The organism is Natronorubrum sediminis, assembly GCF_900108095.1.
GTDB classification, from domain to species: domain Archaea; phylum Halobacteriota; class Halobacteria; order Halobacteriales; family Natrialbaceae; genus Natronorubrum; species Natronorubrum sediminis.
On record NZ_FNWL01000001.1, the window covers coordinates 901,137 to 956,511 of the forward strand.

General features: G+C 62.1%; 61 protein-coding genes (2 of these 61 only partly in view). 38 read left to right on the forward strand and 23 right to left on the reverse strand.

The window, feature by feature from the left end; translation table 11 throughout:
* Positions 1-281, forward strand: the 3' portion of a protein-coding gene (locus BLW62_RS04420) for an NOB1 family endonuclease (RefSeq protein ID WP_076579403.1). Its footprint begins 178 nt before the window's first position; the window shows 281 of its 459 coding nt (coding positions 179-459); its start codon lies beyond the left edge, outside the window; the stop codon is at positions 279-281.
* A gap of 15 nt (positions 282-296) precedes the next feature.
* Here BLW62_RS04420 and BLW62_RS04425 read toward each other — a convergent pair whose 3' ends face one another.
* Positions 297-1,415 (reverse strand): CPBP family intramembrane glutamic endopeptidase, encoded by a 1,119-nt coding sequence (locus BLW62_RS04425; protein ID WP_090505544.1) that lies wholly within the window; start codon positions 1,413-1,415, stop codon positions 297-299.
* A 204-nt stretch (positions 1,416-1,619) separates the two neighbouring features.
* The gene (locus BLW62_RS04430) at positions 1,620-2,921 is read right to left on the reverse strand and encodes a glucose-6-phosphate isomerase (RefSeq protein ID WP_090505546.1); all 1,302 of its coding nucleotides are present in this window, start codon (positions 2,919-2,921) and stop codon (positions 1,620-1,622) included.
* 183 nt (positions 2,922-3,104) lie between these two features.
* Between BLW62_RS04430 and BLW62_RS04435 the strand changes: the two genes are divergently transcribed.
* The 4 genes from BLW62_RS04435 (at position 3,105) to BLW62_RS04450 (ending at position 6,790) form a co-directional block, all read left to right on the forward strand.
* Positions 3,105-3,557, forward strand: a complete 453-nt coding sequence (locus BLW62_RS04435; protein WP_175459677.1) for a response regulator — start codon at positions 3,105-3,107, stop codon at positions 3,555-3,557.
* A 170-nt stretch (positions 3,558-3,727) separates the two neighbouring features.
* The gene (locus BLW62_RS04440) at positions 3,728-4,201 is read left to right on the forward strand and encodes a DUF5812 family protein (RefSeq protein ID WP_090505548.1); all 474 of its coding nucleotides are present in this window, start codon (positions 3,728-3,730) and stop codon (positions 4,199-4,201) included.
* 79 nt (positions 4,202-4,280) lie between these two features.
* A complete protein-coding gene (gene secF, locus BLW62_RS04445; protein ID WP_090505551.1) occupies positions 4,281-5,165 on the forward strand; it encodes a protein translocase subunit SecF in 885 nt (294 codons plus the stop codon).
* Complete coding sequence (locus BLW62_RS04450; protein WP_090505553.1) at positions 5,165-6,790, forward strand: preprotein translocase subunit SecD; 1,626 nt, start codon at positions 5,165-5,167, stop codon at positions 6,788-6,790. Before secF ends, BLW62_RS04450 begins: the two co-directional genes overlap by 1 nt.
* A 68-nt stretch (positions 6,791-6,858) precedes the next feature.
* On the opposite strand, the gene BLW62_RS04455 is transcribed toward BLW62_RS04450, so the two are convergent.
* Positions 6,859-7,869 (reverse strand): sodium:calcium antiporter, encoded by a 1,011-nt coding sequence (locus BLW62_RS04455; RefSeq protein WP_090505555.1) that lies wholly within the window; start codon positions 7,867-7,869, stop codon positions 6,859-6,861.
* Between the two features lie 155 nt (positions 7,870-8,024).
* Positions 8,025-8,723 (reverse strand): ribonuclease HII, encoded by a 699-nt coding sequence (gene rnhB, locus BLW62_RS04460; protein WP_090505557.1) that lies wholly within the window; start codon positions 8,721-8,723, stop codon positions 8,025-8,027.
* Between the two features lie 82 nt (positions 8,724-8,805).
* On the opposite strand from rnhB, the gene BLW62_RS04465 reads away from it, so the two are divergent.
* Positions 8,806-9,108, forward strand: coding sequence for a hypothetical protein (locus BLW62_RS04465; protein WP_090506419.1), 303 nt, complete (start codon positions 8,806-8,808; stop codon positions 9,106-9,108).
* Positions 9,109-9,618 (forward strand): PIN domain-containing protein, encoded by a 510-nt coding sequence (locus BLW62_RS04470; protein WP_090505559.1) that lies wholly within the window; start codon positions 9,109-9,111, stop codon positions 9,616-9,618. It abuts the gene before it with no gap.
* On the opposite strand, the gene BLW62_RS04475 is transcribed toward BLW62_RS04470, so the two are convergent.
* The gene (locus tag BLW62_RS04475; protein WP_090505560.1) at positions 9,615-10,982 is read right to left on the reverse strand and encodes a tRNA pseudouridine(54/55) synthase Pus10; all 1,368 of its coding nucleotides are present in this window, start codon (positions 10,980-10,982) and stop codon (positions 9,615-9,617) included. The genes BLW62_RS04470 and BLW62_RS04475 overlap by 4 nt on opposite strands.
* A gap of 152 nt (positions 10,983-11,134) precedes the next feature.
* Between BLW62_RS04475 and BLW62_RS04480 the strand changes: the two genes are divergently transcribed.
* From BLW62_RS04480 to BLW62_RS04490, 3 genes are all read left to right on the forward strand, one after another.
* On the forward strand, positions 11,135-12,238 hold the full coding sequence (locus tag BLW62_RS04480) for a S1C family serine protease (protein ID WP_090505562.1): 1,104 nt from the start codon (positions 11,135-11,137) through the stop codon (positions 12,236-12,238).
* Positions 12,239-12,526: 288 nt separating this feature from the next.
* On the forward strand, positions 12,527-12,715 hold the full coding sequence (locus BLW62_RS04485) for a DUF7511 domain-containing protein (protein WP_090505564.1): 189 nt from the start codon (positions 12,527-12,529) through the stop codon (positions 12,713-12,715).
* Positions 12,716-12,719: 4 nt separating this feature from the next.
* Positions 12,720-12,911 (forward strand): DUF8028 family protein, encoded by a 192-nt coding sequence (locus tag BLW62_RS04490; RefSeq protein WP_090505566.1) that lies wholly within the window; start codon positions 12,720-12,722, stop codon positions 12,909-12,911.
* Between the two features lie 61 nt (positions 12,912-12,972).
* Here the strand turns inward: BLW62_RS04490 and BLW62_RS18520 are convergent, their stop codons facing one another.
* Entirely contained in the window at positions 12,973-13,146 is a 174-nt protein-coding gene (locus BLW62_RS18520; RefSeq protein WP_175459678.1) for an HVO_A0556 family zinc finger protein, read from the reverse strand.
* A gap of 181 nt (positions 13,147-13,327) precedes the next feature.
* Between BLW62_RS18520 and trmY the strand changes: the two genes are divergently transcribed.
* Complete coding sequence (gene trmY / locus BLW62_RS04495) at positions 13,328-13,924, forward strand: tRNA (pseudouridine(54)-N(1))-methyltransferase TrmY (protein ID WP_090505567.1); 597 nt, start codon at positions 13,328-13,330, stop codon at positions 13,922-13,924.
* Between the two features lie 25 nt (positions 13,925-13,949).
* On the opposite strand, the gene BLW62_RS04500 is transcribed toward trmY, so the two are convergent.
* Positions 13,950-14,357 (reverse strand): pyridoxamine 5'-phosphate oxidase family protein, encoded by a 408-nt coding sequence (locus BLW62_RS04500; protein ID WP_090505569.1) that lies wholly within the window; start codon positions 14,355-14,357, stop codon positions 13,950-13,952.
* A gap of 166 nt (positions 14,358-14,523) precedes the next feature.
* Between BLW62_RS04500 and BLW62_RS04505 the strand changes: the two genes are divergently transcribed.
* The 5 genes from BLW62_RS04505 to BLW62_RS04525 all read left to right on the forward strand — a co-directional run bounded on the left by BLW62_RS04505 (position 14,524) and on the right by BLW62_RS04525 (position 19,508).
* On the forward strand, positions 14,524-14,934 hold the full coding sequence (locus BLW62_RS04505; protein WP_090505571.1) for a hypothetical protein: 411 nt from the start codon (positions 14,524-14,526) through the stop codon (positions 14,932-14,934).
* A 163-nt stretch (positions 14,935-15,097) separates the two neighbouring features.
* Positions 15,098-16,432 carry a polysaccharide deacetylase family protein gene (locus tag BLW62_RS04510; protein WP_090505572.1) on the forward strand — a complete coding sequence of 445 codons (1,335 nt, stop codon included), beginning with the start codon at positions 15,098-15,100 and terminating at the stop codon, positions 16,430-16,432.
* Positions 16,433-16,564: 132 nt separating this feature from the next.
* Complete coding sequence (locus BLW62_RS04515; RefSeq protein ID WP_090505574.1) at positions 16,565-16,843, forward strand: alkaline phosphatase family protein; 279 nt, start codon at positions 16,565-16,567, stop codon at positions 16,841-16,843.
* 419 nt (positions 16,844-17,262) lie between these two features.
* Complete coding sequence (locus BLW62_RS04520) at positions 17,263-18,030, forward strand: profilin-fold protein (RefSeq protein WP_090506420.1); 768 nt, start codon at positions 17,263-17,265, stop codon at positions 18,028-18,030.
* Positions 18,031-18,185: 155 nt separating this feature from the next.
* Positions 18,186-19,508 (forward strand): DUF4397 domain-containing protein, encoded by a 1,323-nt coding sequence (locus BLW62_RS04525; RefSeq protein WP_090505576.1) that lies wholly within the window; start codon positions 18,186-18,188, stop codon positions 19,506-19,508.
* Between the two features lie 186 nt (positions 19,509-19,694).
* Here the strand turns inward: BLW62_RS04525 and BLW62_RS04530 are convergent, their stop codons facing one another.
* Complete coding sequence (locus tag BLW62_RS04530; RefSeq protein ID WP_076579459.1) at positions 19,695-19,970, reverse strand: PadR family transcriptional regulator; 276 nt, start codon at positions 19,968-19,970, stop codon at positions 19,695-19,697.
* Positions 19,971-20,147: 177 nt separating this feature from the next.
* On the opposite strand from BLW62_RS04530, the gene BLW62_RS04535 reads away from it, so the two are divergent.
* The gene (locus BLW62_RS04535; protein WP_090506421.1) at positions 20,148-20,702 is read left to right on the forward strand and encodes an NUDIX hydrolase; all 555 of its coding nucleotides are present in this window, start codon (positions 20,148-20,150) and stop codon (positions 20,700-20,702) included.
* Positions 20,703-21,086: 384 nt separating this feature from the next.
* Here BLW62_RS04535 and BLW62_RS04545 read toward each other — a convergent pair whose 3' ends face one another.
* Positions 21,087-22,553 (reverse strand): hypothetical protein, encoded by a 1,467-nt coding sequence (locus BLW62_RS04545; protein ID WP_090505580.1) that lies wholly within the window; start codon positions 22,551-22,553, stop codon positions 21,087-21,089.
* 328 nt (positions 22,554-22,881) lie between these two features.
* Here BLW62_RS04545 and tgtA point away from each other — a divergent pair, with 328 nt between their 5' ends.
* The 4 genes from tgtA to BLW62_RS04565 all read left to right on the forward strand — a co-directional run bounded on the left by tgtA (position 22,882) and on the right by BLW62_RS04565 (position 28,003).
* Entirely contained in the window at positions 22,882-24,363 is a 1,482-nt protein-coding gene (gene tgtA / locus BLW62_RS04550) for a tRNA guanosine(15) transglycosylase TgtA (RefSeq protein WP_090505581.1), read from the forward strand.
* A 100-nt stretch (positions 24,364-24,463) separates the two neighbouring features.
* Entirely contained in the window at positions 24,464-26,401 is a 1,938-nt protein-coding gene (locus BLW62_RS04555) for a NosD domain-containing protein (protein ID WP_090505583.1), read from the forward strand.
* Complete coding sequence (locus tag BLW62_RS04560; protein WP_090505585.1) at positions 26,394-27,128, forward strand: ABC transporter ATP-binding protein; 735 nt, start codon at positions 26,394-26,396, stop codon at positions 27,126-27,128. Before BLW62_RS04555 ends, BLW62_RS04560 begins: the two co-directional genes overlap by 8 nt.
* The gene (locus BLW62_RS04565) at positions 27,125-28,003 is read left to right on the forward strand and encodes an ABC transporter permease (RefSeq protein WP_090505587.1); all 879 of its coding nucleotides are present in this window, start codon (positions 27,125-27,127) and stop codon (positions 28,001-28,003) included. The genes BLW62_RS04560 and BLW62_RS04565 overlap by 4 nt, the downstream gene beginning before the upstream one ends.
* Positions 28,004-28,156: 153 nt before the next feature.
* On the opposite strand, the gene BLW62_RS04570 is transcribed toward BLW62_RS04565, so the two are convergent.
* Together BLW62_RS04570 and BLW62_RS04575 are read right to left on the reverse strand one after the other, a co-directional pair.
* Positions 28,157-28,753: a nitrous oxide reductase accessory protein NosL gene (locus BLW62_RS04570; RefSeq protein WP_090505589.1), complete on the reverse strand. Its 597-nt coding sequence runs from the start codon at positions 28,751-28,753 to the stop codon at positions 28,157-28,159.
* A 117-nt stretch (positions 28,754-28,870) separates the two neighbouring features.
* Positions 28,871-29,200, reverse strand: a complete 330-nt coding sequence (locus BLW62_RS04575) for a HalOD1 output domain-containing protein (RefSeq protein WP_090505591.1) — start codon at positions 29,198-29,200, stop codon at positions 28,871-28,873.
* Between the two features lie 263 nt (positions 29,201-29,463).
* On the opposite strand from BLW62_RS04575, the gene BLW62_RS04580 reads away from it, so the two are divergent.
* The 3 genes from BLW62_RS04580 to BLW62_RS04590 all read left to right on the forward strand — a co-directional run bounded on the left by BLW62_RS04580 (position 29,464) and on the right by BLW62_RS04590 (position 32,774).
* Entirely contained in the window at positions 29,464-29,826 is a 363-nt protein-coding gene (locus BLW62_RS04580) for a TRAM domain-containing protein (RefSeq protein ID WP_090505593.1), read from the forward strand.
* Between the two features lie 79 nt (positions 29,827-29,905).
* Positions 29,906-31,663: an archaeosine synthase subunit alpha gene (gene arcS, locus BLW62_RS04585; protein ID WP_090505595.1), complete on the forward strand. Its 1,758-nt coding sequence runs from the start codon at positions 29,906-29,908 to the stop codon at positions 31,661-31,663.
* Positions 31,664-31,862: 199 nt separating this feature from the next.
* A complete protein-coding gene (locus BLW62_RS04590; RefSeq protein WP_090505596.1) occupies positions 31,863-32,774 on the forward strand; it encodes a formyltransferase family protein in 912 nt (303 codons plus the stop codon).
* Between the two features lie 12 nt (positions 32,775-32,786).
* Here the strand turns inward: BLW62_RS04590 and BLW62_RS04595 are convergent, their stop codons facing one another.
* From BLW62_RS04595 to BLW62_RS04625, 7 genes are all read right to left on the reverse strand, one after another.
* The gene (locus tag BLW62_RS04595) at positions 32,787-34,478 is read right to left on the reverse strand and encodes a bacterio-opsin activator domain-containing protein (protein ID WP_090505598.1); all 1,692 of its coding nucleotides are present in this window, start codon (positions 34,476-34,478) and stop codon (positions 32,787-32,789) included.
* Positions 34,475-34,939, reverse strand: a complete 465-nt coding sequence (locus tag BLW62_RS04600; protein WP_090505600.1) for a response regulator — start codon at positions 34,937-34,939, stop codon at positions 34,475-34,477. Before BLW62_RS04600 ends, BLW62_RS04595 begins: the two co-directional genes overlap by 4 nt.
* Positions 34,936-37,809, reverse strand: a complete 2,874-nt coding sequence (locus tag BLW62_RS04605) for a PAS domain-containing protein (protein WP_090505602.1) — start codon at positions 37,807-37,809, stop codon at positions 34,936-34,938. Before BLW62_RS04605 ends, BLW62_RS04600 begins: the two co-directional genes overlap by 4 nt.
* Positions 37,810-37,931: 122 nt before the next feature.
* Complete coding sequence (locus BLW62_RS04610) at positions 37,932-40,259, reverse strand: DNA polymerase domain-containing protein (RefSeq protein WP_090505604.1); 2,328 nt, start codon at positions 40,257-40,259, stop codon at positions 37,932-37,934.
* On the reverse strand, positions 40,256-40,663 hold the full coding sequence (locus BLW62_RS18930; protein WP_245726661.1) for a DUF8156 family protein: 408 nt from the start codon (positions 40,661-40,663) through the stop codon (positions 40,256-40,258). Before BLW62_RS18930 ends, BLW62_RS04610 begins: the two co-directional genes overlap by 4 nt.
* Complete coding sequence (locus BLW62_RS04620) at positions 40,663-41,406, reverse strand: hypothetical protein (protein WP_139305373.1); 744 nt, start codon at positions 41,404-41,406, stop codon at positions 40,663-40,665. The genes BLW62_RS18930 and BLW62_RS04620 overlap by 1 nt, the downstream gene beginning before the upstream one ends.
* A gap of 275 nt (positions 41,407-41,681) precedes the next feature.
* On the reverse strand, positions 41,682-42,704 hold the full coding sequence (locus BLW62_RS04625; protein ID WP_090505607.1) for a Cdc6/Cdc18 family protein: 1,023 nt from the start codon (positions 42,702-42,704) through the stop codon (positions 41,682-41,684).
* Between the two features lie 163 nt (positions 42,705-42,867).
* On the opposite strand from BLW62_RS04625, the gene BLW62_RS04630 reads away from it, so the two are divergent.
* From BLW62_RS04630 to BLW62_RS04680, 10 genes are all read left to right on the forward strand, one after another.
* A complete protein-coding gene (locus BLW62_RS04630) occupies positions 42,868-43,203 on the forward strand; it encodes a DUF7344 domain-containing protein (protein ID WP_090505609.1) in 336 nt (111 codons plus the stop codon).
* Positions 43,204-44,620: 1,417 nt separating this feature from the next.
* Positions 44,621-45,007 carry a DUF7971 family protein gene (locus BLW62_RS04640; RefSeq protein ID WP_090505613.1) on the forward strand — a complete coding sequence of 129 codons (387 nt, stop codon included), beginning with the start codon at positions 44,621-44,623 and terminating at the stop codon, positions 45,005-45,007.
* Positions 45,008-45,121: 114 nt separating this feature from the next.
* A complete protein-coding gene (locus tag BLW62_RS04645; RefSeq protein WP_090505615.1) occupies positions 45,122-45,463 on the forward strand; it encodes a hypothetical protein in 342 nt (113 codons plus the stop codon).
* Between the two features lie 75 nt (positions 45,464-45,538).
* The gene (locus BLW62_RS04650) at positions 45,539-45,829 is read left to right on the forward strand and encodes a ubiquitin-like small modifier protein 1 (protein ID WP_090505617.1); all 291 of its coding nucleotides are present in this window, start codon (positions 45,539-45,541) and stop codon (positions 45,827-45,829) included.
* An 85-nt stretch (positions 45,830-45,914) separates the two neighbouring features.
* Complete coding sequence (locus BLW62_RS04655) at positions 45,915-46,112, forward strand: hypothetical protein (RefSeq protein WP_090505619.1); 198 nt, start codon at positions 45,915-45,917, stop codon at positions 46,110-46,112.
* Positions 46,113-46,207: 95 nt separating this feature from the next.
* Positions 46,208-46,996: an AzlC family ABC transporter permease gene (locus tag BLW62_RS04660; protein WP_090505621.1), complete on the forward strand. Its 789-nt coding sequence runs from the start codon at positions 46,208-46,210 to the stop codon at positions 46,994-46,996.
* Positions 46,997-47,060: 64 nt separating this feature from the next.
* The gene (locus BLW62_RS18935) at positions 47,061-47,405 is read left to right on the forward strand and encodes an AzlD family protein (protein WP_281246637.1); all 345 of its coding nucleotides are present in this window, start codon (positions 47,061-47,063) and stop codon (positions 47,403-47,405) included.
* An 85-nt stretch (positions 47,406-47,490) separates the two neighbouring features.
* Positions 47,491-47,763 (forward strand): MoaD-like domain-containing protein, encoded by a 273-nt coding sequence (locus BLW62_RS04670; protein ID WP_090505625.1) that lies wholly within the window; start codon positions 47,491-47,493, stop codon positions 47,761-47,763.
* Positions 47,764-48,162, forward strand: coding sequence for a DUF8048 family protein (locus BLW62_RS04675; RefSeq protein ID WP_090505626.1), 399 nt, complete (start codon positions 47,764-47,766; stop codon positions 48,160-48,162).
* Between the two features lie 80 nt (positions 48,163-48,242).
* Positions 48,243-48,692: a pyridoxamine 5'-phosphate oxidase family protein gene (locus BLW62_RS04680; RefSeq protein WP_090505628.1), complete on the forward strand. Its 450-nt coding sequence runs from the start codon at positions 48,243-48,245 to the stop codon at positions 48,690-48,692.
* Here BLW62_RS04680 and BLW62_RS18940 read toward each other — a convergent pair.
* Both BLW62_RS18940 and BLW62_RS04690 read right to left on the reverse strand, forming a co-directional pair.
* Positions 48,689-48,862 carry a DUF7560 family zinc ribbon protein gene (locus tag BLW62_RS18940; protein ID WP_090505630.1) on the reverse strand — a complete coding sequence of 58 codons (174 nt, stop codon included), beginning with the start codon at positions 48,860-48,862 and terminating at the stop codon, positions 48,689-48,691. The two genes, BLW62_RS04680 and BLW62_RS18940, sit on opposite strands and share 4 nt — an antisense overlap.
* A 135-nt stretch (positions 48,863-48,997) precedes the next feature.
* The gene (locus BLW62_RS04690) at positions 48,998-49,660 is read right to left on the reverse strand and encodes a helix-turn-helix domain-containing protein (RefSeq protein WP_090505632.1); all 663 of its coding nucleotides are present in this window, start codon (positions 49,658-49,660) and stop codon (positions 48,998-49,000) included.
* A 216-nt stretch (positions 49,661-49,876) separates the two neighbouring features.
* Here BLW62_RS04690 and BLW62_RS04695 point away from each other — a divergent pair, with 216 nt between their 5' ends.
* On the forward strand, positions 49,877-50,266 hold the full coding sequence (locus BLW62_RS04695; RefSeq protein WP_090505634.1) for an ArsR/SmtB family transcription factor: 390 nt from the start codon (positions 49,877-49,879) through the stop codon (positions 50,264-50,266).
* A 102-nt stretch (positions 50,267-50,368) separates the two neighbouring features.
* On the opposite strand, the gene BLW62_RS04700 is transcribed toward BLW62_RS04695, so the two are convergent.
* Positions 50,369-52,291: an aldehyde ferredoxin oxidoreductase family protein gene (locus BLW62_RS04700; RefSeq protein ID WP_090505636.1), complete on the reverse strand. Its 1,923-nt coding sequence runs from the start codon at positions 52,289-52,291 to the stop codon at positions 50,369-50,371.
* 249 nt (positions 52,292-52,540) lie between these two features.
* A complete protein-coding gene (locus BLW62_RS04705) occupies positions 52,541-52,756 on the reverse strand; it encodes a DUF1328 family protein (protein WP_090505638.1) in 216 nt (71 codons plus the stop codon).
* Positions 52,757-52,913: 157 nt separating this feature from the next.
* On the opposite strand from BLW62_RS04705, the gene BLW62_RS04710 reads away from it, so the two are divergent.
* Together BLW62_RS04710 and BLW62_RS04715 are read left to right on the forward strand one after the other, a co-directional pair.
* Entirely contained in the window at positions 52,914-53,102 is a 189-nt protein-coding gene (locus BLW62_RS04710; protein ID WP_076579525.1) for an HVO_0649 family zinc finger protein, read from the forward strand.
* Between the two features lie 267 nt (positions 53,103-53,369).
* Positions 53,370-54,599 carry a Zn-dependent hydrolase gene (locus BLW62_RS04715; protein ID WP_090505640.1) on the forward strand — a complete coding sequence of 410 codons (1,230 nt, stop codon included), beginning with the start codon at positions 53,370-53,372 and terminating at the stop codon, positions 54,597-54,599.
* 54 nt (positions 54,600-54,653) lie between these two features.
* On the opposite strand, the gene BLW62_RS04720 is transcribed toward BLW62_RS04715, so the two are convergent.
* Entirely contained in the window at positions 54,654-55,160 is a 507-nt protein-coding gene (locus BLW62_RS04720; RefSeq protein ID WP_090505642.1) for an Lrp/AsnC family transcriptional regulator, read from the reverse strand.
* 208 nt (positions 55,161-55,368) lie between these two features.
* Here BLW62_RS04720 and BLW62_RS04725 point away from each other — a divergent pair, with 208 nt between their 5' ends.
* A protein-coding gene (locus BLW62_RS04725; RefSeq protein WP_090505643.1) for an archaeosine biosynthesis radical SAM protein RaSEA crosses the window boundary here: on the forward strand, positions 55,369-55,375 show its start. 1,112 nt of this gene lie beyond the right edge of the window; the window shows 7 of its 1,119 coding nt (coding positions 1-7); its start codon is at positions 55,369-55,371; the stop codon falls past the right edge of the window.

Here is a 55,375-nt window from a genome sequence, read left to right on the forward strand (position 1 = left end):
GGGCGGCCAAAGAGTCCGGCGACCTCGACGTGCTCTCGGACACCGACATTCGACTCGTCGCGGCGAGTTTCGAACTCGACGGAACGCTCGTGACCGACGACTACGCGATGCAAAACGTTGCCGAGAAACTCAACGTCGCCGTCGAAGTGATCGCTCGCGATGGCATCGAAGAGCAACGTCACTGGCACTACCAGTGTCAGGGCTGTGGTCGCGAGTTCGACGAGCAAAAAGATCGCTGTCCGATCTGTGGCTCGGAACTGGCCCGTAAGAACCCGTCGTAAGAGTCCTCCGTCTTCTCACAAAACGACGAACGAGACGACGACGGCGTTGTAACAGCCGTGTGCGAGCGCCGGAACCAGGAGGTTCTCCGTCCGCACGTAGAGCCAGCCCAGAATCAACGAGAGCACGAAGAGTAACGACAGACTCGCGAGTATTTCTCCCGCACCCGCGGTCGCGTACGCGATGATGTGGACTACCGTGAACACGACGCTCGCGACGACGACCGCACCGGCCCGCGAGAACCTGCCGTAGAGGGACTTCTGAACGACGTTTCGATAGAGGAGTTCCTCGAACGGCCCGACGATCAACACCATCGCTGGGACGATGATCACCAGCAAGGACGGGTTCTCGAGAATGTCCTGTGTCAGTGAGTGCTCGGAGCCTTCGATACCGGCGAAGGTCATCAATGCGGAGGCACCGATGTTCACGCCGATAATGAGGAGAGAACCGACAACGATCCAGGCGACCGTCCAGCGCGTCGGCCACTCGAGGTCGATGAACGACCAGTCGTGCTCGCGATAAGCGAGGTAGCCGGCGGCGACGGCACCGAGGCCGACGCCGGTCGCGAGGTACTCGAGGGTCATTTGCTGTGTCGCCGTGGGTTCGCCGACGACGAGCATGATCGGCAACTCGAGAAAGAGGTAGGCGATGGACATTCCAAAGAGCCCGACGACGGCGAGTGCGATCATCTCGACTGTCAGGGTCAGCCGGCCGACCAGTTCACGCCCCGAGAGATGGGCGTATTCGGCGACGCCGACACCGACGACCCCTGCGCCGACGAAAAACGCCGCGAACAGCGACGAGACGGACCACTCGAGACCGGGGAGGACGACCGAGCCGAGCGTCCCCTGCATGATCGCGAAGGCCGAGAGCGCGACGACCAGCAGGCTCGAGCCAGCGCCGATGGGGCCCGCGACGGCTCGCTCGAGGAAGCCGTACCGACTGGCGAGAAAGGCACCGGTCGCCACGAGTGCGCCAACTGCCCCACCCCAGAGCACCGCACTCTCGGGTCCGCGAGTGAGTGAGAGCAAGAGGAAACCGAGGGTAACGGCCGAGAGAACGGCCCCCAGCGACGAAACGACGGCTGCGGACGCCGGTTCGTCGCCGTTGTCGACACGCTGAACGGATTCGCTCATACGTGGACTTTCGAGTGCGGACCCAAAGGCGAATCGAATTGTGCAACCGAGACGGTGGACTCGAGTGTCGACGTGGCGCTTACCGAGATGACTCGAGCGTTGATGTGTCGCTTACCGAGGTGACTCGAGCGTCGACGTGTCTCCTTCTGAAACGTAAACTCGAGCGGCCAACGAGCAGTCAGCCAGACGGTGACGACCGATTCGTTAGCGTTCGATCCGTAGCTCCGTCTTCTCGGCGACGGCGTCGGCTTCCTCGAAGTCGCCGCCGCCGAGGAGCCCTCGAGTCGCCTTCTTCGCCCACTCGACGGCGGGCTGTTCGAACGTGTTGACGGCGTAGAGTTCGCCCGCGAGGACGCAGGCCGCCTCCATGCCGTAGAGCAAGCCACCGAGTTCGTACTCGTCGACGCCGTCGAGTTCGACTCTGACGTTCGGCCGACCGGCGGCGGCGAGGCTCGCTTCGGTGGCCTCGAACTCGGCCTCGAGCAGGTCCGCGAGCGTGGCGTCGCTGAGGTAGGCCAGTTCGTCGACGCCAGTGTCGGGGATCGGGCGATCAGCGAGGTCACCCGGCGAGACGAACGTGACGAGTTTGTCCCGCGGCCCGGCACGGTAGAGCTGGAGTTGGGAGTGTTGGTCGGTAACGCCGAGGGCGCGAACGGGGGTCTGCCCGAGGTCGTCCTTGCCGAGGCTCTCGGCCCACAACTGGGCGAACCACTCGGCGTACGTCTCGAGCGATTCGGCGTAGGGAACCATCGCGTTGATTCCCGCGCCGCGCTGATCGAGGGCGTAGGTCGTCGCGCCGTAGGCGTACGCCGGACACTCGAAGAGTGATCCGGAGAGCGTCTCGGCTTCAGCCGCCGCGCCGTCGAGCAGGGCCTCGAGGTCGTGCCCACAGACTGCCGCCGCGACGAGGCCGACGGCTGACAGTGCGGAGAATCGTCCGGGGACGCCGTCGGGAACCCGCAGAGAGGGGAGGTCGTGACGGTCGGAGAGATTCCGGAGGGGACCCGATTCGCCGGTCGTCACGATGGTCCGTTCGGTCCAGTCGACGTCCGCCGACTCGAAGGCGTCTCGGACGACCAGAAAGTTCGCCAGCGTCTCGGCGGTCGTTCCCGAACGCGAGACCACGTTGATCGCCGTGTTCTCGAGCGAGCGGTTCTCGAGGTGTTGGGAGATCCACACCGGATCGACGTTGTCGAGATAGATGGCCTCCGTGTCGCTCTCGGCTGCGAGGGCGTCCGTGATCGTCGCTGCACCGAGTGCACTGCCGCCGATCCCAATCGTAAGCAAGGTCTCGGCGTCTGCGACGGGTTCGACGGCTTCCCTGATCTCCGATGGATCAGTCCGTTGTGGCAGGTTCAGTGCTTCGTAGCCGTGTTCCGCGTCGGCCATTCCCTGCTCGATTCGCTCGTGGGCATCTCCGACCTGGTCGTTGAGGCGCTCGAGTGACTCCCTCGAGACGCCCGGTGAGGCGACCGAGGCGAGCGCGTTCCCGATATCGACGTTCATACGCGAGCAGGCGACCGCTAGGGGTAAAGGCGTTCCGTGATCGGTATCACCGAGTTGACGGACCGCAGTGTAGTACGCTTCGCACACAGCTGTAATCACTGGAGGCACGCCACTCGAGTCTGAACCACAACATATGTAGGGACTACCCTTACCCGGACGACACCGATAAATAAGAGTACTACAATGAGCAGCTACAAGCCTACCGAGCCGATCGACATCTTGCTCGTCGAAGACAATCCCGGTGACATTCGCCTGACGCAGGAGGCGTTCAAATCGATCGAGAGTGAGATCAAGTTTCACACCGTCACGAACGGCGAGGAGGCCACGAGGTACTTCGACGTCTGTGAAACGGATAACAGAAGTACCGATCCCGATCTGGTATTGCTCGATTTGAACCTGCCACGCGTCGACGGGTTCAGAGTCCTCGAGATTTTGAGCGAACAACTCGAGTACCCGCCGCCACCAGTGTTGGTTCTCTCGAGTTCGGAGACGGAAGAAGACATTGCCAAGAGTTACGACCGGGCAGCGAACGCGTACCTGACGAAACCCAAAAGTCCCGACGAGTTCGACACGCTGGCACAGGCCATCGAAGACTTCTGGATCGACTCGGCGCGGCATCCGCCCGAACCGACCTAGCGCTCGTCGAATCCGCACACGTACCGGTAGCCGAAGTTTTCGAGGGAAGGCGACAAAGCGACACGAACGACGGGCACTCACATGGTATCGAAAGCGCGCAAATCGGGACCCCACTGATGAATTCGGCGAAAGCCGAAACGTGGAAACCGTCCCTCTCCATATAGGTAGGCATGAACGAAACGACGGGAACCTTCGTCGTCACGCACGCCGAAGACGACTCGGCTGTCGTCCGTGACGTGGAGACCGCACAGGTTCACACGCTCGCGTCGAACCCCGGCATCGAGGTCCACGACGTTCTCGAAGCGACTGTCGCACCCGATCCGCCACTCGAGGTGACGTGGCAGGTCGTCGACGTCGACGGTCGACGGTCGATCGAACTGGTCGACAGCGACCTCGAGCCGACCCAACACGCGAAAGAACTGGCTGCTGACGCCGATATCGGCGAGTTGATTCAGGAGGAACGAGCCGGAACGGGTGAGATCCACGTCTTTCGGCTACCCGAGGAGGACGTCGAAGCGGCCGCGACGGACGTTCTCGAGGACGAGGAGACTGTCGCGCGGGCGGCGCGACTCGAGGCGGTTCGCGTCGAAGTTCGGCGCGATGTGGGCGGCGGCGTTTTGAGCGTTCGATACCTGCCCGATTGAGCGCTCGTTCGAATTGGTTGGCAAATGTGGTATACAAATTGGGAAGGCTTACTTTTCCGGACTGCCAGAGGTTGGACACATGGCGAATTTCGACGTACCGGAGTTCGACTATACCCGGTACAGCAACCGCCAACTCGCGGCAGTGCCGCTTGCGGTGCTCGCGGTTGCACTACTCGTTCTCACCGGTTCGTTTCTCGCGACGGGCGCACCCGTTCAGCTCGGAATGGACTTCGCTGGCGGATCCGAACTGACCGTGCAGACGACCTCTTCTGAAGAAGAGATCGAGCAGGCGTTCGACGAGGAGCCCGAGTCGGTACAGGAGGTGACGGCCCCGGAGACGGAGAACCAGTACATCGTGCAGTTCACCACGACCGACCTCGAGTCACTCACTGAGCAAGCCGAGTCTAACTTAGAACAAGACGGTGACGCGGACGTCGTCCAACTCGAGTCGACCGTCTCCGAGAGCTTCGGCGAGCAGACCCAACAGACGGCACTGCTTGGCATCGCCGTCGCCTTCCTCGGGATGAGCGTCATCGCGTTCTTGCTCTTTCGGACGTTCGTTCCGTCGATCGCGATCGTGTTGTCGGCATTTTCGGATATCGTGATTCCGCTCGCGTTCATGGCGGTAACCGGCATTTCGCTCTCGCTCGGAACCGTCGCCGCACTGTTGATGCTGATCGGGTATTCCGTCGACTCGGATATCCTGTTGAACAACCACATTCTGCGCCGACAGGGTGAGTTCTACGAGAGTACGAATCGAGCGATGCAGACCGGTGTCACGATGACGGTGACGTCGATGGCCGCGATGCTCGTCATGGGGATCGCCGCCTGGCTCTTCGGCGTCGAGTTGCTCGCCTCGATCGGAATCATCCTCTTCGTCGGCCTCGCAGCCGACCTCATGAACACCTACATGCTCAATCTAAGCCTGCTTCGCTGGTACAAATTCGAGGGGGTGAGATCCTGATGGGACCGAAACGCTTCATCCTCGAGTACTGGCGACTCATGTTGTTGCTCGTCTTCGTTAGCGTCGCCCTCGTCGCCCTCTTCATCCCCGGCGGGATCATGGCCGACGACAGCTACGTCGACGACGAGAGTATCGACGACAATCCGACGAACCTCGAGTACGGACTCGGCTTAGACGGCGGCACGCGTATTAGCGCCCCAGTCGTCGGGATGGTCGCCGAGGACATCGAGACTGACGCGACCGACGAGGAGGAAGGAACCGTCGACAGGGAACGGCTCAACGAAATCGAGACCGCCCTCTACGACGAACTCGACCTCGACACGGGGAACGCGAGCGTCGATCACGACGACAGCGGGAACGTCCACGCGGAGGTGTTCACCGACGAGGTGACCCAAGAGGAGTTCGCCGCGGTCCTGAGCGACGAGACAGGTCACGAAGTCGATCCCGACGACGACGTTCGTGATGGCGTCTCGGATCAGACGCGCGCTCAGATGGTCGACACGATCGAGTCGATGATCAACGAAGCCGGCCTCTCCGGCGGCGACACCTACCAATCCGAACAGGTCGGCGGCGAGCACTACGTCGTCACCGAAGTACCGGACATGGACCCCGATGAACTCCGAGAGTTGCTCTCGGATCGTGGCATCGTCGAGGTCGTCGCCTACTATCCAGACGACGACGGCCAGGCGAATCAGACGGTACTCGAGGGTGACGACATCGCGACCGTCGATCCGCCGGAGCCATCCGAGCGTGGGAGCGGGTACGACGTTCCAGTCGAAGTCGACAGCAACGCCGCACCCGACTTTCAGGAGGATCTGAACGACCTCGGATTCACCGACGAAGGACAGCAGATGTGCTCGCTCGAGCCCGACGAAGACACGATCGACTTCGACCACAGCGACGAGCAGTACTGTCTGCTCACGGTCGTCGACGGTGAGCCAATCGACGCCCACAGCATGGGTCCAGAGTTGGGCGACAACATGAACCAGGGCGACTGGGCCTCCGACCCATCCTTCCAGATGGGGGCCCAGAACCAAGAGCAGGCACAGGGGCTCTCAGTGAGTCTGCAAGCCGGTGCGATGCCCGCACCACTCGACTTCAGCGAGGAACAGACGTACTCGCTGTCACCCGCACTCGCCGATCAGTTCAAGCTCTACTCGCTGCTCATCGGCGGGCTGTCAGTGTTGACCGTCAGCGGGATGGTCTTCCTGCGCTATCGCGACGTGCGAGTCGCCACGCCGATGATCCTCACCGCGATGGCGGAGGTGGTCATCCTCCTCGGGTTCGCGGCGCTGATACGCATGCCGCTGGATCTCTCCCACGTCGCCGGGTTCATCGCCGTCGTCGGGACGGGGGTGGACGACCTCATCATCATCGCCGACGAGGTGATGGACGAAGGCGACGTCAGCTCCCAGCGGGTGTTCGAGTCCCGCTTCCGCAAGGCCTTCTGGATTATCGGGGCCGCCGCGGCGACGACGATCATCGCCATGTCGCCACTGGCCGTCATGAGCCTCGGGGACCTCCAAGGGTTCGCGATCATCACCATCCTCGGCGTCCTGATTGGCGTCCTCATCACCCGTCCAGCCTACGGGGACATCCTCCAGCGGCTGATGACGGACAAGTAACGCTCGAGTTCGCGTTCTGCGTGTCGTTTCCGCGTTTCCAGTTCGAACCCACTTCTCGCCAGCGTCGTTCAGGTCGGCACGACGTCCGAGAGTCCGACGCTCTCGAGGAGTAGCCAGACGACGAAGACGCCGTAGAGCGCGAGCAGGGTCCACGCTTCGGGGACGGTCAGTCGCATCTCGGTGCGAACGATGGTGAAGAAGACGATCGTCGCGAGGATCAGGAAGGCCATCATCGGCACGATGTGGGCGAACGTGATCGACAGCGTCCCGGCGACGAGGATCCCAACCGGGATAGCCACGAGCAAGTCGAAGACGTTGCTTCCGAGCACGTTCGCAAGGCTGACCGACGCTCGACCGGACCGAGCGGCGGCGATACTGACGAACGCGTCGGGAAAACTCGAGCCGGCGGCGACGATGGTCATCCCCCAGAGGAAAGCGGGGGTTCCGAAGGCGTCACCGAGTCCGAGCGCGGCCAGAACGAGTCCTTCGACGCCGACGATGATGACTACTAACCCGAGACCGAACCAGAGCCAGGCGCGGCCGATATCGACCGTCGCGTCGCCCACACCTTCGTGCTCCGCGGCATCGAGGTACTGCGTGAACACGTAGAGGCCGTACAGAATCAGCGGGAACAACGCGAGCGGGCGGGTGACGGCACCCTGCAGTCCCTCGCCCTCGAGTGGGTAGTAGATCACCGCGAGCGAGAACGTCAACAGGAGCGACGCGACGGCGAGCATGTAGAATAGGGACTCCTTGTACACCAAATCACGATTCGTCGCCATCCCCCCGTTGCCGACCAGCACCGACGCAGCGGGGATGACGAGCAGGTTGAACACCGCGGAGCCGACGATTGCACCGACGCCGAGTTCGAACGCGCCGTGGCGCAGCGTGGCGACGATCACGCTCACCAGTTCCGGCATGCTCGAGCCCACGGCGGCGATGACCGCTCCCTGTACCACGGCTGGGACGCCGTAGCCCACCGCGAGTTGGTCCGCGGACGCCTCGAGCCACTGGCTCCCCCGCCAGAGGACGGCCGTCGCGAGGATTGCGAGCCCGAGGTAGACGAGCACGTCGAACATGACTCACTCGTGCACCGTGTGTGCGTATAAATGGGATGCCGGCTGAATCTGCGCGTGGATGGCGGAGGATGCAGGTCGAATCTGTGCGTCGGCGGTGGGGGATGCAGGCAGAATCTACGCGTCGACGGCGGGGTGAAACAGACTGGGAGGACGCGTCAGAACTGCTCGAGGCCCGTCTGCTGGGACTCCGCGAGTACCGTCTCGCAGGTCGACCAGGACTCGCGAGCGCACGGTGGCAGTTCGCCGTGTTCGCCGACGTAGGACGCGAGAAATTCCCGCGTCGTCGGATCGCTCGGATAGCCGCTGCCAATCTGGCCGTACTCCTCGGCGAGCGCGGCGACGTGGGCGTCCCGTTCGACTTTCGCGACGATGCTGGCTGCGCCGACGAGTGGCGACTCGTCGTCGGCCCCGTGACGAGCGTCGACCTCGAGGCGCTCGAGAAACGAGGGTTCGGTACCCGCTACGGACGAACAAGCGTCTGCGACGCGGCGAGCGAACCGATCCGCATCGGTGTCGCATGCGTCACAGAGCCCCGATATCGGCGTCGACTCGAGTGCGTCGGCTGCGAGTTCGTCGTGAGCTGCGGCGATGGCTTCGGCGTGAGCCGCGACCGCGAGGGAGTTCATGTCCGTCTCCGGATCGTCGATCCGCGCCGGCGTGATCTCGGCGACGCCGACGTGGATTCGGTCGTCTTCGCGAAGCGTCGACGCCAGTTCCTCGCGTCGCTCGGGTGCGAGTCGCTTCGAGTCCGCGATGCCCCTGGGCAGCGTTGTGGGATCCTCGAGCGAGACGGACGCGGCGAACATCGAGCCGAGCGCGGGCCCCTTACCGGCTTCGTCGACGCCGAATTGCATACGCCGAGCATCTGTGGCTACCCGCTAAATCGTTGCGTTGTTCGCACAACACCTTTGGTGTTAGATGTACAATGTACACACGATGAGCTCGGAAAAGAAGCGAGTGCAGTTTCGGGCACCCCATCAACTCGTTGACAGAGCAGATGCACTTGCAACAGTTTTCGGTTCGGATCGAACGGATATTCTCGTTACCGCTTTGAGAGAGTATCTTCGTGAAGCGGCCCACGACGACGAACTCAAACAAGAAATCGCCGCGGCCTATTACGACGATGAGATTACGTTCGATCAGTTGACTGAACTCGTCGGCCGTGAGGAGGCAGCCAACTTTCGTGTACTCAAGCAGCAACTCAACGACGAGTATATCGACGAAATCGCTGATCTATAAATGACCGAGGTGATCGCAGATACGTCGGCGCTCGTTAGTCTCGGAATTGCCGACGGTTGTGGATCCCCGCTTCGCCTACTGGAAACGGAATACGATTTATCGGTCCCAGACACCGTCTATGGTGAACTCGAAGAGACAGCACTGTACGACGACGTTCACGGACAGGCAGCATCTCGAGTCCTCGAGTTACTCACGACGGACCAGTGTCAGTCAGTCGAACTCGATCAAAAATTTCCGCTCGACGATGGTGAAAACGCAGCAGTGAGTCTCGCAAATAGCCAGAATGCTGAGATACTGCTTTGTGACGAGTTCAATAGCCTCGGGTTGATCCACGCATCGCTTGCCGATACCCGACTCGTGACGACGCCGGTACTTCTCTCGTCGTTCAGTCGCAACGAGCTACTTACGCCAGCGCAATCGATTACGCTTCTCGATTCGATTGCTGCAAAACGAAGTTGGGAAGAGAACAGCTACGTGCAACGGACACGAGCTCGCCTCGAAACGGACTAAGAGTCGATACTCTCGTCTGACGTGTCGATTTCGTCGCGGAAGAACGCCTCCAGTTCGAACGGCTCGTCCTCACCCTGGACACCCGTCACGTCGAGTGCCGTCACCTCGGCCGCTGTCTCGAGCACGCCGGCCAGACTCGGGACGGTACGGCCCTCGTCGCTGCTGACCAGTTCCTTGACGTAGAGCCCGCCCTCGCCGTGGATACGGACCTCGGCCCGAGTGGGCTCGAGTAACTCGCCGTCCATGTCGTAGACGGTTCGCTCGCGCGTGAGGGCTGCGCGCCGGTGGTCGACGCGCTGGGGCGTGTCCTGATCGACGGTCGTCCCGGTGAGTTCCTCGAGTGCGGACTCGAACGCCGCTTCGTCGACCGAGTCGCCAAATTCGACGTCGGCGCGGTAGTGTTTGCTCGCGTCGTGTTCCTTGACGCGCTCGACCATGTCGTAGGTCGCGAGGCGCAGGCCTTCGACTTCGACTGCTCCCTCGGCAGCCTCGTTGATCTCTCGCTCGAGGGCGTCGACGTCCGTCTCGCGCGTCTGTGGCCGCGTCACTTCGAGGACGAACGGGCGACCCTCCTCGAGCATTCGGGCGTCGACGTCCTCGCGACCCGCGCCGTGGAACGTTCCCTCGTCGCCCTCGAGCGCGTCGACGACGTGCGGACGGACGACCTGTTCGACGCTCGTGTCGTACATGTACCCCGAGCCGCCACAGTAGTCACAGGGCTCTTCGCCGCTGTCAGCGAGTTGCGTGCCGCTGCCGCCACACTCTCGACAGGGCCACTCGGTCTGTGGAATGTCTCGCTCGAGTTTTCGGTAGCGGCCGTAGACGAACGCGGCGTTGACCTGCACGTCGACTGCGTGGCTCGTGATAGACCCCGACTCGAGGGCCTCGAGCGGGTCGAATCCCTCGAGGTCGACGACGGCGAGTACGTCGGGTCGGTCGAAGTCCACGTCGGTTCCCGTCTTCGCGCCGACGCGACGCCCAACTTCGCGGTTGACGTCGCGTTTGATCGCTTCGCCGGCGTCGGGTTCGAGATCGGCGTCCTCGCGCAGGAGGAGGTCGTTTTCCTCGACCAGCGGCGGCACTCGCGTCCCGACCTGGTAGGTGTCGAACTCGACGTCGGCGAGGGCGTCGACGATGGTCTCCGCGAGGGCGTCGTAGGTGCCACTGTATCCCTCACAGACCCAACACTCCGCCGGTTCGGTCGGGTCGTAATCCTCGTCGTCGGCCATCGCAATCGTCGTTCGAAGCGCGCGGCCGCGCTCGTCGTTCGTGAGGCCGAAGCTTCGCTCGGCGAAGGGCCGCCCCAGACAGGAGTCGCAAACGGGCCCCGTCTCGAGTAACGCGCGGGCGTCTTCCGTGATCATATGACAGCAAACGGGCGGCCGCGGGTAACACGTTTTCCCTTTGGCGGCCTGGAATCACCGCGGATGAACGTCCTCGGATCCAGCTGATGATATCGACGTGTCAACACTCGAGAGTCCGGAGGTTCAAATGGGTCGCTTCCTATTCCACCAGTATGAACGACCCCACACTGGATCGGCGAGGGCTGCTCACGCTCGCCGGAACGGCAGCGGCCGGTGTCCTCGCTGGCTGTGCCGAACCCCGTTCGGAGAACACTATGGAGGGAAGTTCTTCGAACACGTACGACCCGGACAACGTCGCCGACGGCTCGGTTTACACCGAAATTTACGAGGACGTCATCGACTCGGTGACGCAGGTCCAGGTCTCGGGCATCGATACCGGTCTCGGTAGCGACGGCGAGGGACAGGGCTCCGGCTTCCTCATCGACGACACGCACCTCGTCACGAACGAACACGTGATCGCAGACGGCACCGAAGTCGACCTCCAGTACATCAACGGCGACTGGACGAGCACGACCGTCGTCGGTGCCGACGCCTACAGTGATTTGGCCGTCCTCGAGGCCCACCACGTCCCCGAGGAGTCCTCGCCGCTCTCGCTCTCCGAGGAGTACCCCGTCGTCGGCCAGCAGGTACTCGCGATCGGCAACCCGCTCGGACTCGAGGGAACGATGACCGAAGGGATCGTCAGCGGCGTCGATCGAACGCTCGAGACGGCCGACCGCGACTTTTCGCACTCGAACGTGGTTCAGACCGACGCCGCAGTCAACCCGGGGAACAGTGGCGGCCCGCTCGTCGATCTCGACGGGAACGTCGTCGGCGTCATCAACGCCGGCGGCGGGGATAACATCGGTTTCGCCATCTCGGCGGCCATCACGAGCCGCGTTGTCCCGTCGATCATCGAGACGGGCGAGTACGAGCACCCGTATCTCGGGATCGAACTCGCCACCGTCGACCGACAGATTGCGGACGAAAACGACCTCGAGGAAGCCGCAGGCGTCATGGTCGTCGACGTCGTAGACGGTGAGCCAGCGGACGGCGTCCTCGAACCGGCGTCGATCAGTAGGCAAGGCGAGCCACTGCCGATTGGCGGCGACGTGATCCGGGAAATCGACGGCGAGGCAATTCCCGACCAGCACGCCCTCTCGAGGTACCTCGAACTAGAGCGAAGTCCCGGAGATACGATCGAAATCGGTCTCTTGCGAGACGGAACAGAGGCCACGGAGTCGCTCACGCTCGGTGCCCGACCGTCGATGGAGTAACACCCTATCTGCGTTAACTCGAGTCGAGTCCACTTTCGTCGAAATCGGATCGTGTAAACGGTTACAATACTCACGTACACGGATAGGTTCGCCGCTGTCGCACACAGGAAATACCGTAATCGCGGCGTACACCCACGAGACGATTTCGTTCACGGCAGCGTGAATAACCGAGCGAAACTCGAACGAAAATGAACGCAATCGACACCGTTCAGCGGATTAGCAGGTCGATAACAATAGGGTATTCGGCGCTAGCAGCAGGTAGCGCGATTCCACGATCGCCTGTCACCGATGAACACGAATGCCGACTCACACCACGCCGAAAGCGAACCGACGACGCTTGATTCCGTCACCATCGAGAACGATGACGCCCCCGACGAGTGTGCGATTTTCCCGCGAGGCGTGAGTGACGACATCCTCACAACCACCTGGATCACGGCCCAAGCGGACTCGTTTGTCTCGCTCGAATCGATGCGCTAAGACAATGAACCGCCACCTGAACCACACAATCACTGCCGCAGGATTCTGGCTCGGCACGCTCTTGCCGGTCGCCTACCTGCCGGTTTTCCTCGCCGGAATCGATTCGGCGAGCACGTTCTTGGTCCTCGTTGGCCTCCTCTCGGTCCACGCGCTCGCGCTGATCGTCGGACACGAGTACCCGGGTTCGCAACCGTAAGTCGCAATTCGCGGTTCGTCGCCGCCTGCATTCGCTACTCGCGATTTCTTCGCCGCGCCTCTCACCACAACTGTGCGTGTGGCGTCTCGCAATCGGTGCAGATCACCGCGCGATTGTCCTTGTAGACGCCTTCCTCGAGCGTTCCCGATTCGCAGTAGGGACACGCTCTGCCGTCGAGATGTGCAAGGAGTCCTGACTCATCGCCTTTCGCTGGTGACGACTGAGATTTTGCCATGTCCGTATCCCACTCTCGAGAGACGCGAAACGGTTGGCCATGCCTATGCCAGCCAATTCGGTGTGCACGTCGCTGCGGGCTGATTTCGGCGGGGTGAGCCGTTCGTCGAGTCCGACTGTACTCGAGCCATCTCGGCGGGTCGAATCGTGGAGGCTATCCCATCGGCCGCTCACCTGCGAGTATGCGCCAGTTCGTATGCATCGGTCACGAAATTCCGACCGACGCCGACTTTTCGCTCGACGACCTCGCGGGCGGTGCCGGTCGTTTAGACGCCCTCTGTCGATCGATTACCGCCTCGTTCGTCACCTCACACGGTATTCGCGAAGACGTTCGCACCCACCTCATCGTACAGGACGAACTCACGATCACCTTCGACGGCAGCGAGCTTCGTCGGCTGAACCCCGACGAACGAAGCACGGCCGCCCTGGTTCGCAACGCCCTCGAGCACCGCGAGGAAGCCATCGGCGCACTTCCCGCAGAACCGAGCCCCGGAATCGAAGTCTATCGTCGCGGATTCGAGGCGACGCTCGAGGAACTCGCAGACGACGGCACCGTCGTGCAACTCCACGAGGACGGGGAGTCGGTCGGAGACGTCGAAGAACTCGAGGACCCCATCTTCGTCCTCTCGGATCACCAGAATTTCACCGACGAGGAAGTCGAGTTGCTCGAGGACGTTGTCGACCGGCGGCTTCGACTGGGGCCGTCGCTGTTACACGCCGATCAGGCGATTACGGTGGCACATCACTATCTGGATACGGACGGGTACGAGACATTTTGATCGGCGGGTCGAACCCTCCCTCTCCTCAACTCGAGTCCTGTGCGTCGACGACTTCGTCGATGCGGATACGTAAGATGACGCGTTCGCTTTCGATGGGCATCTGGTACTCGTCCGCGTCGGTGTAGCGGCGAGCGAGTTCGTCGATGTGTTCTCGAGCGCCGTCGGTGGTGAGCTCGTCGACTTCGCCCATGACGGAGAGTCGGCGATAGGGGTTGTCCGGATCGGTCATGCTGACGCCGACCGATGGATCGTCCTCGATGTTCCGGACCTTCCGGCGCGCTCGCTCGGTGTTGACCAGTATTCGGTCGTCCTCGGCGTCGTAGTCGACCCAGACTGGAGTAACGTGTGGTGTCTGTTCGTCGCCGACGGTTGCGACGTGGGCGATCGTTCGCTTCTCGAAGAGGTCTTGGAAGTCGTCGGGAACGGATGCCATAGGATTAGTTCACCGAGCCACGGTTTTGTTGTGGTGCCTACATGGGGAGGTTCCTCGAGGACGGGCGCGCGTCGCATCGACCGACCTAAGGTCTTCCCGTACGCGCGAATCAACCACGCGAGTGTCGGCTGGTGGCTTTTCAGCGCTCGAGGCTATCGTACTGGTAATGACTCGAAACCGACAGTCACGACGACGGCTGCTCCAGTTGGCCGGGGCCACAGCGTCGACGGCGCTACTGGCCGGCTGTGGCGGCCCGGGACAGGAAGAAGAGGAAGATCCCGAGGAGCCAGCCGGCCCCGAAGAGGACGAGGACCCCTCGGCGGAGGAAGGGACGGGCAACGGCCAGGAACGAGAAGACGAGGACGAGGAGGACACTGAGGACGAAGACCCCGAGGATGAAGAGGACACGGACGACAGCGACGAGGATATCGCCGGAAACGGCGAGGGTGAAGAAGACGACGAAATCGAAGGTGACGTCGGAGACGAGGATATCGACGACGATGACGGAGGCGATGCCGAAGACGACGGAGACGACGCCGAAGACGACGGAGACGACGGTACCGGCGAAAACGGCTGAAACGGCGAAAACTGCGAAAACGGCTGAAACGGCGGAAGCCGCGAAAACGAGGACGAGTAGCCGTCTCACCCGACGATGCGCGCATCCACACGATAGGGACACGCCGTCTCGACAGTCGTGTATTTCGCACATAACAACCCTTCATCGGGTCGAACCGACGGGCATGAATCGACGGGCGTATCTCGGGGCAGCGACCGGTGCGGCGATGGTGACCGCAGCCGGCTGCGTCGGATTCGGTGACGACGAGGACGACGGAGAGGCGGACGAATCGGCGAGCACCGAGGGGGTGGACGACGACTCGAGTGACGACGACCCGGTCGAACTCGAGGGACCCGACGAACGGGGGACGATCGACGATTTCAGTGACCTCGACGCCTGGGAGGTGATCGACGGTGCGATGACGGCCGTCGAAGACGAGGTCGTCACTGGCGAGCAATCTGTCTTGCTCGAGGCCAGAGACCACCACGAACAGGTCCGAATCGTTCGCGAACTCACGGAGCCGATCGACTGCTCGGCGCTGAACCTCGGGATAGCCGTCGCGACTTCGGAGACGGTGACGCCGAGGATTCAGCTGTTCGACGAGGACAACAACAGTATCGAATTTCGCGCGACGGTTCACGAGAGCGAGGACCTCATGCGGAGTCACTTCGGCGTCTCGAGCGTGGATACGACCGTCGACCTCGAGCGAATTACCGCGATCCACATCGCGATTTTCACCGACGATTCGGAGGCCGAACTCCTGATAGACGATCTGCATATTCTTCCGAGAGTCGACGACGGCGTGATCGTGCTCCAATTCGACGGCGCTCACGAATCGATCGCCGACGAGGGGTTCTCGATTCTCGAGGAGTACGACTATCCGGCGACGGTGTTCGTGCCGACGGAACTGATTCTCGAGGACGACGATGATGATGACGACGATGACGACGACGATGATGATGACGACGATGATGATGATGATGACGACGAGGAGGAAGGCGATTTCCTCACGGAAGAAGACCTCGAGGAGTTCGACGACGCCGGATGGACGGTTGCCAGCCACGGTGAAACCGGAGAGGCGTTCGACGAAATCGACGCAGACGACCTAACGGAGCAACTCGAGGACGCCCAGGAGTGGCTCGAAGACGAGGGCTACGAGGACGGCGCGGCCTACGTTTCGTATCCGAACGGCCGCTACGACACCGCGTCACTCGAGGCCGTCGCGGACACCGTCGACCTCGCGTTCGCCAGCGGCGACCCTGTTCAGGGAGCGGTCGTCGATCCGACCCGCTACCCGCGCGTGTTCGATCCGGCCGTCGACGATGCCGAGGAATACCTGGAACGGACGGAAGAACTCGGTGGCGTCACCGTCTTCGCCTACGGCTCACTCGAGGACGAGGACGCGCTCGAGCGCTTCGAAGAGACGATGGAACGTCTCGAGGAGTACGTCGACGACGGCGATCTCGAGGTCGCAGCTGTCACCGACCTCGAAACTGAGCCTGTCGCCGACGACGAGTGAGGACGGTTAGCGCGCAGCGATCGCCAGAATTCCATCGGTTCGTCTACTCGAGTCGACCACTGCCACTCACTCGAGGGAGCCGAGTACCTCGAGTTGACAGAGAAGGGTTACACGGAACGCATCCGACAGCACATGCGTTCGCGACAGACGCTGCCACGACAGTTTTCGGAGATGGCGTACAAAACGGCGGCGTTTACGGCTAATCCGTGGACCTCTCGGGACGTCAACGTCGACCGGGATTTCGATCACTTCGAAGACTTCGTGGACGTGAATCTCGCCAACGGACTCGTCGACGGTGGGTCGGACCAGCGAAACGTCGTCACCGACGGCGTGACAACACTGTTCAACTGGTACCAGAGACAGGATACGTTCGTCGACTGGGAGTCGTTCTCCGACGACAGTCAGGCGTGACTCGCCGACGCAGCGTCGCCCTACTTCCGCTGGGTTTTCCTCGTCGACGTCCATATGCCACACCTTCCGCCCGCCGAATACCGCTCGCGGTCGCGATTGCTGAGCTATCTCGTGAACGCTTCCTGTTCGCCAGTCAGCACGAGTTGCCCTTCGAGTCGGTGTTTCAGGACGTGCTAGTCGACTCCTACGACGACACGATTCAGTATACGGACGCCTTTCTCGAGCAACTTCTCGACGATCTCGAGGTCGAGATCGAGGTTAGAGAAGCGGACGAGAACGAGGGCGGAGGCGACCGAATCGATCGCCGGGCAGGCCGCGCTGTAGCTATCGGCTTGTTCGCTCGCCTCCACCGCGTCGGGTGGGTGTTTCTCGATTCCCGAGACGCAAGGGGTATCGCCCTCGAGTCCCTCACTCGAACAATGACCAACGGGAGCGAGGAGAGCGACGAAATCGGCGGAACTGACGGACTCGAGGCGGCCGTCGACGGGATGGACGACATCGCCCAGCGACGCGACGAACTGGCCGCGCGCGTCCGAGCACACGCCGGCGAGATCGCGCGGGAACTCGCCGTGTTACAGGGCGGCGACTACGGCCAGGAGACGTTCGACACCGACGCCGGGTCGTGGACGCTCAAGTACGACGCGGGCGACGTGCAGTACCTTCGATTCGACCCCAAATCGGGCGCGGAGACGTACGTCGTCTCGAGCAAGCAGCCACCGGAGCCGGAACCGCTCGAGACCGCGATGGCCGACTACGGCGCGTTCGTCGCAACGTACAACGAGTACGTGCGCTCGTTCGACGGGCTGCTCGAGGACGTTCCCGACGAGTTTCCGGAAATCGAGTCGACGGCGGAGCTAGTCGCCGAACGCGACCGAATCGTCGAACGGATTCGCGAGGTCGGAAACGCGATGGCGAGCGAACTCTATCGCTACGAGGGCGACTACGGCACGTACGCGACGACGGTTTCGGGGACGCGCTGGGAGCTCAAGTGGGACGAGGGGGCGGTCTCGTACCTCCGGGTCGGCGGCTCGGACGGAACGTACCTCATCTCGCAGTACAGCCCGCCCTCGGCCCCTGAAGTGCGCCGACTCGCCGACGACGTCGGCACGTTCGTCGATGCGTTCAACGAACATGTCAGGGGACTCGAGGCGGATCTGTCGCAGGTCTCTCTGGGTGAAGATGGGTAAGGGCAGCGGTGTTCGGTGACGATACTCGAATGTAGGAAAGCCGTTCGATCAGTTACGGACACTCTACACAGCGTTTGACCGAGTAAACGAAGCGACAATCAGGCTAACTGACTAACCGGTTTTTCCCGATTTCGCCCTCCATTCGTTATCGTAGTATGACGCTATCACGACGAACGACAATCAAGGCAATCGGTGTCGCTGGCGCAGGGTCGGCACTGACTGGAACGGCTCTGGCCATCAACCAGGACGACGTCGACGATGACGACGGCGGAGTGGGCGCGATTCGCGTCGGACACTTCTCACCGGACGCACCCGACGTGGACGTCTACATCGCCAATCAGCAGGTCCTCTCGGATGTCGGCTACGACGAACTCTCGCCGTACCTCGACATCGCCCCCGGTACGTACACGATGACGATAACGGAGGCCGGCGACGACGAGCCCATCTACGAGGACTCCATCACGGTCGACACGGACTACTACACGGTCGCTGCAATCGGCGAGTACGGCGACGAAACGGCTGAAACCGCCTCGTCGATTCAGGAAGAGGAAGACGAGTACGACGACGATGACGACTACGGTGAAGACGACGACTACGACGCTGACGACGACCCGGTGGACGAGCCCGAAGCGGAGCCCGAGGACGACCTTGAGGACGACGTAGAAGACGAACCCGAGGACGACCTCGAGGACGATGACGACCTCGACGATGATCTCGAGGACGACGACGACCTCGAAGACGAAGACGACGACCTCGAGGACGAAGACGAGATCACCGACGACGGTGAGTTCGAAGTTCGGATGCTCTACGACGCAGGCCCCGACGACGTCGAAGAGGAATCCCAGCTTCGCGTCTTCAACGCCTCGCCGAACTCGCCCGAACTGGACGTCACGGAGGAAGAAGACGGATACACCATCTTCGAAAACGTCGCCTACGCCGAGCCACCGGGATACGCGCCGATCGACTCCGGCTCCCGGACCATCCAACTCTTCGAATCGGACGACGACGACCTCGAGGCAGGCGACGATGACGAAGACTTCGGTGACGTCATCGCACAAGAAGACCCACTCGCCGCCGCCGAAGCCGACCTCGAGGAAGGAACCGCGTACACGGTGTACGTGATCGGCTACTTCGAAGAGGGAGACGGCGACGGTGCGACCGCAGAGGGCGACCGACCGTTCGAAATGCGAGTCGCCGTGGACGGCGGCGAAGAGGACGTCGACGGCGAACCTGAAGAAGCTGAGCCGGACGAAGAGGAAGTCGACGACGACGAAGACGACCTCGAGGACGAGCCAGAAGACGAACTCGACGACGATGAAGAACTCGAGGACGACCCCGAAACCGATCCGGAAACCGACCCCGAGGAGGAACCGGAGGCTGAACCCGAGGAGGAGCCAGAGGCCGACCCCGAGGACGATTACGCCGACGAAGACGACCCAGCCGACGGCGAAGAAGAGCCGATGCCGGCCGACGACTAACCTCGTGTAGACTCACGCGCCATCCACCCACCTCGTTTTTTCGCGTCAACGCACCGGTGAGCAGTTGCGAGACGACTATCCACAGAAATTGCAGATACGTCTCCGCAGAGACAACGGACGGAGTAACAGTGTGGAGCCACGGCTCTCGTGACGATTGGATCGGCTGTGAAGAGCAGTCAGGAGGTGTTAGACGTCGACGTACTGGTCGACCCACTCCTGACGGCGCTGTAGGGTGCGTCTCCCTTTCGGGGTCAATGCGTAGTAGTTCGTCCGCCGATCGAGTTGGCCTTTCTCGACGAGTTCCTTCTCGACTAAGGTGTCGAGATTCGGATACAGCCGGCCGTGCGTGACCGGTTGGTCAATATAGCGATTGACGTCGTCGAGTATCTCCTGTCCGGACGGACGGTCTTTACCGGCGATTACGTACAGCAAGTCTCGTTGGAAGCCTGTGAGCTGATCCATGGATCACCCTCTGAATGACGACGTTCACCGATCTGTGGCTTTGTTATAGAGCAGGTACGAGCGCTCGGCAAACCAGAACGCAGGACATAGGGCCGACGGGCGGAGACGGTGCGTCTCGTCGCTCGAGAGCGACGCCGAGACGGCGCGTTTTTTGCAGAGACCGGCGTACGGGCCGATATGACGAACGATCCGCTCTCCTGGATGACGACGAATCAACAGGTAGCCTACTCCTGTCCGGGCTTCGACGTCGTTAACGAGTCCGTTCAGTTACCCGACGGCACCGAAACCGAGTTCGATTACGTCTCCGAACCGGAGAGCGTCTGCATCCTCCCCTTTACCCCCGACGGAGACATCGTCTGCATCGACGAGTGGCGGCAGGCCGTCTCTCGAGTCAACCGCGGCATCCCCGTCGGCGGGACCGAACCCGACGACGACTCGATCGAGGCGGCCGCCCGGCGCGAACTCGCCGAAGAGACGGGCCACGAAGCGGACTCGCTCGAGTCGCTGGTAACCGTCGAACCGGCGAACGGCCTCGCCGATTCGGTCCTCCACGTCTTCGTCGCCACCGGCTGTCGACCGACGGCCGAACAGCGACTCGATCACAACGAGAGCATCCGCGTGACCCACTGGAGCGAATCGGACGCGCTCGAGGCCGTCCGCGAGGGAGACGTCCGCGACGGACGACTGGTGCTCGCGCTGTCGTACTACCGGCTCTTCGAAGCCGAAAGCTGAAAACCGAAACGGAGAATCGGCTACCCGAAACTACTCGTCGTCCCTGCCGACGACGCCTGTCTCTTCGTCATCGCCATCTTCGCCGTCGTCCACATCAGCGACGTGATGTCCGAAATCCTCACCCACTCGCCATCAACGGTTTCCTCCTCGACCCGTCGTCATCTTTCCGGATAGTCGACGCGGGTTGTTCTTCGGTATCGGTGTCGTTCTCAGCGTCGCTGCTCTCCCGGAGTTCCTCCGCAATCTCGCCGTCGACATCGGAATTTTCGACGGGTGTCCCAGGAGGGTACCGAGCTACTCTGATGTTCATCGATCCGCCAGCGTGGGAGAAAGCGGGCGCTCGAGCGGCGGCAGTGCGAAGAAAAGTACGGAGGGGCGCCTGAATTAGATCAGGGACGCACTTGGGAGGAGTCCGTCGTCGTCTTCGTCATCCTCGGTGTCCTCGTCATCGTCCTCGTCGTCGCCGTTGAGGAGTCCGTTGTCTTCGTCTTCAGCGTCTTCGTCTTCAGCGTCTTCGTCGTCAGCGTCTTCATCGTCCGCTTCCTCGAGTTCGCTTGCGTCGGCGAGCGTGATTGAGTCTGCGCTCGCGTCACCGATGTCGATCATGGATGCAGAGGCCTGCGTGACGGTCTCTTCGTCAGCGTCCTCGTCATCCATGTCGTCGTTCTCGTCGTCCTGGACGGCGGCGTCAGTTTCCGCTTCGTCGTTGTCGTTGTCCGCAGCGTCGTCAGCACCGTTGTCGTCGGCGTCAGCGTCCGCATCAGCGTCGTCGTCTGCGTCGTCAGCCTCCTCTTCGTTGGCTTCGTCGACGGTCATCGAGTCGATGGTAATCTCGTCGACATCGAACTGCTCGATGGTGAGCTGACCGAGTTCTTCAGTTTCGCCGTTAGCGTCTTCGTCGTCAGCGTCCTCGTCAGCATCCTCATCGTCCGCTTCCTCGTCGTCCATGTCGTCGTTCTCGTCGTCTTGGACGACAGCGGCAGTTTCTGCCTCGTCGTTGTCGTTGTTCTCAGCGTCGTCGGCACCGTTCTCGTCGTCAGCGTCCTCATCAGCTTCGTCATCGTCGTCAGCCTCCTCGTCGTCAGCTTCGTCACCGACGGTTAGCTCGTCGATGGTCAGCGTCTCGACATCCATCGTCTCGATGGTGAGCTCTTCGACGGTGACCTCGCTAGCGTCCTCGTCGATCAGATCCTGTCCGTTTGCAGCGTCTTCGTCGTCAGCGTCTTCGTCGTCAGCGTCCTCGTCGTCAGCGTCCTCGTCGTCTGCCTCGTCGTCTTGGACCACTGCGGCAGTCTCTTCCTCGTCGTTGTCGTTCTCATCAGCGTCGTCAGCGCCGTTCTCGTCGTCAGCGTCCTCATCGTCTGCGTCGTCAGCGTCCTCGTCGTCTTCGTCGAGTTCGAGGTCCTCGATGGAGACATCCTGTAGCTCGAGTTGCTCGAGTTGGATGTCGGAGATCGTCACTTCTTCACCGTTTTCTGCCTCGTCGTTGTCGTCAGCTTCCTCGTCTTCCTCGTCGTCTTGGACGACTGCAGCAGTTTCTTCCTCGTCGTTGTTCTCAGCGTCGTCGTTCTCGTCGTCGGCGCCGTTCTCGTCGTCAGCGCCGTCGAGTTCCTCTTCGAGTTCGGTCGTGTCAGCGTCGAAGTTCTCGACGTTCAGCTCTTCGATCGTCGCGTCTTCGACGGTGGCATCATCGAGCTCGAGTGTTTCAACGTCTGTATCTTGAATCGTTGCGCTCATGTCGCCGGCATCGTCGGTCGCACCTGTCGACGCACCCGCGAGGGCAGGACCCCCCGAGAGAGCAACCATCAGAGCGACGAATACGACACCGAGTTTCTGCGATCGTGAATCCATGCGTCCAGTGCTATCGGCAGATCACGGGCTAAAACGAGCCGACTGTTACGAGATTATCGCAGCGAAAGTCGCAGTTTGCACTCGTGTAACGGTCGCTAATCGCTGATTCACTCCCTCGAGTGAATGAGCGTTCTCGCTCGAAAAATACCACCCCCGGTAGACGTGGTTTGTAGTTGTGCCTGCACTCGCCGATATCAGCCGACACTGACGCCGTAACGGATGGTTTTGTTTGCTCAGCACCGTCCTCAAGAGCGGGAGAAGACAAACGACCGACACGTCCCGGGCGAAACCTTCACTGACTTACGTCGGACGGCCCAACCCACGTTCGATGCGCGAGTGCTTCGAAGTCCGGGACACGGACGCCGGTGGGCGAATCGGCGAGTTGACCGTTCCGCGAGCAGACGTTACCGTCGAGACGCCGGCGCTGTTGCCGGTGATCAACCCGAATCTGGATACGATCGCCCCCCGTCGACTGGCCACGGAGTTCGGCGCTGAAATCCTCATCACGAACTCGTATATCATCCACGGGACCGAAGACGTCCGCGAGGAGGCCCTCGAGGACGGCCTCCACGACCTGCTCGATTTCCCCGGCGCGATCATGACCGATTCGGGTTCGTTCCAGCTCTCGGAGTACGGCGAGATAGACGTGACGACCGAAGAGATCCTCGAGTTCCAGCACGAGATCGGCTCGGACATCGCGACGCCGGTCGATATCCCGACTCCGCCGGACGTCCCCCGCGAGCGCGCCGAGGACGAACTCGAGACGACCCAGGAACGCCTCGAGTTAGCCGAAACCGTCGAGACGGGAGACATGCTCGTCAGCGCGCCCGTCCAGGGCTCGACGTACCCGGATCTTCGCGAGCGGGCGGGTCGTCACGCCGACGCGACGAATCTGGACGTGTTTCCGGTCGGTGCGGTCGTCCCGCTGATGAACGACTACCGCTACGACGACATGGTCGACGCCGTCGCGGGGGCCAAACGCGGTCTCGGCGCCGACGCCCCGGTGCACCTCTTCGGTGCCGGCCACCCGATGATGTTCGCCCTCGGCGTCGCAATGGGCTGTGACCTCTTCGACTCTGCAGCCTACGCGCTCTACGCCCGCGACGATCGCTACCTGACGGTTCGTGGCACTCGCCACCTCGAGGACCTCGAGTATCTGCCCTGTTCGTGTCCCGTCTGTACCGAGCACTCGCCCGACGAACTGCGCGCGCTGCCCGACGACGCACGCGAGACGGAACTCGGCGCGCACAACCTCCACGTCACCTTCGAAGAGATCCGCCGGATCAAGCAAGCCATCCGCGCGGGGAACCTCCTCGAACTCGTCGAGCAACGCGCCCGCGCCCACCCGACGATGCTCGACGGCTACCGAACGCTGCTCGATCACGCCGACCAACTCGAGCGAAGCGACCCCGTCTCCAAGGGCGCGTTCTTCTACACCTCCCACGAGAGTGCCCGCCGACCCGAAGTCCGTCGCCACCATCGGCGCCTCGAGCGCCTTTCCGTACCGGACTCGCTGTTTCTCACGGAAGGGAATTCCGCACGGACCGATGAGTTCGACGACTCCTGGCGCGTCCAACCGCCGTTTGGCCCCTTCCCCCGCGCGCTCTCGAAGAGCTATCCGCTCACTGCGGAAGTACCAGATCGAACGGATCGCGCGGCCCTCGAGGCCGCGGCAGACGGCGTCAGCCGACTCGTAGAGGCGAATCCCGACGCGGCGATCACGTTGGGCCATCGGGGCTGGCCGGAGGGTGTGCTCGAGCGGGTCCCCGAGGACGTGGTGTTGACCGATCTCTCTGACGATCGGCCCTGATTGTGCGGTAGGTCGACAACTGTTCGTTTCTGGTCTTCCGCACAACCCGTTCTAGAGACGGACCAGTCCGTATATTCCGACGTAACTCCAAGCAGCAGTTGTGCCCGCTCTCTCCACAACCAGGGTCGTTCTGGGCGCGTTCATCGTCGTCGTCCTCGGTGCCGCGGGATTGTTCGTCGTCGACGCCGGTTCGACGTCACCGGACCCAGTCGCGTTCGACGAAACGGTTCACAGCGGGATCACGCTCGAAGCCGAACGCGAACTCGACGACGACGTTGAGCTTCCCCGAGCGCAAGTGTTCTATTCTCAGTATCAGTACGTCGTCGGCTACTACGGCGTCGAGACGTTTGCCGACGACCAGCAACAGCCAGAACACGAGCAGCGGTTCGGACACCCACTGACGGTGTACGTCACCGACTACAGCGGGACTGGCGTCGAACTGGACGACGACGGGTATCCGACGACGGACGGCTCTCCGGAGTGGACCGACGCCGAAACGGCGTGGTACGTCCTCGAGAGCGACGCGGAGACGCCGGCTGGAACGACCGTCGTTCCGTTTACCGATCGCGACGACGCCGACGCGTTCGCCGACGAGTACGGCGGCGACGTTCGCGGTTGGGAGTCGGTTCTCGAAGCCACGTACGACCGGGACGATGCGGCGGTCGCGCGCGATCGCGTCGACAGCCACCGACAACTCGCCGACGGTCGGGTCGAACAGACAGCTGAGTTCACGGAGCGACCGACATCGTCGGTCGTCGGTTCCGACGCGGATACGATTCAGGAAGCGATCGACGAGGCTCCCGCCGACACGACGGTCCGCGTCCCGAACGGAACGTACGAAGAGACCGTCGAGATCGATCGTCCGCTGACGATCGTCGGTGACGAGGACGTGACGATTCGCGGTGACGGAAACGGCTCGGTGGTCACCGTCACTGACGAGCGTGTCGCGGTCCAAAACGTCTCGATCGACGGCGTCGGCGAAACGACGAGAGGTGACGGCGACGTCGATATCGACGTTGACGACGAGGAGCTTGGCGCGACGTTCATGCGGAACTACGCGAGCACTGACGCGGGCATCGCAGCCTACAGTGCCGACGAATTGCTGGTGCAGGACGTCCACATCGACACCCCGGCGAGCGGAATCCTTACGCACGGAACCGACGACGCCGCCGTTCGAAACGCGACGGTCGTTGGACCGGATGACCCCACGGACGGCCTCGCTGGCATATTGTTGCTCCAGTCGAATGCAGTGATCGAGACTTCGACGGTCGACGGAACGACAAACGGCGTGTACCTGTACCGGTCCCCGTCGACGGTCGTCCGGTCGAACTCGGTCACGGGTAACCAGCTAGGCGTCCACCTGATGCACACGGACGAGTCGCTTGTCACGGACAACGAGATACACGGCCAGACAAACACCGGTGTGTACATCATGACGGGGCCAGAGCGAAACGCGATCGTCGGAAACACGATCCGAGACACCGAAACTGGCCTCAGTCCGGGCGGCAGCGACACTTACGTTGCGGACAACCGCATCGAGAACTCGAACGTCGGTCTTCGTGTCGATACGGCCTCGTCGATCTACGAGGGGAACGTCGTCGCCGGCAACGAGGTGGGAGCAGACGTGACCGGGATGTTACCGACGAACCGCGTCGTCGGCAACGACTTTGTCGCAAACGAAGAGCACGCGACGGTCACCAGCGGACCGCTACGAATCTGGAGCGACGATGGAGGTGGAAACTACTGGCAAGGCGCTGCCGGCGTCGCCAGCGGTGACTACGCCGATCGGTCGTACACGCCGACGGACGACGTCGACAAGCGACTACACACGACCGACGGCACGCCGACGCTCGTCCAAGCACCGGCGCTCGAGGGCCTCGCCGGGCTCGAAGGAACGGTTCCGGGAATGCGGACCGGCAGTATCACCGACAACTACCCGGCCTGTGAACCGATCAACGCGGACCGGCTCGAAGCGACCGGCTGGGACGACCAGGCGTGGACGTGCTACGAAACGACGCGTACACCGACCGATGACTGAGACACAACCGATACTCGAGGCGACGGGAATCGATCACGATTACGGGGCGGTCTCCGTCCTGCAGGACGTTTCACTGACGGTTCCGCGGGGGAACGTAACGGCGATCATCGGCCCGAACGGGGCCGGCAAGACGACGCTGATTCGCGCACTCGCGGGACTCCACGAACCGACCGGTGGCGAGATCACGTACCACGGGCCCGAGACGGCCAGGCGGATCGGCTATCTGCCCCAACACCCCGCGTTTCGACCAGGATTCACGTGCCGCGAGACGCTCCAGTTCTACGCGTCGCTCGTCGGCGACGACGACGCCGCGATAGAGAGACTCGCTCGCGTCGGTCTCGAAGACGCGGCCGACCGGAACGTCGAAGCGCTCTCCGGCGGGATGACGCGACTGCTCGGCGTCGCCCAGGCGACGATCGGCGACCCGCCGATAATCGTCCTCGACGAACCCGGAAGCGGTCTCGACCCGGGGATGAGCATGCACGTCTTCGACGTCGCGTCGGCGCTCGCCGATGAGGGAACGTCGATCCTGCTGACGTCTCACGACCTCGAGTTAGTCGAACGAATCGCCGACAAAGTGCTGGTGCTGTCCGACGGCCAATTCGTCCAGCACGGAGCGACGACCGAACTCAGAGAACGCTTCGGCGTCGACTCGCTGTGGTCCGTCTACGAGAACGCGATCGAAGGCGACCTCGACACCGTCAGCGTTCAGGGTGAGCACGCATGAGCGACGAACGCTCGACCTCGAGTCGATCGACGCCGGTACGCGAAACCGAAACGCGGACAGCACCGGGTCCGAGACACCGCCTCAAAACGATCGTCCGGCGCGAACTGCGGACGGTCGTTCGAACGCGCACGTTTTTCGTGCTGGCGCTGGCGTTCGCCGCCGTCGTCCTCGGAATCGCCGTGGTCGGAGAGAGCATCCAGGCGGGCTACGTGCCGACGCTCGTCGACCTCCTCACGCCGCTCGAGTTGCTCGTTCCGGTACTCGCTGTCGCGTTCGGCTACCGTGCCATCCTCGGCGACGACCAGCGAGGCGAACTCGACGTCCTCGAGACGTACCCCGTCTCGGGCCGCGAACTCGTCCTCGGGGTTTATCTCGGTCGCGCGATCGGACTCCTCGCCACAGTTGTCGTGCCACTTGTGATCGTCGCGGTCGCGGTCGCCGTGACCGAAGGCAGTCAGCTGTCCATCTACGCGACGCACTCCGGAGCCGATTCTCCGGTGCTGTTCGGCCGGTTCGTCGTGCTGACGGCGTTGTTCGCGCTCTCGGTCCTCGCAATCGCGATCGCGATTTCGTCGGTCGTCAGCGGGACCCGCAGCGCACTCGCCCTCGCTGTCGTCGCCCTCGTCATCCTGCTCGTCGGGATGGATCTGGCGATTGCGTACGGCTTCTCGATCGGCATTATCGGCGACTCGGAACTCGTCTACACGCTCGTGCTCAGTCCGCTCAGCGCGTTTCGCGGACTCGTCTTCGAAAGCGCCGTCGTCGTCGCTTCCGGTACCGGGCCGGACGTCGCCGCGCCGATCTCGAGTCTGGTGAGTCTCGTCGGCTGGACGGTCGGCTCGCTTGGCGTCGCGACGTGGGCACTGAATCGGTAGCAGTTCCGAACGATATCAGCCGTCACACGCCGTCAACAATCGTACTGTTCGGCAGGAACCCATCCGGCTATCGGTGACAAAACGGGATTCTGATCGGGTTCCGACGAAACGGGGCCGTAACCGAGTCGCGACAGAACTGTCGGCGAGTCGGGCTTAACTCTGCATTAGCGACATTACCAGCTCCTGCGTAATCTCGTCGTGATCTTCCCTGTCGCCGCCGTACTCGTCGGCGAACGCGTCGGCGTCGTCGGCGTCACTGAACGGAATAATCGAGGCGCCCATCGCGCCTTCGACCTCGCTGTCGACCACCATCGTGAGTTCCGTCGCGTCTCCGAACGCGTCGGCCTCGAGGTGACGACCAATGACGGGTGAGTCGTCGTCTTCTTCCACCGACTCCTCGACGACCGAGTAGTCGGTTAGGTACATCACTTCGGGTTCGGCTTCGTCTTCGTTATCGAACGTGAACGCGTACGTACAAAGCGAACTGCAGAACCGAGCCGGTCGGTCGTCGCCGACGGTATCCGACGGGTCCTCGTAGTGAGCCTGACCGGCCGGCCCAGGATGATCAGCGATGCGCATCGTACACTGGTCACAGTCGTGTTCGTCCTCAATCTCGACCGCTGCTGGAGTGTCCGCGCCGTCGTCGAGGCATCCGGCAATTGCGCCCAGGGAGGCCGTTGCTACTCCGCCGAGGACGGCTCGACGGGAAACGAGATGGGGGGGAACGGTCGATAAAGTCGACGGGTCCATGTGTAATATTGGAAGGACCACAATATACCCCGTCTGGTACAGTTCACGAACGCCCGAAGTGAACGTACCGTGACTGTGGCGTGGTACTCGGCAGCGATCACAACGACTCGATGGCAATTAGACGTCGGTTCGAGCGCTGTCGCCTGACTCGACGCGAGCGGCTGTCGATTTGGAGACCGCTGTCCCATCGATCGCAATCTCGAGGCCGTTCTCGACCTTGACGACGATGTCGTGTCCGTCGTAGCTGAATTCGAGGTGACCAGAGCGGGAGCCGTGTCGTCGGGTCGGTTCGAACAGGGCGTCCAGCGAATCGGGATCGATCCACTCGTACAGTGGTGGGAGTTCGGTTACGGGAACTTCCCGTCGGTCCGCGACCGCTGTGACGACCGCGACGCTTACGGATTCATCGAGGCCGCTCTCAGTCGAACCGATGGATAGATCGCTCACGCTTCACCCCAACGTTCGGGAAGGGAAAAATGTAGTGGCCGTGTGTCATGATTGATCAGCGGTTTAGATGTCCCTGTATCGCTGTGAATTCGCCAGTAGTGGGTCGTTCTCGCTACAATAATTCCAACATCACAGCACTCGAGGTCGATTCCGGCGAGCGACTCGAGGGACGCTCGAGAGGCAGGCAGTTCGAACTGGCCGGATCGAGTCGAATCCGTCGGAGATCAGAAACAGCAAAGACGACCGCGACACCTGCATCGACTATGTTCGAGGTAACGTCGCTCGCTTTCGGCCTCCTCATCACCGTGTTGTTCGGTTCGTGGCTCGTGAACCGAGTACGTGGGGGGAGCAACTCGTCGGATCGACAGCAATCGTACGAACGTCACCGGGACGCTCAACAACGTGAAGCGCCGGTCGAAATCGGTGACAGCCACGACGTTGCCGTCCAGGAGTTTACCGAACACCACACCGGCGAGCGACAGGCCGTCTGCAAGGTCCAGGGATTCGTTGTCTTCGTCGAGAACATTCCCGACGGCCTCGCCGTCGGCGACGTAATCGAAGTCACGATCCTCTCGTTCAACCGCGGACACACCTCCGCGACGGCGACCTTCGAGCGCCGCGCCTGATTCGTCGCTGCCTGAATGGTCCCTCCTCCCGATGATCGCTATCGACAGCCTCTTTCGCGCGCCCCCGCCATAATCGAGTATGACCGATTACTTCGAAGTCCACGAGCGCGACGGGGCCGCTCGAGTGGGCGAACTCCGCCTCGAGTCGTCCGTGACGACCCCGGCGCTCGTCGACGATGTCCTCGCTGACGCCGGCTCGCTCTGGAGCGGCGAACGGGAGGTCCCTACGGGAGACGACTCCCAACTCACCGTACTCCCCCACCGGGCGTTCCCCGGCGGGACGGCCGACGAGGTTCAAGAATCGTTCGCCGTCGACCATCCGGACGTCGACTACCCGAGCGTCGCCGTCGTCTCGAGCGAGCACGTGAGGGCCCAAGAGACCGACGCCTACGCCGTCTCCGACGTGCAGTCGATTACGGGCCACGGGGCGGCGCTCGTCGACGCCGTCGTCTCCGTCCGCGAGGAGATTCCGACCGACACCGCGCTCTTTTTCTCCGGTGTCGCTACGCCTCGAAACGTTGCCCTCCTCGCCTACGCGGGCGTCGATTTGTTCGACGAGACCGCGGCCGTCGTGAAGGGAACCGAGGGACGGTATCTCACCACCGACGAGGCCTACTTCCTCGAGGACCTCGCGGAACTGCCGTGCTCGTGTCCGGTCTGTCAGAAACCACGCGAGGAGTTCACTCGACAGGACTGTGCCGAACACAACGCCAACGCGCTCGCGGCCGAACTCGCCATCGTCCGCCGTCGGATTCGAGACGGGCGACTCCGCGATTACGTCGAAGGACAGGCCCGCCAGGACCAGTGGCTCACCGCCGCCATGCGCGAACTCGATTCCCAGTGGGGCTACCTCGAGGAGCGAACCCCAATCTTGCGAGACGCCGAGATTTCGGCGGCGACCGAGGACACCCTGCGTCGCGTCGAGATCCAGCGCTACGCGGATCGCGTGACGAGTCGCTACCGCAACCGGTTCAAGAACCCGCTCGTTCTCGTCCCCTGCTCGGCCGCCAAACCCTACAGCGAGTCCCAGAGCCACCGCCAGTTCCACGACGCCATCCAGTGGCGCGCCCACCTCGTCTCGATGACGAGTCCCATCGGCGTCGTTCCCCAGGAACTCGAGACGACGTACCCGGCCCAACACTACGACACCGTCGTCACGGGTCGCTGGTCCGAGGACGAAAAACAGTTCGTGAGCACGGTCCTCGAGCGCTACCTCGAGCGAAACGAGTACCCCGACATCATCGCCCACGTTCCCGGCGAGGGCTATCGCGACATCGTCGGCCGCGTCGAAGACGAACTCGACCTCGAGATTACCTACACCGTCCCCGAGGGCGGTCACCCGACCGACGAGGAGTCGCTCGCGAACCTCTCGAGTGCGCTGTCGGGAGAACTGAAGTACTCGAAGCGCGAGCGCGAGCACAACACCGTCCGCGCCCTCGCAGATTACCTGCTCGGCGACGGTGCCGGCGACGACCTCTTTACCGACATCCAGACGACCAGTCGGTATCCGAAAATTCAGGTTCGAAACGACGAGGAGACACAACTGGCGACGATGGTGCCCCAGTACGGGACGCTTTCGTTCACCCTCGAGGGGGCGAAACGCTGGGTTGGGAGTGACGTTCCGACGAAACGAATCGAAATCGACGGCTTCGTTCCACACGGCAGCGTCCTCGCACCCGGCATCGTCGACGCCGACGAGGACATCCGCGTCGGCGACGAGGTCGTCGTCGAGGGGCCGAAGGCGTTCGGAATCGGCCGCGCGGAGATGTTCGGCCGAGAGATGAAAGAGAGCACGCGCGGCATCGCCGCCGAAATTCGACACGTCGAAGAGAAATAACGCGCCCGCACAGTCACTTCCCGAAGTGATTCGCCGCCCGTGTTTTGTTCGCCGAGTTGGCTGTTGAAGAGTAATTGAACGAATACCGAGCCAATTAGCGATTGACCTGGGTGAACCCGTCACTATCTGGGTTCAAGCGTATCAGTGCCGCTCCAAATGGTGCTCGTAACGAAGGGTGAAATTGCCGTGGACGTGGTACATGACGAAGCCGTCGACAGTTGGGATTTTAGCCGAACCGTTTCTCTACGAGTGGCAGGTGCGTGCGATCGAGCGGCTACAACGTGAGGCCGACGTGACGATTCCGCTGGTCGTCGTCAACTCGAGCACCGAGGAGTACGACGCCGAATCCTGGAACAAAAAGTCACGCCTCGAGTTCGAAGACGTCCGACAGTTTTTCAAAATTGCCCAACGAGAGCGGGCGTGGGCGTTCGTCCTCGCGGAACGGACCCTCGGTCGAGTGGCCGGTGACGATCAGAAACGATGGCATCGCCACTCGATCGAGAACATCGACTGCCTCGCCGACGCCGAGCACGTCCGCTGTACGCCGCTGGCCGACGGCAACTGGAACGAACTGCCGGACGACGTCGTTGACCGTCTCGCCGCCGACTGCGACGTCGTCGTCCGCTTCGGCTTCGGCCTCATCCGCGGTGACGTCCTCACCGCGCCGGAGTACGGTGTCGTGAGTTTCCACCCGGCCGACATTCGACGATACCGCGGCATGGGGCCGCCGGTCGCCTTCCACGACGGCAGAACTCGAGCCGGTTCGACACTCCAGCGACTGGACGAGTCGATCGATGGCGGCGAAATCGTCGCGTACGAAGACGTCTCTATCAGCAACTGTCACACGCTCTGGGAGGTTTTCGACCGCCTCGCAGCCCTCCAGGTCGACCTCCTGACGAGGGGCATCTCGAACCTACAAGATCCGACGTTCGACCCCGCGGTCGTTCCGGACCACCAACTCGGTGAGTTCTACTCCCGCGATCTGCGACGCTCTGGCGCGTTCGCCGGCCGTATCCTCGCGAAAAACTGCACCGGACGCCTCCAGCGGCGACTCGAGCGAAGCCAGTCCTCGAATCGAATCGTGGAGTATCTCAGCCGGTGGACGAACTGAGTACTGCCTCGCTCACTCCTCGCCGAGAACCGAATCGAAGAACTTCCGTTCTGCCGTCCGCAGGTGCTGGTTGAACGTCGCCGGCGCGATGCCGAGTCGCTCGGAAATTTCCTCGCCGGTGCTTTCGCGGGGCCAGTCGAAGTAACCCGCGAAGTACGCCGTCTCGAGTGCAGCACGTTGCTTATCGGTGAGGTCGTCGTCGAGGACCGACGTGGACCCCGACTCACTCGGCGTGTTTCGGTCGCTGGTCCGCTGGGCGAGGTAGGTGACGTCGTCGCGTTGCTCGTTGATGAGTTCGATCATCTGGCGCGTGTCTCGGCCGCGAGGGAGTTCGACGACGAACCGGAACTCGCCGTCGTCGATCGTTGCCGACTGAACGCGCCCGCCGTGTGTCGCGATCGTCTCGAACAGCGAGACGGCCGCCGGGGCGACGAGTTCGAACTGGAACTCGTCGCGGCGCACGGTGAGGAATCGAACCTCACTGAACCCCTCGGTTTCCCCGATCGTCTCCTGGAACGTCTCCTGCTCGACGTTGGACGCCGAACCGTACGCGAGCAGCGTCTCGTCGCCGTGAATCAGCTGCTCGAGTTCGATCGTACACTCCTCGTCCGTCGACAGTTGCACGAGTGGCTCCGCTAACTCCTCGATCCGGAACTCGAGTTCGATGACCGCGTTGCTGACGAGCGCGTCCTTGCGTTCGATCGCCGTAATCGCGTGGGCGATCACGTCCCCGATCCGGGAGAGAATCGTCGTCTCCGGGCTGGTAAACGACCGCGGTGACTCGGCGTAGATTCCTAACACACCATAGACGAGATCCTCGTGAATGAGTGGGATCGCCGCCACCGAGCGATACCCTCGCTCGAGGGCCTCCTCACTCCACGGGTCGAACTCGCTGTCTCGTTCGATATCGTTTACGACCTGAACCTGTCCGGTCCTGATCGCCGTTCCGGCCGGCCCCCGTCCGATCGGATCGTCCTCGTCGACGCTGATCTCGACGGCGTCGAGATAGCCCGCTTCGACGCCCGCTGCGGCGGCCGGAACGACGTGATCGCTCCCCGGGTTGACGCTGCCGATCCAGGCGAAGCGATAGGCGTCGTCTTCGGCCAGTCGTTCACAGACGCGCTGTTCTAACTCCGAGCGCGTCTCGGTCGGGATGACGGCGTGCGTGATGTCGTGGCCGATTCGATTGAGGAGATTGAGCGCCTCTAACTGCTCGCGCTGGCGACGGCGTTCGCGCTCCTGTCGGGCGCGTTCGATCGCGTGGTGAATCGTCCGCACGAGCAACTCACTCGTCACCTCGTCTTTGACGAGGAAGTCCTGTGCGCCGCGTTGGATCGCCTCGACGCCGACTTGCTGATCTCGAACGCCGGTCAAGACGACGATAGGCGTCTCCTCGATCGCCTCGTGAACGGTTTCGAGCGTGTCCAACCCGCCACTGTCGGGCAAGTTCAAGTCGAGCAACACTACGTCCGCGTCACCCTCCTCGAGCGTCTCGAGTCCCTCCTCGAGTCGCGTCTCGCGGGTGATTTCGGGTGTCCGGCCCGCAGACTCGTCCGAACTGACCCGCTGGGCGAGTTCTTCGGTGTCACGGAGCATCTCCTGGATGAGTCGTGCGTCACCGGGGTTGTCCTCGATCAAGAGGACATCTAGCGTGGCCGTCTCTGTCGTGGCGTCGGATTCTGTCTGTGTAGATGGGTCGCTCATGAGTACTCTCCGTGGTGTGGCAATCGAACGGCCGAGAGCCAGAACCGCTCGAATGCGTGGACGGTCTCGATGAACTCGTCCGGATCGACCGGTTTCGTCAGGTACGCGTTCGCGTGCAGTTCGTACGATCTGAGCACGTCCGCTTCGGCTCGAGAACTCGTCAAGACGATGACTGGAATCGAGCGGAGATCCGGATCGGATTTGAGTTCCTGGAGGACCGCCTCGCCGCTTTTTTGTGGCAAGTTGAGGTCCAACAGGATGAGGTCCGGCTGCGGCGCGTGTTCGTACTCGTTTCGCTGGTAACAAAAGTCGAGGGCTTCAGTTCCGTCCGGAACGACGTGTAAGTCGTTCTCGATCTGTGCTTGTTTGAACGCTTCTTCGGTCAGTCGAACGTCACCCGGGTTGTCCTCGACGAGGAGGATCTGTGCTGACTCGAGAGAAGACTGTCTGCGATTAGTCATTTGCTTACAGGTGTAGTCGTGGATGCAGTTTCCGGCGGTGCTGGCAACGTCACGGTAAACCTCGCCCCCTCACCAGGCTCCGAGACGACGCGAATGTCGCCATCGTGTCGTTCGACGATGCGCTGACAGAGTGCGAGTCCGATTCCAGTTCCGGCGTACTCGTCGACGCTGTGTAATCGATCGAACACCTGAAAGATGCGATCTGCGTTGTCCGGATCGATCCCAATCCCGTGGTCTCGAACTGAAATATGCCACTCGTGACCGTCTCTTTCGGCGAACACAGCTATCTGTGGTGATTGCTCACCGGAGTACGTGAGTGCATTATCGAGCAAGTTTTGAAACACTTGCCGAAGCTGTCCCGGATCGCCATATACCGACGGGAGTGACTCGATGGTAATAGCAGCCCCGGTTTCCTCGATTCGAACCTCGAGATCGGTCACTACGTCCTCGAGGATGACCTCACAGTCGACGACCTCGAACGGATTTCCTTGCGTGTCGACTCGCGAATACGCGAGCAGCCCGTCGATCATCTCTTGCATCCGCGAGGCCCCATCGACCGCGTACTCGATGAACTCGTCTGCGTCCTCGTCCAGTTCCTCGGCGTAGCGATGCTCGAGGAGCGTCAGGTAACTCGTGACCATCCGCAACGGCTCCTGTAGGTCGTGAGAGGCGGCGTAGGCGAACTGCTCGAGGCGTTCGTTCGACGACTCGAGTTCGTCTACGAGCTCCTCGCGCCGGCGTTCGTCTGCTCGTCGATCGGAGATGTCGCGCCCGACGCCGGTCAACACCGGCTCTCCGGAAGGGTCCTCGAGCGTACTCGCGATGAACTCGTAGGGGATCGTCTCACCGGATTTCGTCACGAGGTTTGTCTCGGCCCGCGCGTACCCGGTCTCGAACGCCGTTCCGATCACTTCGATCATCTGCTCGTGATCATCCTGGTCGAAGACGTCCATCGGCGTCATCGAGGCGATCTCCTCGTCCGTGTACCCCGTTACGTGACACAGCGTCTCGTTCCAGCGTTGGAACGACCCGTCCTCGTCGACAACGTAAAAGACGTCGTCGATCGCGTCCAGAATGTCGTCGGTATACGCTTTGAATCGCTCGAGGTGGGCCTCGCGCTCGCGGAGTTTTTCCTCTTGTTCCTTGCGGGCGGTGACGTCCTGGACCATCACCATGCCGGCGAACACCGTTCCGTCGTCGTCTTCGACCGGGAGCGCGTACGCAAGCCACACTCGACCGTGAAGGTGGTACTCGAACCGTCGACGCTCACCCGAGAGCACGGCCCTGAAGTTCGACTCGAACGCCTCGCGCGTCTCACCCTCGTATCGCTCCTCGACCGTCTGTCCGACAAGCGTCTCGATCGACACGTCGAGATCCTCGAGTACCCCGCCTCCGGCGAGCGTGTATCGGAGGTCGTCGTCGAACAGTGCGACCATTCCGTTGGGGAAGTGTTCGATCAACGTTCGGTAGCGCTGTTCGCTCACCTCGAGTTCTCGTTTTCGTTGCTGGCGCTCGAGTTCGTAGCTCAGCCACTGCGTGAGCAACTCGACGAAGCCCCGCTCGGCGGGCGTAAACGCGACCGATCGAGGGTCTTCGTCGGCAAAGCACAGCGTTCCGAACAGGTCGTCGTCGACGTGGATCCTGCTGCCGAGGTAGCTATCGAAGTCCCACCTGTCGTAGGCGCGGTCGTCGGTCCACCCCTGTACGGGTGCGTTCGTGAGCACGAGCAACTCGTCGGAGTCGACCGTCTTTCGACAGTACGTTTCAGAGAGCTCCGTCACCGTCCCCGGCCGCAATCGCTCGTCGTCCCCGCTCGAGTGGACGACCTCGAATCGATCGTTCTGTGGTTCGATATCGGCCATGAACCCGACCTCGAGACCGAGTCGTTCGCGGCCGATGTCGAGGAGTTCCTGAACCTTCTCCTCGAAGGTCCGCTCTCGATCCGCCGTGATCGCGTACAGTTGCTGTAACGTCTGGTTGGTCCGTTGGAGTTCCCGTTCCGTCTGCTTCCGGCTGGTAATATCTCGGAAGTAGATCGACAGTCCCGTCTCGGAGGGATACACGTTGACCTCGAACCAGGTCTCGAGTGGCGGGTAGTATTCTTCGAACGCCGTCGACTCCTGTGTCTCCATCGCCCGCCGGTACTCCTGGCCGAACGTCGAATCGATGGTCTCCGGAAACGCCTCCCAAAAATTCGTCCCGTGCAAATCTGCGTCCTCACAGTCGAGAAGTTCTCGAGCCCGGTCGTTGGCGTACGTGAACTGCCACTCCGTATCGAGACCGACGACCGCATCCGAGATCCGATCGACCGTCGTCTCGAGTTCCGTCTCGAGACGCTGGTGTTGTCGACGGTTCTGGACCGCCGACGCCAGCAGAGACGCGACGTCTTCGAGAAAGGCAACGTCGTGGTCGGCGAACTCCCGGTGTTCCGCCGTATACACGACGAACACACCCCACGGACCGCCATCAGATTCGATCGAGACGCCGACCCCACCGACGGCGTCGTGGGCGACGCTGAGCGACGACTGCATTACGGTGTCGGCAGCATCGATATCGTCGACGATGACCGCCATATCGGTCTCGAGGGCGGTTCCAACAACCGTATCCGAGTCGAGGGGACCAACCTCCGTTCCGACGACACCGTTTCGCCACCCCTCGTCCGCTCTCATCACCATCGTTTCGCCCCCGTTTCGTGACTCCAGAACGCCACAATACGCGACGTCGAGGATGTCTCGAGTGGCACTGGTCGCCGCCGCCAATAGCGACTCGAGTTCGGTCGACTCGAGCGCGAGTTGACTCAGTTCTGCGACCACCTCCTGCTGTCGAATTCGAGATCGAAGTTGCCCTGGTGGCGGGTTGGACGCTGCCATACTCAATTGCTATCCACAAATCGACTCGCGAGTATAAATGTGGTGCCCCGAAATCACCGTTTGGAGGCACTATCACAGCCATAATACAGTTTCATCTACGGAACAGACGATGGGATGGTCAGCTAATCGAGAAATGAGGTGAGCCGCGTCACTGCCACGCCAGAAACGTGCCGACGGATCCGCGTTCGATCCCACCCGAGCGGTGACAACACACTCTCACAGGCCTCGACAAGTTTGCCTTCGTAGAACTCGAGATCGTACTCGTCGATCGATTCGACCGGAATGCGAACGCGGTCTGCAGTTCGCGCCTCGTCGTCGACCACGACGTATCGGACCGACTGACCGGGGTGGCGCTCGATTCCGTGACGCTCGTATCGCTCGAGCGCCCCCACGGTTCGGGTCCGCTGACGATACGCCGAGCGCGGCTTCGAGACGCGGGTCGTGATCTCGAGGTCGCCGGGGTCGACGTTGCCGCGTCGAAGCATCCCTAATCGACGGGAGAGCACGTCACAAACGGCAACTGGGTCCCGCTCGCGGTCGAGCGCCTCGACGAACGCGCGTTGGCTCTCGGCGACGAACGCCGGCGTGCTCCGCTGGCGCACCTCGATGCCGCGAAACTTGTACGACCCCGACTCGCGCTTGCCGAAGTATCGGGTGAGCGCGCCCGCCGTCGCGGACGAGTGTGGCGTCTCGGCGTCGCCCGCCGCCTCACCCTGATCCGTCGCCGCCTCTCGGCCGCGAACCGACTCGCGCAACGGGACGAAACAGACCCACTCGTAGCTGCCGTCGTGTTCGAGCGGAATGCCGACCGCGGCCGACACGTCGGCGATCACCGACTCGAGTGGCTCCGGGTCGACACCCTCTCGCGGCGTCACCCAGAGGCTATCGACGATGCCGTGAACGATCCGCCAGCCGCCGTCCTCGAGTCGACGCTTGGCCGTCAAGGCGATGTCGCGAGCGTAGGCGTTGATAGCCTCGTGACACTCGATTCGGCCGTACTTGGCGTTTCGATAGCCCTGATAGCCAAAACAGGAGACGAGCACCCACTTGATCGCACCCGATTCAGCTCGAAGGCGACTCGCCGTCGCCTCCGGCGGGTCGTCCGCGAGTCGGCGTTTTCTGTCGGCTCGATCCGCGAGCAAGGGCTCGAGAACCGACGGGAGAAACGGCGTCTCGGCCGGGCCGCCCGAACAGAGTTCGTACTCGAGATCAGGAACGCGGCGAGTGTCCGCCGCAGTGTCGGCTGACTCGTGGGCGCAGCCGACCGTTTCCGGACTGATGCCGTACTCGCAGATGATCCGAGGGTACAGCGAGGCGAAGTCGATCTCGTGAACGCGCTCGTGAAAGCCCACGTCGGGGGCGAACGTGAACCCGCTCCGATCGGCCGCGTGGAGCGTCCGAACGTCGGAAAATCGCTCCGGTTCCCACTTGTTCTGTGGCGCGAGGACGTCCCACTCGCGACGGGCGAGTCGAATCTGTCTCGAGGTCAACAGCGTCCCGATGCTCCCCCAGGCGGTCTCCTGGAGCGGGCGGCCCGTTCGCTCGACCATGTACTCGAGGCCGGCCAGCCCCGACTGCTGCCAGAGGAAGCTGTTCGAGGTGTCGACGATCGCCCGACCCGGCACTCGATAGCGCGCGGGCGAGTGACCAACCCGCCCGTAGCTCTCGTACGTGTTCGATCCAGCGAGTCTCGTCCACCCCGGCAGCCGCCCCAGCGCGAACGACTCGAGGCCGACCTCGGACGCCCGCCGGGAGAGCAACGGCACCAACTCGGCGTGGCTGACGACGAGCACGTCCGGGTCGTCACGCCCGAGTCGCCACTGGAGGGTCTCGAGCGTCGCTCGCGCGTCGTCTGGCCCACTACCGACCGTTCGCGCACCGTCTAACCCACGACCAGCCGCTCGCGCACCGTCTGCGTCACGATCACGATCGGGCCTCCGCTCATCCTCGAGGACGGACTCACCCTCAAGTCGAATCGCGGTCACGTCGCCGTCGGCCAGCGCGGTGTCGTCGATTTCGATGTGCAGGGCACGCAGTTCCCGGGTCGGCGTCGGATCGATCCCCCGGTCGAGACAGTATCGGAAACCGGGCTCGAGGTCCACGTCGTACAGCCGGAACGTGCCCGGCGCGTGCGTCTCGCGCTCGTGAACGCCCCGAATCTCGCGGGCGAGTTGGCGAACGTCATCGACACGCTCGAGGTCGACGCGCAACAGCCGGCTTCGCTCGCCGACGTGGGCCTCGTGGAGGTCCCTCGCCCAGCGTTCGGTTCCTAAATCGTCCACCTTCGGATCCGACTCGAGGCGCGAGCGCAGGTCCACGAGCGCGTCGTCGGGCCCCGAGACGAACACCGACGGCGCGTACGCCTCGACGAGCGTCGGCTCCGCCCCCGACTCAGTGAGTGACCACTCACGGACCGAACCGTCTGCGAACTCGAACGTGTAGGGGCTCATTCGGGACCCTCGCGCGTCGCGTCCGGTTCGTCGTCACGCGTTGCGTCCGGTTCGCCGTCACTCGTTGCGTCCGGTTCGTCGGTCGAACCGGAAATCCGACCCATCGACCTCGAATCGGGCACCTGTCCGTCCGACTTCGAACCGGAAATCCGCTCCTCCATCTCCTCGAGTTCACCTCGCAACCGGCGGATCTCGACCTCGTGGGCGAGCAACAGCGAGAGCACGAACGCGCGTTCTGGATCCATCGGGTTCGCGTGGCCCGCCGCGTCGGCGAACGTGCGACCCCGGTCGAACAACCGATCGAAATCCAGTTGATACTCCCGGCGTAGCGCCCGTCGCATCGGCCCCCACTCGGACTCGAGCGCCCGCAGCGAGTCGCGGTAGGTCGGGTTCGTTCGCCCCATCAGGGCGTCACCTCGAGGAGACCGCGGTCGTGGGCGTCCACGACGGATCGCACCTCGTCGACAGCGCCGTAGCACTCGACCCAGTAGGGAATCGTCGTCTGCCAGTACTCCTCGTGCCAGTAGCCCGCCGTCTCGTCGATAGTGAGACCCTCGTCCCTACCCGCACCGCCGTTCGCGTCGCTTCCCCGATCCGAATGTGCGGCCTCGAGTCGAATTCCTTCGCGAGTGTGCACGCACTCGATTCTCGTCGTCGCGTACTTTGCAATCGTATCGGCGTGTTCGTCGACCGCACTCGTCACCAATACGGGGCACTCGAGGACCCGCCCCAATTCGGCGAGCGTCTCGAGGGACGCGGCGAGGAGGTCCTCGCGCTCCCACTCGGGCAGATCCGCGTCGTGATAGAGGCTGGCGACGTTCGGCGAGACGAGCAACTCCGTACTCGCGTCGACACGGTGGGTAACCTTCCGGACCAGCGAGTGGTGCTGGTAGGCCGTGAACGCCCGTGCGACCTGCAGGGACTCGAGGTGGCGCGGACTCGTGGCACACTCCGAGAGGATTCGTGGCGCGGCCGCGTTTCGCGCGTCGATCCAGTACGCCGTCGCGTTCGCCTTCCTCCCGACGGTGTCGTGTCCGGTCATTTCCGCCAGCCTCGCACAGGCGAGTCGGTGTCCGATCGTCGATCGCGGCGACGGTACCTCGAGAAGTACCATCCCGGTTCCAAATTCGAATCCGTGTGTTTGCATAGGCGATTCCTCGTGGGAGCCCCGCATAAGCATCGGAACACCGTTTCCGAAATTCCGAAACGACTCGAGCGAGCGATATCGGCCTGCAGCAGGCCGAATGCGACGGGAGAGCGGATACCGAAACGACGTTCCGAAACTTGAATCAGAGGAAAGACAGATGACTCGAACTCGCTGAAAGAATGGAGCTTTGCTGAAAGAAGGGGCTCGAGTCGCGTGCGAACGCGCAACCAATAATGTGCGACCTCTTCGAATCGGAAAACCCAGCGAACCCGCGGTTACTCTCCGTCGACCGCGCCGTCGTCGACGGCCCGGTACGTCCGCCCGCGGCGCTCCCCGACGGCTTCGATCAGGTCGTAGTGGACCATCTTCGTCAGGTAGTTTCGCAGCGTCCGGTTCGTCTTCGGATCGTCGACTCGACGTTCGTACTCGTCGTACAAATCGCCGGGTTCGATCTCGTCCGCTTCGGCGACGATATCGTAGAGCACTCGCTGATGTTCGATCAACCCCTCGACGGTCTTGCGCCGGATCGCCGTCCGCGCGTCCGGAATCGCCGCCTCGAGAACAGGGTCGGTCACGCGCTCGTACCCTTGCTGGGACGCTCGTCTGGCCGCCGAGCGAAGGATGCCGATTCCCACGCGGGCGTCCCCGGACGCGGCGTCGGCGATGGTCCGTCGCTGGGCATCCGTGATGACACCCGGCTCGAGGGCGTTGTCGGCTCGCTCGGCGAGGATCGCGGCGAGTTCGTCAGTTCCGTAGCGATCGAATCTGACCCGCGTTCCCGCCCGCAGTCGCGAGCGCACCCGGTCGTCGAAACTCGCGAACAACTCCTCCTCGCGGTTGGCGATCAGGACGAGCGAGACGTGTCCCAGCCGGTGGAGGTCGTAGAGGGCGGCCGTTTCCTCGAGTTGGTCGACTTCGTCTAAGATGACGACGATCGGGCTGTCGTTCGTCTCCCGTAGTCGCCCGAACAGTTCGTCTTTCGGCGTCGATCGGTGGATGTCGACCGTTCGTCCGACCGACTCGAGGATGCTGTAGAGCACTCGAAACCGGGTGTACTCCTGCCAGCAGTTGACGTAGGCGACCGAAACCGCGGGTTCCTGTTCGCACAGCTGTGCGAGGGTGTATCGAGCGATGCAGGTCTTTCCGACGCCCGTCGGACCGAAGCAAAACGCCGGATCTGCTCGCTGCCCGTCCAGTATCGGCTCAAGGGACTCCGAGAGGAGGTTCACCTCGTCGTGGCGATGAACCACCTCGCTGGGGACGAAATCCTCGCGCAGGACGCGGTCGTCGACGATCACGATCGCTGATTTGTCGCCAACCTTTGTAAGCGATAGCGTCTCGGTTCCGATACTTCCGAAACCGCGGACGCCAACTCGCCGCGCATCGATGGACGCCGGTCTTGGCAGGTATACTTATATATTAGCCGACCAATAGTTTGTGTATCGTTCACAGAGACCACACATGGACGATGACCAACCACTGCAGTCCACGACCGTAGACGAACTGCTGACAGTGCTGGCCAATCGCCGCTGTCGCAGCATCCTGTGGTACTTCCGTGAATCGTCGACAACAGTCGCCTCGGTTGACGAACTCGTTCGCACACTCAGCGATTACACGAGCGAAGACGAAGCACAGCTAGTCGTTCAGTTACACCACTCGGCACTCCCACGACTCGACGAACTGGGGGTCCTCGAGTACGATTCACGCAGTCGAACCGTTCGGTACTGGGGAAATTCGGCCGTCGAATCGATGATGGACGCGATCGCAGCGACCATCCCACAGGCTGTGGAAGCGTAAGCACGTACGCAAGCGGGTTGCACTACTGGCCGGTGCGACGAATACTATTTTTATAGATATCAGCCGTCGAGTGCACGCCCGTCGAATGCGGTGTCGTCACCGTCGTAGTTCGACTGCCGAGCAATTCACTCGTCGAGGCAACAGGACTCGAGTACCGTGACGAACCCACGTTCAACGTGACGACCCAACATTCGATATCGCACTATGGACTTTATTTCCCCGTCGTATCGTGCTCAAGGCGCTCGAGACGCAATCGCGAAACGCGATCGAACGCAGCGACCGAAGACGAACGCGACTCGAGGACGGAGAGCGCGCGATGACGGATCGGTCGCGAACGATCTAAGGAACGCCGAATTCGTCGCGCGTCGAGCGGACAGTTCGATGGCGTCGGGACCGCCTCGAGTCTCCGAACCCAGTGTCGCTGAGAGATTGCTTCGTCAAGCGCCTTTTCAACGCGACCGAGAGACGAACATCCGATCGACGACCGGTACGGTCCCAAATTCCAGTTGGTCGAAATCACAAGTCGATCCATCGGACGTCGATAGATCGTCTCAGTGTGCACTCCTCGAGCGAAAATGACATGGCAGAAACGGAGGGAGTCTGGAGATGGCCTCAACTGACGTGCGTGAGAGGCCCGCCCGAATTGCCAGTGAAGACGTGCTGGACCTCGAACTGAGGTTTCCCACAGGAGTCAGCGAACACCGAACTGAGAGTTCGAACCCCCGGAGTAGAGCGTCGATACGCCACTCCCCAGCCGGCGGTTCGCGTTCTCGGGAACGATTGACAGCCAAAATTCGCCACACGGAAAGGAAGACGCCACTACAGAGTGTTGCCCGTTTGGGACACCGTCGATGGTATCGGTTCGATGAAGCAGCCCCGAAAACGACCGGGGCTGGCAAAGTAGTGTGAATGCACCTCGAGAGCGATAACTCCGGGGCGACAATCGAAACGGGGAACAGCAAAGTCGAAGAGACGTTGATCAGTCGAGGGTTCACTGCTGTCGAAGAGCGACCTCGTTCGCCGGTCGACAACACGGGACCACCTCGACACGAGGTGGCAACGTTGAGTGCGAACGACCCACCGAGTCGCTCGAGGTTCTATCCGACTCGAAACCACCACTCGGAACGAGACGGCCCACCGATCGGAAACGATGCCGATGCGGTTGGGAATCGATGAGACGCCCGCTTACTCGAGTGACAGTGACGGACGATCAGACCCGACGATTTGTGGAAAGAGCGGACACGCCGGGGGAGGATCGAAGGAGCTGGCGGAGAACGGGGTCGTTGGGGGGCGGCACCGACGGGAGATAAACCACATATCGCGCTATCAAATGAAGGGGAGGAACGATGGAGTGCGTCGAACGGAGCATTCGGCTCGTCGTCCGTAGTTTCTTGCCAGACGGCGTCCTACAGCCGGTATGGACGAACTCTCACTCGGCGTACCAAAGCCGGTACTCGAGCGATTGCCCGACGACGACGACCACGTCGCGTCGGATATGCAGACGGCTGTTGCAGACTGGGAACAACGGTTGAACCGGGCGATTGCGGACGCCGAAGACGACCGCGAAGCGGCAAGTCGGGTTCTCGAGGCGATCGATCGATTCGAGGAGCGATACGAGCGATACGACGAACTCGTCCCGGAGTTACGAGCGTGGGGCCAGTCGCCGATTTACGCGATTTCCTGGCGGACGCTCTACGCGGACGTGATCGCGCAGTTACACGCACACGAAGGGTTAGGCGAGCATCTCGAGCGCGAGCGAAACGCACGGTTGGTCGAGGACGGCATTCGACTACAGGATCTATAGCGGGCAGTGGGAGTGACAGCCTGCCATAGATGGGCGACGGCCTACCGGCGAAAGCGATCGAGAGAATCTGAGAACGAAGCCAGCGTTCACGAGCGGGGGGCGCGTACGCAATGTATGGAGGTTACAGTGTCTCGAACCGGACGGTGTCGGTGGACGCTTCACAGCGGCAGCGAGACCACGGCGCGAGAAGACGCACGCAAAGAACTCGCGACGGGCCTCGAGGAACAGGATGAGATTTCCGACTGGGAGATCGGGAGCGTCGAGGTGGACGAACACCCGACAGCACCCTTCGAGCCGTATACGATCGCATTCGACGTCTCGGTGACCGTCGAAATCGACGTCGGCGAGCGCGAGGCGGCCGCCGAGATCGGTGCGGACACGATCGACGACGTGCTCGAGCGGGCGGGGGTCGACGGGGTAACGTACACGGCCGAGGCGACGGTGTCCTCGATCTGAGTGCTTCCGTCGCCGTCGAGTGCGTGCAAGTCGGCGGCCACCCGAACTTATGCTCTCGAGCAACAACCGTGTGGTATGGAACTCGAGTTGCGCTTTTTCGCGACCTTCCGCGAGGCTGTTGGGCAAAAAGAAAAACAGGAGACGTTCGACGACGGCGCGTCCGTCGGCGACGTGCTCTCGACCCTCGAGGGCGAGTACGAAGGACTCGATGGGCAGTTACTCGACGACGAGGGTGAGCAACGCTCGATCCGGCCACAACTGAGCGTCTTGAAGAACGGCCGCGATGTGACCCATATGGACGGGCCGGAGACACCACTCGAGGACGGGGATCGACTGTCGGTGTTCCCGCCGGTGGCGGGTGGGTAACACCGTGAGAGGAGTCGAGTTGCCGTATTATCCACCAACGGTAGAGACAAAAGTATGATAAGATAGAGAATAGTCGATCGAACAAATGGTCCTCGACCTACTCGTCGACATCGTCTCGAACGTTCACGATCGACCCAAACACCGAACGCGATTCGAGCAGGCGTGTGTCTTTCTGGGACTCACGGGCGTACTGGTTGGTGCCGTCGTATTCCTCGTGAACCAACGGTGGTACGGGCCACTCATCGTGATCATCAGCGCGGTTCTCTTGTTGTACGGACGGTAGAAACGGGCGGCGAAACCGGGCGAAATCACCCACCGGAAGCCCGACAGCGGGCCGGTTTCGAGAACGATTTAGGCGCGCGAGCGTCACCTCCGCTAGTGAGTGCGAACGACAACGATCCGGACGACTCTCTCTCGAGCGTCTCGAGTGACCACGCGGTCGACGGCGAGACGACGGATCCGGTGAAAACGCCATCGGACGACGACGTGACATTTCGATGGGACGGAATCCGCGCGGGAATCCTCACCGGCACGCCGATCGCGATCGGCGTCGGCGGCTACGGAATCGCGTTCGGCGTCCTCGCGAATCAGGCCGGCTTGAGCGTCGCGGAAGCCGCGTTGATGAGCGCGACGGTGTTGGCCGGCGCATCCCAGATCATCGCCGTCGAACTCTGGGCGGACCCGATTCCGATCGCGGCAATCGTCGCGACCACGTTCGCGGTCAACCTGCGCTACTCGTTGATGGGGGCGGCGTTACAGCCCTGGTTTCGCCACCTCTCGCCGACGCAAATCTACGGCAGCCTGCTCGTGATGGCCGACGAGAACTGGGCGCTGACGATGCGTGAACTCAAGTCCGGAGGCGGCCGCGGCGCATTCTTGCTCGGGAGTGGCATCGTCCTCTGGCTGTTCTGGGTTGGCTCGACCGTCCTCGGCGTCTTCGCCGGCGAGTCGGTCGGCGAACCCGAACGCTACGGCTTCGACTTCATCCTCGCGGCGGTCTTCGTCGCACTCGCGGCCGAACTCTGGGAAGGGAAGTCCTCGCTCGTTCCGTGGCTCGTCGCGCTCGCAACGAGCATCGTCGCCGCGAACGTGTTGCCGGGCCGATGGTACATCCTCATCGGCGGATTAGCTGCCGCCGCCCTCGAGGTGGTCCGCCATGATCGCTGAGACCAGTTCGTCCGTCCGTACGGGGTCGCCAACGGAGGCGGTGAGCTCGGCGCAGACGGTGAGTATAGCCGGATCGACACCGCTCGAATCCGTCGTTCCGAGCGCGCTCTCGCTCGATCCGCTCGTCGTCGGCGTGATTCTGGCGATGACCATCGTCACGGTGATCGCGAAGGTTGGAGGCATCTGGTTCATCCGCAAAATCGAGGTGAGCGAGCGCCTCGAGGCCGGACTCACCGTCTTGCCCGGTGCGGTCGTGATCGCTGTGCTCGGACCTGAGCTCGCGGCCGGCGGGCCGGCGGAGTGGGGCGCAGCGGGGGTCGTCCTGGTGGTGATGTGGAAAACCGAGAGCATCCTGCTGGCGCTGTGTGCGGGCGTTCTCGGCGTCGTCGCGTTCAGAGCCGTCCTCTGATCGACGACGGAGGTGGGACAGCGTGAAACGGAGACATCGCGAGGTAGCGGGCGGATTTATCGGGACAGCCGCCAAACGAAAGTGTATGACAACGCGCGTCGAGCGATCGTTTCGGGGCATCTCCGAACGACTCGCGATTCGGTACCTGGGGAATCTCGGTGGCGAACAGGTCGCCGACGATACCGTCGAGGGACCGGCGTGGACGGCTACGATTTCCTCGGAGACGGTCGGTATCGGGCCCTCGCTGACGCTGACCGAAGTGACAGTTGTCTTCGAAGCGACGAGCGAGGGAGACGCTGACGACCTCGAGTCGCTCGTCGACCAGTTCGCACAGAAAGCGATGCGAGCGGGTGGCTGAATGCCTGGAGAACCGATCGAGGGGCAGGTACTCCTGCTCGCGGCTGCCAAGGCGAGCGTCCCCCCGGAGCGACTGCCGACGCTCGTCGATCAGGTCCAGGCCACGCTGGGACCGGCACTCGAGCGATACCGTCGGTCGTACGAACGCTGTTACGCAAGCGACGAACGCGAGGTGTTTTTGGTCGACTCAGATCACTGGGCGGACATCGGTGCGGAACTCGAGTTCGGTGATCGAGAGCTTGCAGCGGTACGACGCGCACACGAGGAGCAATTCGGACGAATTGGCCGCCGGAGCGACCGCGAGGCGGAGTTCGAGACCGCACTCGAGATTCGTGCGCCGGTTTGTATCGCGACGGGCGACCCGTCGGGGTCGTCGGAGCCCACGGATTCGACGGCGTAGCGTCTCACGGGGGTAGAACGCCGGCGGACGGCGATGACAACTATAAAGAGCGTGTTCTTCCATCGTCCCACACTGAGACGATGGCTATCGACCAGGAAACCGAGATGTCCGACGCGGCGGTTGACGACTTCCTCGGCCGTCACGAGACGGGTGTCCTCTCACTCGCGCGGACCGACGATCCGTACGCGATCCCTATCTCCTACGGCTACGACGAGGAGGAGCGAGCCTTCTATCTGCGGTTAGTGTCGACGCCGAACAGCGAGAAACGGGAGTACCTCGAGTCCGCCCCGAGTGCGCGACTCGTCGTCTACGACGAACACGACTCGACCTATCGAAGCATCATCGCCACGGGGTCACTCGAGAACATTCCGCCGTCAGCGTTGACGCCCGAACAAATCGCCCAGTACGGCGAGGCGAAGCGTCCGCTGTTCGAAATCTGGGCGCAGGCGAAAGCCGACCTCGACATCGAGCTGTACCGACTCGAGCCGGACTCACTGAACGGCCGACGAACGGACGTCGAGCGAGACTAATCGCGAGCAGGAGATTGTGATTGCGACTGTGACTGTCTGGCGTCGAAGGCTGCCGGCGTGACGTCCGCAGCGCAAACTGGACAACCGTGTGTCAGCGTCGCTTCTCGCATCGAATCGTTGATCTCAATTACTTGCGTGCAGTCGGGGCAGGTGAATTCGAATCTGCTCATGAGAGAGGCGAGGGTCCGAGGTACCGTGACGTGTCTCTGTTCATAGCTGTGCGGTCAGTGTATATAGGGTTAGGGTCCACCACCGAATTCCAGTAGCTCCCGAAGCGTTCTTGATTCCTCGTGTGTGCGTGGGAGTTACTCGTCATAGGCAAGAATTGCATCGAGGAGTTTCGTCTGGGCTGCTGCGAGGTGTTCAGTGAACGTGGTACTGGTGATATCGAGCGCCGCCGCGACCTCGCCGGCGTTGGCCCGTTTGGGGTGCTCGAAGTAGCCCATCCGGTGGGCCGTTTCCAGAACCTCGAGTTGGCGCGTCGTCAGCGTGTTCCGATCGACGTAGACGAGGTGCTGTTCGGTCCGGCCCTGTTGGGTTTGAAGCAGTCGTTGCACGTCGAGGTTCGAACAATTGGTTTTGAGGTCGCCGATGATCGCCTGCAGTGCGCTCATATCCGCGGCGTGAAACGTGAGATACAGCGCACTCCCCCGTGCGCGGACGTCGACGACGGGCGAGTCGTGTCGTTCGATCCACCCGCAGGGACACTCCCGCTCGAGCGAGCGCGTGAATCGGTAGACGTCGCTCGAGCCGTAGGAGAAAATCGACGAGAGGTCGACGTCGGTGTCGATTGAGTCGACGTCAGTTTCGCTCTCGAGCATGAACTCCTCGGTAACGCGCTCAGGCGCGTCGGGATTCACGCTCTTCGAGACGGTGTTGACGGACCCCTCGGTGGAACCGGCGGCTGCCGTGACGACACAGCCGTCCGGATCGTCGATCTTCACTTCGGCACGGATCCCTGACGCCATCGAGTAGTGGTGGGAAGGCGAGCCTCCTAAACGCTGTGCCCGGCGCTGGAGACCGACGACGCTCGAGTCGCGAGGCGGATCGCGTGGTCGCTATCGGCGCCGACGCTCTCTCAGCGCCAGTACTCCCCAATCCTGGGCCAGATAGGCGACCCCATATAAATCACCCTGTATTTAATGGGAGACGACTCGTGGTGGCCCACTTCGTACGATGATGTAATGACAGCCCCGACAATCACCACGACGGAGCGAGATGAGAGTGCACTCGAGGACGAAATCGACGCCGAAACGGTACTCGAGGTGCTCAGCGACGACGCGTGTCGAGCGATTCTCGAGGCGACGGGCAGGGAGTCACTCACCGCGACGGAGCTCTCAGAGCACTGTGAAATTCCGGCTTCGACAGCGTACCGGAAAGTCGAGCAACTGACCGATGCAGGGCTCCTCGAGTCGTACGTTCGGATCAACACCTCGGGCAAGCACGCGACGGAGTACCGAACCTGTTTCGACGACGTGCAGGTGTCGGTCGGCGGCGGCACCATCGACATCGAAGTGACGGGACCGACGGTGCACGCAGACTCCGAACCGTCGTTCACCGTCGCCGACGACTGAGGAACGATCGCTGCGTGAGGACACCGTCGCAGAGTTGACGTGGAGCAGTTTCGATTCGTCGAGGAATCCAAAAACAGAGGCGTTCAGGGGCGTGAGACGTATTCAGTCGTCGGCTGGCGCCGCGGAGTCGCCAGACGAGACGCCTGTTCCGGGTCCGAGGTCGATGCCGAGTTCGTCGAGTTTTTCCTCCGGGACGACGCCGTCGACCCAGCCGCGGTGGTCGTAGTACTCTTCTTTCATCTCCTCGAGTTCGCAGTACTCGCCCTCGCTGGCACCCTGGCCGCGGATGCCGTCCTCGAGGAAGCGCTCGGGCAGCGAGTCGTCGTCGCCATCGAAGCCGACGAGGTTGTTGTAGTACCGTTCTAAGTTATAGATCCGTTCGCCGGCCTCGAGGAGGTCGTCTTCGCTCACGTCCAGGCCAGTCATGCCGTTGTACTGGAGGACGTACTCCTCGATTCCCTCTGCGAAGGCGTTGAACTTGCAAATGTCGAAGCTGTCGGAGATGGCGTGGAGGTCCTGGAAGGCCGCCGTGAGTTCGCCTTTCCCCTCGTACTCGTAGGGGTCGACCTTCTCGGGGATGCCGAGGATTTCGGCTGCGGGAGTGTAGCCGCGCAGGTGGCAGGCTCCGCGATTTGAGGTGGCGTAGCCGATACCCATCCCTTTGAGGGCTCGTGGGTCGTACGCCGCGATGGTCTGGCCCTTGACCGCCAGTGAGTTGTCGTGGGCGTCTTTCGCCTCGGCGACCCGGCGTGGCCCTTCTGCGAGGAGGTCCGCGAGGTCACCCTCACGGTGGGCTATTTGTTCGATCATGTCGATCATCGTCTCGTAGTCGCCCCAGTCGAGTTCGCCGACGCCCTCGAGTTTGTCCTGCTCGGTCATCTCCATCGCCATGGCCATCATGTTGCCCGCCTCGATGGTATCCAGTCCCATGTCGTTACAGCGGTCGATCATGAGGGCGACGGCGTCGCGGTCCGTGTGTCCGGAGTTCGGCCCGAGCGCGTAGGCGGATTCGTACTCGTAAGACTCCGTGCGGACGTTCATCTCCTCGCCTTTGTGCATCGTCGTGACTTCGACTTCCTTCTTGCAGGCGACGGGACAAGAGTGACAGGTGGGTTCGTCGACGAGGATGTTCTCGCGGACGTTCTCGCCGGAGACGCGTTCGGCGTCGATATCGACACCTTCGGCGTCGCGCATGGCCTCTGTCGAGGTGTATTGAGCGTTTTTCGTCGGGAGGCCGTCCATTTCCTCGCCGACGTTCATCAGGACGTTCGTGCCGTACATCGAGAGTCCGCCCTCGTTAGGTGCCGTGACTTCGGACTCCGTGATCGCCTGCATGGCCTGCTGGTGGCCTTCCTTGAACGTCTCGGGGTCCGCAGGCTGGGGCATCTTCGTGGTGGACTTGACGACGACGGCTTTGAGATTCTTCGAGCCCATGACACAGCCCGTTCCGCCCCGACCCGAGGCTCGGTCGTCCTCGTTCATGATGCAGGCGTACTTCACCTCGTTCTCGCCGCCGGGGCCGATCCCCATGATACTCAGGTTCTTGCCGTAGGAACCGTCTACTTCTGCCTCGAGCGCGTCGCGAGTCTCGTGGAAGCCACGTCCCCACACGTCCGAGGCGTCCCGGAGTTCGACCTCGCCGTCCTCGACGACGGCGTACACGGGTTCATCGGCCTCGCCTTCGAAGAGTAAGCCGTCGAAACCGGCCCATTTGAGTCGCGCGCCGGACCAACCGCCGTGGTGGCTGTCGGTGACGGTCCCGGTCAGTGGTGATTTCGTACAGACGGCGATTCGACCGCTCATCGTCACCTGCGTGCCCGACAACGGGCCGTTCATGAACGCGAGCAGGTTGTCCGGTCCGAGCGGGTCGACGTCGACGCCCTGTTCGAACACGTACTTGACCCCCAGTCCGCGCGCGCCGATATACTGTTTCGCGTCGTCCTCGTCGATCGATTCGTAAGCGACCGAGCCATCCGAGAGGTCGACGCGGGCGACCCTGTCTTGGAATCCGCCGAGTTCAGTCATGGTAACGTCTCACCGTTACACTTCGTCGCCTATCCTGTTAGGTATTCCCACTCACCAGTAACCAACGTTGGTTACCTGACAGCCGTTGCCGGGTTCGAGTCGCAAGCGGAGTTTCTAAAACGATAAATCGTCCGAAGCGATGGCAAGCTACCGCAAATGCTGCCAATACGTAACTGATGTTGGTCTCGGCGTCACGCGAACGACGGAAGCTCTCGAGCGACGGTCGCTCGAGTCGTCACTCGACGCACGCTACAACAGTAACGCGACGACCGCGAGGATGATGAAGACCAAGACGAAAATCCGGGCGATCTCCATCGAAATGCCGGCGACGCCACGAGCGCCGACCGCGGCGGCGACGACCGCGAGCACGAAGAAGATCAGCGCCCAGTACAGGAAGTCGCCGCCGCCGACTTGTAGCGCGACGTCGGTTACGTGCAGTGGGATCGTCGGTACGATCTCGAGCATAGTCGTCGCTACTACGAGGGAGATGATAAACGTCGGCGACCGTCCACGATGCTACGCTCGGATTACAGGCCAGTATGGCGTGCATTCAGGCGAACGTGTCAGTCACTGTTACTGGATGACCCTAACTGTTATACCCTACCACGATATATGATAGCACATGTCTACGTACCGCTCCCCATTCGAGCAACTTCGAGCAAAGTTCGACGAATCGGACCCGCAGTGTTCGGCGTGTGGGTACGTCGACGACGACGGGAGTTGGCGAGTGACGACCACCGGGAGTCGCGTGCGTTACCAGTTCGTCTGTCCGACTTGCGACGCGATCGATACGCGCGAGATGCGACTGTAATGCGAGCACCGAGTGGTGACCAACGGACGGGACGGGCAGACCAGCCATCGACCCGTCGATACTACTTCCTCCGTGAAGACGTTCGGTAGCCACAGGGCCACCCATAGCACCTCGAGCAACCCCAGAACGCAGAACACGCGGAACACAAAATAGACGCAGTATCGGACAGCAATACACTATTTCTCATCGATAGGTTATCTCACAGTAAATTACCAACCAAAGACAACTTGGGTCAGTATTTTACGGTGAACGCTCTCACTCGAGGGTATGATCGAACTCGACCGAGACAGGTTCGTCGACCTGCTGAACGAGCAGTCGGCGATCGGCGAGACGGCTGACGGCGGGTTGCACAGATTGGCGCTCTCAGCGGACGACCGAGCCGCTCGAGACTGGTTTCGCGAGCACCTCGAAGACGCCGGACTCGAGGTTCGCGTCGACGAGTTCGGAAACACGTTCGGCCGACGCGCGGGGACGGACCCGGATGCTTCCCCCGTATTGCTCGGGTCCCACCTCGATTCACAACCCAACGGCGGGATCTACGACGGCGCGCTCGGCGTCGTCGCGGCACTCGAGTTCGTCCTGACGTTGAACGACGAGGGTATCGAGACTACCCACCCGATCGAGGTCGTCAACTGGACGAACGAGGAGGGATCGCGCTTTCAGCCGGCGATGCAAGGTAGCGGCGTCTGGGCCGGCGCACACGACCTCGAGACCGAGTACGAGAAGACCGACACCGACGGCGTGACCCTCCGCGAGGAACTCGAGCGCATCGGGTATCGAGGCGACGTTCCGGCAGAGCCCCAGGAGACGTACGAATCCTACCTCGAGTTACACGTCGAACAGGGGCCGAAACTCGAGGCGGCGGGTTCGGACGTCGGCGTCGTGACCGGCATCGTCGGCTTCACCTGGGGAAAACTGACCTTCGTCGGCAACCCTGATCACTCGGGGCCGACGCCGATGGATCACCGAAGCGACGCGCTCGTCGCGGCTGCGGACACGATTCAGGCGGTTCGACGCATCGGGAACTCTCTCGGCGCGGAGACCGTCGGCACCGTCGGTTCGATCGACGTGAGTCCGAACTCGGTGAACATCATTCCCGGCAAAGTGACGATGACGTGGGGGTTCCGGGATTCCGACGACGCCGTCGTTCAACGCGCCTACGAAATGGTGCTGGCGGAGGCGAACGACGCCGCCTCGCGGGAGGGCGTGGAACTCGAGTCCGAGGAGACGATGCGCGCCGAGAGCGTCGATTTCGCGGATCGGTGTATCGAGGCCGTCCAGTCGGCTGCCGACGACCTCGAGTACGACAGTCTCCAGTTAGGTTCGGGTGCGGGCCACGACGCGACCCACCTCGCGTCGGTGACGGACACGGGGATGGTGTTCGCGGTCAGCGAGGACGGGAAGAGCCACTCGCCGGCGGAGTACACGAGTTGGGAGGATTGTTATGCGGCGGCGAACACGCTTGCGAACGCTGCGCTCACCCTCGCACACGAGTAGGTTGATTACTGGAGACGACGAGAATGTCCCCACCCCCGTGAGGCAAGCCCGAGATCAGAGTTCGTCGGCGGTCGCGTCGATATCGTGAGCCGCAAAGAGTGTCTCGAGATCGTAATTGGAGAACACGTTTCCACCCGTTTTCATGGTCGAGATCGTGTACTGGGAACTGGTCCGTTCGACTTCGTCGATCCCTTCGAACGAACTGATGAGGTCCTCGACGTGCTCCTGATCGGGAAGTTGTGAGATGACGATGAAGTCGGTATCGCCCATCATGAAGTACACTTGTGAGACGCCGTCGATGTTGGCGAGTTTCTCGCCGACTGTCGTGTGGTACTCCGCGTCGTATGTCGCGATTACTTCGGAGATGATCGTAATACCAAGGCCAGCCAGATCGTTGTCGAGGTCGAAGATTTCGTTTCTGATCGTCCCGTCCTCTTTCATCTTGTCGATTCGGTAATAGATAGTCGATTTGGGAATGTTCGTCTGCTCTTTGATGTCGTTTGGACTCACCGTCCCGTGGTCTGCCATCGCCTTCAGAATGCGAACGTCAGTTTCGTCCATCGATTGACAATCTGTCTAACTATTCCAAATAGTTTCGGAATTTTGCTATTTAGACACGAGAGGAATGCACGTATTTGAGAGCGTTCTGCGCAGCCACGATGACTCGAGCCTCGAGCGGCGGTAGTGTTCTCCCTCCTCGAGACGCCGCGTGCGAGTAACCGACGCGCCAACGAAGGCGCTTTAGGCGCTGAGCCGTTTTGTCTCTCCAATGAGTC

Coding starts and splice junctions, on each gene's coding strand:
- BLW62_RS04680 (WP_090505628.1), top strand. CDS start 48,243: ATGGCTATCGACCAGGAAACCGAGATGTCCGACGCGGCGGTTGACGAC.
- BLW62_RS04630 (WP_090505609.1), top strand. CDS start 42,868: ATGGACGATGACCAACCACTGCAGTCCACGACCGTAGACGAACTGCTG.
- BLW62_RS04640 (WP_090505613.1), top strand. CDS start 44,621: ATGGACGAACTCTCACTCGGCGTACCAAAGCCGGTACTCGAGCGATTG.
- BLW62_RS04520 (WP_090506420.1), top strand. CDS start 17,263: ATGACCAACGGGAGCGAGGAGAGCGACGAAATCGGCGGAACTGACGGA.
- BLW62_RS04465 (WP_090506419.1), top strand. CDS start 8,806: ATGAGCTCGGAAAAGAAGCGAGTGCAGTTTCGGGCACCCCATCAACTC.
- BLW62_RS04535 (WP_090506421.1), top strand. CDS start 20,148: ATGACGAACGATCCGCTCTCCTGGATGACGACGAATCAACAGGTAGCC.
- BLW62_RS04470 (WP_090505559.1), top strand. CDS start 9,109: ATGACCGAGGTGATCGCAGATACGTCGGCGCTCGTTAGTCTCGGAATT.
- BLW62_RS04530 (WP_076579459.1), bottom strand. CDS start 19,970: ATGGATCAGCTCACAGGCTTCCAACGAGACTTGCTGTACGTAATCGCC.
- BLW62_RS04715 (WP_090505640.1), top strand. CDS start 53,370: ATGATCGAACTCGACCGAGACAGGTTCGTCGACCTGCTGAACGAGCAG.
- BLW62_RS18930 (WP_245726661.1), bottom strand. CDS start 40,663: ATGGGGCGAACGAACCCGACCTACCGCGACTCGCTGCGGGCGCTCGAG.
- BLW62_RS04655 (WP_090505619.1), top strand. CDS start 45,915: ATGGTCCTCGACCTACTCGTCGACATCGTCTCGAACGTTCACGATCGA.
- BLW62_RS04695 (WP_090505634.1), top strand. CDS start 49,877: ATGACAGCCCCGACAATCACCACGACGGAGCGAGATGAGAGTGCACTC.
- BLW62_RS18520 (WP_175459678.1), bottom strand. CDS start 13,146: ATGGCAAAATCTCAGTCGTCACCAGCGAAAGGCGATGAGTCAGGACTC.
- BLW62_RS04485 (WP_090505564.1), top strand. CDS start 12,527: ATGAACACGAATGCCGACTCACACCACGCCGAAAGCGAACCGACGACG.
- BLW62_RS04510 (WP_090505572.1), top strand. CDS start 15,098: ATGAATCGACGGGCGTATCTCGGGGCAGCGACCGGTGCGGCGATGGTG.
- BLW62_RS04505 (WP_090505571.1), top strand. CDS start 14,524: ATGACTCGAAACCGACAGTCACGACGACGGCTGCTCCAGTTGGCCGGG.
- BLW62_RS04475 (WP_090505560.1), bottom strand. CDS start 10,982: ATGATCACGGAAGACGCCCGCGCGTTACTCGAGACGGGGCCCGTTTGC.
- BLW62_RS04450 (WP_090505553.1), top strand. CDS start 5,165: ATGGGACCGAAACGCTTCATCCTCGAGTACTGGCGACTCATGTTGTTG.
- BLW62_RS04675 (WP_090505626.1), top strand. CDS start 47,764: ATGCCTGGAGAACCGATCGAGGGGCAGGTACTCCTGCTCGCGGCTGCC.
- BLW62_RS04500 (WP_090505569.1), bottom strand. CDS start 14,357: ATGGCATCCGTTCCCGACGACTTCCAAGACCTCTTCGAGAAGCGAACG.
- BLW62_RS04435 (WP_175459677.1), top strand. CDS start 3,105: ATGAGCAGCTACAAGCCTACCGAGCCGATCGACATCTTGCTCGTCGAA.
- BLW62_RS04570 (WP_090505589.1), bottom strand. CDS start 28,753: ATGGACCCGTCGACTTTATCGACCGTTCCCCCCCATCTCGTTTCCCGT.
- BLW62_RS04560 (WP_090505585.1), top strand. CDS start 26,394: ATGACTGAGACACAACCGATACTCGAGGCGACGGGAATCGATCACGAT.
- BLW62_RS04425 (WP_090505544.1), bottom strand. CDS start 1,415: ATGAGCGAATCCGTTCAGCGTGTCGACAACGGCGACGAACCGGCGTCC.
- BLW62_RS04515 (WP_090505574.1), top strand. CDS start 16,565: ATGCGTTCGCGACAGACGCTGCCACGACAGTTTTCGGAGATGGCGTAC.
- tgtA (WP_090505581.1), top strand. CDS start 22,882: ATGCGCGAGTGCTTCGAAGTCCGGGACACGGACGCCGGTGGGCGAATC.
- BLW62_RS04545 (WP_090505580.1), bottom strand. CDS start 22,553: ATGGATTCACGATCGCAGAAACTCGGTGTCGTATTCGTCGCTCTGATG.
- BLW62_RS04590 (WP_090505596.1), top strand. CDS start 31,863: ATGACGAAGCCGTCGACAGTTGGGATTTTAGCCGAACCGTTTCTCTAC.
- BLW62_RS04690 (WP_090505632.1), bottom strand. CDS start 49,660: ATGGCGTCAGGGATCCGTGCCGAAGTGAAGATCGACGATCCGGACGGC.
- rnhB (WP_090505557.1), bottom strand. CDS start 8,723: ATGCAATTCGGCGTCGACGAAGCCGGTAAGGGGCCCGCGCTCGGCTCG.
- trmY (WP_090505567.1), top strand. CDS start 13,328: ATGCGCCAGTTCGTATGCATCGGTCACGAAATTCCGACCGACGCCGAC.
- BLW62_RS04525 (WP_090505576.1), top strand. CDS start 18,186: ATGACGCTATCACGACGAACGACAATCAAGGCAATCGGTGTCGCTGGC.
- BLW62_RS04710 (WP_076579525.1), top strand. CDS start 52,914: ATGTCTACGTACCGCTCCCCATTCGAGCAACTTCGAGCAAAGTTCGAC.
- BLW62_RS04620 (WP_139305373.1), bottom strand. CDS start 41,406: ATGCAAACACACGGATTCGAATTTGGAACCGGGATGGTACTTCTCGAG.
- BLW62_RS04580 (WP_090505593.1), top strand. CDS start 29,464: ATGTTCGAGGTAACGTCGCTCGCTTTCGGCCTCCTCATCACCGTGTTG.
- BLW62_RS18940 (WP_090505630.1), bottom strand. CDS start 48,862: ATGAGCAGATTCGAATTCACCTGCCCCGACTGCACGCAAGTAATTGAG.
- BLW62_RS04430 (WP_090505546.1), bottom strand. CDS start 2,921: ATGAACGTCGATATCGGGAACGCGCTCGCCTCGGTCGCCTCACCGGGC.
- BLW62_RS04650 (WP_090505617.1), top strand. CDS start 45,539: ATGGAACTCGAGTTGCGCTTTTTCGCGACCTTCCGCGAGGCTGTTGGG.
- arcS (WP_090505595.1), top strand. CDS start 29,906: ATGACCGATTACTTCGAAGTCCACGAGCGCGACGGGGCCGCTCGAGTG.
- BLW62_RS04610 (WP_090505604.1), bottom strand. CDS start 40,259: ATGAGCCCCTACACGTTCGAGTTCGCAGACGGTTCGGTCCGTGAGTGG.
- BLW62_RS04670 (WP_090505625.1), top strand. CDS start 47,491: ATGACAACGCGCGTCGAGCGATCGTTTCGGGGCATCTCCGAACGACTC.
- BLW62_RS04705 (WP_090505638.1), bottom strand. CDS start 52,756: ATGCTCGAGATCGTACCGACGATCCCACTGCACGTAACCGACGTCGCG.
- BLW62_RS04645 (WP_090505615.1), top strand. CDS start 45,122: ATGGAGGTTACAGTGTCTCGAACCGGACGGTGTCGGTGGACGCTTCAC.
- BLW62_RS04600 (WP_090505600.1), bottom strand. CDS start 34,939: ATGACTAATCGCAGACAGTCTTCTCTCGAGTCAGCACAGATCCTCCTC.
- BLW62_RS04480 (WP_090505562.1), top strand. CDS start 11,135: ATGAACGACCCCACACTGGATCGGCGAGGGCTGCTCACGCTCGCCGGA.
- BLW62_RS04440 (WP_090505548.1), top strand. CDS start 3,728: ATGAACGAAACGACGGGAACCTTCGTCGTCACGCACGCCGAAGACGAC.
- secF (WP_090505551.1), top strand. CDS start 4,281: ATGGCGAATTTCGACGTACCGGAGTTCGACTATACCCGGTACAGCAAC.
- BLW62_RS04490 (WP_090505566.1), top strand. CDS start 12,720: ATGAACCGCCACCTGAACCACACAATCACTGCCGCAGGATTCTGGCTC.
- BLW62_RS04455 (WP_090505555.1), bottom strand. CDS start 7,869: ATGTTCGACGTGCTCGTCTACCTCGGGCTCGCAATCCTCGCGACGGCC.
- BLW62_RS04720 (WP_090505642.1), bottom strand. CDS start 55,160: ATGGACGAAACTGACGTTCGCATTCTGAAGGCGATGGCAGACCACGGG.
- BLW62_RS04565 (WP_090505587.1), top strand. CDS start 27,125: ATGAGCGACGAACGCTCGACCTCGAGTCGATCGACGCCGGTACGCGAA.
- BLW62_RS04700 (WP_090505636.1), bottom strand. CDS start 52,291: ATGACTGAACTCGGCGGATTCCAAGACAGGGTCGCCCGCGTCGACCTC.
- BLW62_RS04595 (WP_090505598.1), bottom strand. CDS start 34,478: ATGAGCGACCCATCTACACAGACAGAATCCGACGCCACGACAGAGACG.
- BLW62_RS04605 (WP_090505602.1), bottom strand. CDS start 37,809: ATGGCAGCGTCCAACCCGCCACCAGGGCAACTTCGATCTCGAATTCGA.